The organism is Henriciella mobilis (genome assembly GCF_003576315.1).
Classification (GTDB): Bacteria; Pseudomonadota; Alphaproteobacteria; order Caulobacterales; family Hyphomonadaceae; genus Henriciella; species Henriciella mobilis.
On the sequence record NZ_QWFZ01000009.1, the window covers coordinates 1 to 56,644 of the forward strand.

Sequence of the window (56,644 nt, forward strand, 5' to 3'; positions counted from 1 at the left end):
ATGTCGGGTAACAGGTCGGCGTTGCCGCCGACCCGTCCCCTCAGAACCGTGCTTGCAAGTTTCCCCGCACACGGCTCAAGCAAGTCCCTGTTGTGCCGCGCGGCGGCAGTCGGCGTGGACAAGTCGCAGGTTCCGGTAGGAACCGTTCGCCCTGTCCCCATCCACATGAGACATGCGGATGGTTTCGCCATTGTAGAGGCTCTCGCGGCAGGTCGGGCACTTGTGCCGTTGCCGCTGCGCAACCTTCTGCCAACTGCGCGTGAGGTCAGTCCCTCCCATCCGGCGGGCCCGGTTTCGCCAGTAATCGGCGAGAGACGGATCGTCGGGAGAGTTGCGGTGTTTCACCATCGTCCAGCGCACGATTTTGATCGCGGCTGGATGGATCATGAACGCACCAGACTGCTTGTCCATAAAGGTGTAGCTGAAGTTCGGGCAGTTATAGTGCCGCCCGAAGTATTTCCGCATCCACCAGTGTTTCAGCTTCCTCGCATGGGCACGATGGCACCAGCGACGTTGCCGGACATGGACATAGTGTTCGATCCCTGAGAAGATTTTCCCGGCGACACTGTAACGGTAGTAGTTGCACCATCCACGTATTACCGGATTGGCAGCTGCAAGCAGTTGCCCCTGATCCGAGCCGACATGGGCGCGGAACAGGTCCCTGAGCTTCTTCCTAAACGCTTTAACGGCGTCCTTGGAAGGTTTGATCAGGGTCTTCGTGCCAGCGGCGCGGTCTGCCACCTTATAGGAACGGACATTGAAGCCAAGGAAGTCGAAGCCTTCCCGTATGTGCCGGATACTGGTCTTCTCCTCGGAGAGGTTAAGGCCGCGCCCGGCGAGGAATGCAGCAACGCGCTCCCTGGCCTCAAGCGCTTGCGTCTCAGTGTGGCAGATGACGACGAAGTCGTCAGCATACCGCACGAAGACAGGGCAGTGAGGTTTCACGTATGAGGCGCTTGTGCCTCCACGATACTCAATGCCCAGCGCTTCTTCCATTCCATGCAGGGCGATGTTGGCAAGGAGAGGACTAATGACCCCGCCTTGCGGTGTACCCTGCTCGGTGGCGTGGAACACGCCATCTTCCACATAGCCTGCCTTCAGCCAACGGCGGATCATTCCCCTTGCGGGGAAGTTGCCGATAGCCTCCATCAGGGCGTCATGGTCGATATTGTCGAAGCAGCCTTTGATATCGGCATCAAGAACCCAGACCCGTTTGGACCCGGACTTGGTTGCCAGATATATCCGCTCTATGGCGTCATGGACGCCACGACCGGGCCGGAACCCGTAGCTTGTCCCCTCGAACTGCGCTTCCCAACAGGGCTCAAGTGCATTGAGCACAATGGCCTGCTGGCACCGGTCGATGAGGGACGGGATTCCGAGCGGCCGCTTCTTGCCGCTCGCTTTAGGGATATACACCCTCCGGGCTGGAAGCGGTTCCCATGCCTTGAGGTTCACCAACTGGTTCGCAAGGCCGGCCCGCTCGGTCGGCGTCAGTGCGGTTCGCGCATCGACACCGGGAGAGGCTTTCCCACGATTGATCTGGCTGACCCTTCGGATGGAAACGAGCAGGTTCGCCCGGCTGTGCAGCATCAGCTTTTGCAACGAGCGGACCGTTTTCCAGTCCCGCATTTCAGTCGCCCGATAGATTCTCCGGCGCAGCGTCCTGACGGTTCGATAGGCGGCAGGCCAGTCAATGGTCTGCCAGTGAACAGTTCCGTCGCTTACGATCAGGCCTTGCGGCCCGTCCATCTTTTCACGAACGGTTCGGTTGCTGTTCCACGAGATTACGGGGGACTCACCAGTCATCTGTCAGCACCCTTTCAGGTTGGGCATGGCCCTATCCACCGGGTTATGTATTCCCCGTGCCTTTCGGCTGGCGGCATTCGCTTCTGATAACTTCCTACACCCGCTGAGGAGTTGGGCGGCTCTTGCGAGCCGCTTACCGGGCGCTGTTACCAGCGACCGGACCTCATCGGGGTTACTCAGTTCCGCATCTGTGAGATGCGACCGGGTTAGGTGCCTGCTATACGCCGGGGAATATCGACCTTCCGACTGAGGGATCCACGTGCCCCCAGCCCATTCCCTTGCTCCCCGTAAAAGCCACTTCCGGGGGACTGATGGGTAACGACGCATCAACACAGATTCACTTTCGTTCACCATACCGGTCTTCTCCTTGGGCGGTTCACCGGCGTGTGGCTGCCAGCTCCCCGCTCGTTTCCGGAGGCTTCGCACCAGCCAGTTACCCAGCTCGCACGCTCCGGCTAGAAATGGTCGAGAAGGCTCGACCAGAGGCATCCCTGCCTCACTCAACAGATGCGACTTTCTGGTCGCACCGAGGACAGCCTCTTCTTCGGCGACCGCCAGTATCCATTACAGTTCCACAAGCAGAAGCTCTGGCTGCACCGGGCCTCCATGGCGCGCTACATGAAGCGGCTGGACGCGCTCAAACCGCCAGCCGAGCTCGTCGGCTACAAGGCTGGCGAGTCTGTCCTCAAGCTCACCATTAAACGGCTGGCCAAAGAGGGCGTCACGGAGATTATCGCCTGCGACCCGACGGATTTCATTCTCGAAAAGCGCCTCAAATCCTATTGCGAGGCCGAAAACATCGACCTCACCCTGCTCAATACCCCGCTATTCCTCAACACGCCGGGCGAGAACCGGGCCTGGCGGGAGGATCACAAATCCTGGTTCCAGGCCGAGTTCTACAAGGCCCAGCGGCGCAAGCTCGGCGTGCTGATGGACGGGGACAAACCGGCCGGCGGGCAATGGAGCTTTGACGAGGACAACCGCAGGAAAGTCCCGAAATCATTACAGGGCGAGGTGCCGCGCCTGCGCCGGCTCACCCCCGACGAGATCGAGGAAGAGGCCCGCCGCTCTGTGCTGGAGGACTTCCCCGACAATCCCGGATCGCTGGACCAGCTCTACTGGCCCACCTCCCATGAAGCGGCCGAAAGCTGGCTCGGCGCCTTCCTCAGTGAGCGGTTCGAGCGGTTCGGCCCCTATGAGGATGCGATTCTCGAAGGCGAGAGCCTGCTCTGGCATTCGGCCATCACGCCGATGCTGAATATCGGGCTGCTGACCCCGAAACTCGTCCTCGATGCGGCAATTTCCTTCATTGAGAACAAGGACATCCCGATGAACTCCGCCGAGGGCTTCATTCGCCAGGTGATTGGCTGGCGGGAGTTCATGCGCGCCACCTATGAAGACCTCGGTGTTCCCATGCGCACCACCAATCACTGGGGCCATACCCGCGCCCTGCCCGCCTCATTCTGGACCGGCGAGACGGGCATCCCGCCCATCGACGACACGATCAAAAGGGTCCTGAAAACAGGGTACTGCCACCATATCGAGCGGCTGATGGTGCTCGGCGGCTTCATGTTCATCTGCGAGACCGACCCGGACGACATCTATCGCTGGTTCATGGAGATGTTCGCCGACTCCTATGACTGGGTGATGGTGCCGAATGCCTATGCGATGAGCCAGAATGCCGATGGCGGACGGATCACGACAAAGCCTTATTTTTCAGGGTCTTCCTATGTCCGGAAGATGAGCAATTGGGGCACGGGCGACTGGTGCGATGTCTGGGACGGGCTCTACTGGCGCTGGATCTGGAAGAACCGCGAACCGCTCGCCGGCAATCCGCGCTGGGCGATGATGGTCTCCATGGCCGAGAAGATGGACGCAGCGAAACGCGACAAACACCTTGAAAACGCAGCGAATTTCCTGCGGGGGTTTCATTAGCCCCACCCCGACCCTCCCCGCATGCGGGGAGGGGGCGGATACGGCGTGGCTCAGTGTGCTGCTTCAAGGCCGGGCCGGCCCTGATCCCCTCCCCTCAGGGGAGGGTCAGGGTGGGGCCAGCACCAGCGCCCGCAGCGTCCGTTGGGACGTGCGGCTTGCTGGTTTTCGATCCCCGCTTCGCGATGGATCGGGCTCAGGGCTGTTTGAAACATCAGTCCGCATGGTGAGCGAAGTCGAACCACGCGGACGGAAGGTCAGCTCGAATCCAGAAAGGCCGGTCCAGCGGCGGTACAATTCGCGTCCGATTCCGGTACGAGAACAGTCCAATTCCGGTATGATTCCAGTCTGGCGCCCAAAGCCGCCAGAAACCCGCCCGGTTCGAGCCGCAGCCACGGCGCACGCGGTGCGAAATTCGTCCAGTCGTCCGGGTCCGGCCGGTCACCAGACAGCTGAAGCGTGACCACCAGCCGCCCGTTTGGCAGCACGGCAACACCCAGCATGCCGACCGGGTTCGCCGCCCGGTAGGCGCGATAGTACCGCTCGAACCGCCAGACTTCGAGGAAGAAGACCGGCCAGTGATAGAGCGGCAGCAAGGCCAGCGTTTCAAGAATCCAGGCGCGGGTCAGCATGCCTGAGATTGGAGCACGGGTTTCAGAGGGGTGGGAAAAATTGGTCTCTCTCCCTTCTCCCATGGAAGAAGGGCCGGGGATGAGGGCTGCAATTTTTCAACCTGCGCGAAGGCGGGTTCACGTCCCAACCATCGTAGCCTTCAACTGCTGACCCCGCTTCCGCGAACTGGGATAGAGGGACGCCAGGCAACTATCGCCAAAAAATCAACAGTCTGATTCTTTTTGAGAAACTTCGATCAACCATCGGAGATAAGACACTGATTGACTGAGAAATAGGACAGCGAAATCCAGAGGAGGCGGCGTCGGCTCTTTTTGATTGTCGGCGTGCCTAAATCCGTGGGCGGCATTAACAAATTCCGCGAACCCTTTGAGCATTCGTTTCGCGGAATCCAATGACCTACCTTCATAGGCGCTCTCGACTCTGGGAGTAAGCTTCCGAATCACATCATTGCTCGCGAGACCTGACACCCCATAGAAATGCTTGAACACGTTTTCAATTGCGTCGAAAGCTTTCCGAACGGCGTCAAGACTTCCTTCGCCGGTCACCTTGATGCTGTTGAATGCCTCTTGGATTGACTGTTTAGCGGCCGAAAACTCAGCGGCTTCAAGAACGGCAATTATGGCCGTTCTCTCACGATCAAACGCCTGATCTATCCGAGGGTGAACAATTCCTTGCTCGTCGATTCGATAGTGAAGATTCTCTTCCTCAAATACCCGCTCAACGAACTTGATCCACAAGTGAGGCTCTTTGGTATAGGGCTTTTTTTGAGCAATCAAAACGGTCGCGATTGTGATGCAATCTAGAATTACCGAGATTTCAGCATCTCTAAACAAATACTCCGTCCCGCCCGGCGGAGAAAGTACGCCGAGCTCTCGCTCGACAAGCATTCTAAAAGAATAGTCGTGATCGCTGAGTTGGTTCCAGTACTGGCGATAAAGACGGCGTCGTGCCTTTTTGGAGTCGCCCGAAGGTGATGGCGGTTCGAGATATATGCGACTGTACAAAGGGGCCTCAATAACACGTCCATCAAATATTAAATGATTCGATTTCGCGCGTGGATAGAATTCACGCTACGTACTATTAGGCTTTGCCAGCAAAGACCATAATTCTTTTGAAAGCGGAGACTGGACAGTGACCCGAAGCGAAACTCGTTAGGGCTGCTTCGTTCCCGACCTGACCCGGTTGGCGAGGGCCTCGTCCACCGCCAGCCTCCTGACCCCCATATCGCGTCTTGAAAGCGGGGTGACAAGGGGCGGAATGCTGATAGGTGAAGGGGCATGCCTAGTCAGACGAACAATTCCGATCTCATCCCGCTCGGCTCGCGCCCCATCGACCGGGCCGGCCATCACCGCTCCGATCCGGCCTGGCTGGCCGAAGCCTTCGCGCGCGACGACGCGCTGGTGCTGATCCTGCAGGGCGGCCTGCCGCTCACCTCCGGCGATGGCGGGCTGGTCTGGCTGGGGCCGGAAGCGGCAAAACTCGCGCCCAAGGCCGAGCCGCTCTTCCTCGGCCTCGACAAGGCCGGCGCGCCGGTCTTCGCGCTGGAAATGCCGGGCGATTTCGATGTGAACACCTCGCTCATCGCCGGCACGGGCGAGTTTGGCGACCTGCGCATGAGCCTGCAGCGCATGCCGGAAATGGACGCCAACCTCGCCTCGACGGCGCGCAGCCTCTTCGAGTGGCACCGCTCGCACCGCTTCTGCGCCAAATGCGGGGCCGAGAGTGAGCGCGCCGAGGCCGGCTGGAAGCGGGTCTGCCCGGACTGCAAGGCCGAGCATTTCCCGCGCACCGACCCGGTGGCGATCATGCTGGCGACCTATGGCGACAAATGCCTGCTGGGCCGCCAGTCCATGTGGCCCAAGGGCATGTGGAGCTGCCTTGCCGGCTTCATCGAGCCGGGCGAGACGCTGGAACAGGGCGCCGCGCGCGAGCTGCATGAGGAAGCGGGCATCCGCTGCGATCCGGGCAAGGCGGAGTATCTCTTCTGCCAGCCCTGGCCCTTCCCCTCCTCGCTGATGATCGGCCTCATCCTGCCGGCCGAGAATGACGACATCACGGTGGACAAGAGCGAGCTGGAATCGGCGCGCTGGATCACGCGGGCCGAAGCGCGCGAGGTGATCGCCGGGACGCATCCGGAGATCAGCGCACCGATGCGCTTTGCTGTCGCCCACCACATCATGAAGGAATGGGCCGAGCGGCCAGACGGCTCCAGCTGAGGCCGGCCTCCCGCCAAAAGAAAAGGCCCGGACGGCGTTTCTGCCGACCGGGCCCCAGTTCCTCTCGCAAGAGAGGACAGGCTCTGTTCTAGAACCGGAAGACGGCCGCCACGGTGAAGGCGTCTGCTTCGGTGTCGTCGATGTCGTAGCGGGTATAGTCGCCGCGGATGCCGAGCGCCGGGGTCAGCATGAACTCGCCGCCAGCGCCGTAGCCGACGCCGCTTTCGGTTGCGCTGTCGGAGCCGCTGAAGCCGCCGCCGGAGACTTCTGCCTCGATCTCGGCCTGGACGAGGCCTGCGCGGGCGTAGAGATTGACGCGCTCACCGAGCGGGACCTGGCCCTTGGCATAGGCGCCGACGAGGTAGTTCAGGCCGACCGAGGCGTTGATGCCGCCGAAGGACGCATCCTCGTCCTGCACGCCGATCAGGGCTTCGCCTTCAAGGGCGAACCACTCGGAGAAGTTGTAGCCGACATGGCCGGCCAGCGCGCCGAGGTCGACGTCGCCGGACACGCCCGGCTCATCCACGTCGATATTGATGAAAGTGTAGCCGGCATCGGCATAGAGCCCCTGGGCAAAGGCCGGGGCGGAGATCGTCGCAAGGGCTGCGAGGGCGATCAGGGATCTGGACATGTAATCCTCCTGTACAAACGCACCTGTCCGGGGTGCGCGGCAGGAGAAGAGCGCTCCGATTGGGGCCGAAAGTGGGCAGCATTTCAGCCAATTGATGAAGAGACAGGCGCGCGGCTTTCGTGCCACAGGGCCGCGCGATCTAACGCAAACGTTAAAGGCCCTGCACGGAGGGGACGTGCAGGGCCTTAGAAGCCGTCAGAGGCGGGGCTGGGTGAGGGGAGGAGGGAGATCGCCCCGCTATTTGAGCACTGCCGGCCAGTTCGTTTCAGCTTGTTCAATGAACGCCGCCTCATTTTGTTCCCAGCGTTCCTGAATTTTTTTATTATAGTTTAGGTAGAGCTTCCCGTCGACGATTTTCCAATAGTCCGGATCGCCCTTGGCCGTGTCGCCCTGGGCGACGGCCCAGGCGCAGTAACCGCCGAATTGCGGCGCGTATTTTTCAGGGTCAGCCTCGAACAGAGCGAGGTTCTCGGCGCTGGCAAAACGGAACTCGGCGCCCTGGTATTCGGTGGAGAATTCCTTCTTGCCTTCAACCGGCTTGCCCTCGGTGAAATAGGCGACCGGGTCATGGCCGCCAACCGCGGTGTTGGAGAAGATGCCGGTATAGACCGGCTTCTTGTCGGCATGGGCCGGGGCGGCGAGGCCAAGCGACAGGACACTCAGGGCGAGTGTTGCGAGCAGTATACGGAACATGGGGGAGTCTTCTTTCTTGTCAGGGTTGGACTGTGTCAGTTGGAATTGGCAGGGACAGCGCCAGGCGATGCGCTCGCGCCGGCATCCGCGCCGCGGCCAGGCAGGAAGGTCGCAGCCAGCCCCTGCCCGATCGCGGCGAGTTCCCTGCGGCGGATCACGATGAGAACGATCGACGTCACCCAGACAGTGCAGGCCATGAAGAACAACCCGCCGCCATCATTGTTCGGATCGATACCGAGCGGCGTCCACAGGTGGAAGTTCACCGCCCCGCTCATCACCGCGAAGGCGACCAGCGCACCCACCGCCTGGAAGCGCCGCAGGGCCGGATGGATGCCGACCAGCAGCAGCGCCGAGGCGACGAGTTCGGCGGAGCCGATCACATACTGGCTGAACAGCCCTGTCGGCGCGAAAAGCCCCGGCGCGCCGAGGCTCGAGGCCCAGGCGTTGAGCTTGCCGAAGATCACCTGCGTCTCCACCGCATTGGTGAACTTGAAGCGAAGGCTGTCGAGAAAGACGAGCGATGCGACAAGCGCGATCGCGTGCGGTAAATAGGTCCGGATCCGGTTCATGGGTGCATCCCCTCTCATCTGATGGCGTGGAGATAGACCCTGTTGCCGTCACGTGCGACGCACGCCTGCGTGAGCGTGCTCACAATCAGGTGATTGACGTTGCGCCGCACGCACCCTCGCGCCCGGGCGTTTCGATCCCTATATTGCGCGGGACGAAATGAGCGGGAGATGGGCATGGACCGGCTGGACGCGATGCGGCTCTTCATACGGGTCGCCGATACGGGAAGTTTTTCCAAGGCAGCCGCCGACCTCGATGTCGGCCAGCCGACGGTGTCGCGGCGCATCCAGGACCTGGAAGCGCAGCTCGGCGCCGACCTCTTCCTGCGCACCACGCGCGCCCTCAGCCTGACCCAGGCCGGCGAGAAGTTCTACACCCGCGCCCGCGCCATCCTGGAAGACTTCGAACAGGCCGAAGCCGAGGTGCGCGGCCTCGACAATGAGCCTTACGGCCAGCTGCGCATCACGGTGCCGCACTCGCTGGCGCGGGTGGTGATCGCCCCGGCGCTGGCCAGCTTCCTGCGGCGCTATCCAGAGCTCTCCATCGATGTGATCTCCGACGACACCTATACTGACATCGTCCAGGAGGGCATCGATCTCGCCTTCCGGCTGGGCGAACTGGCCGATTCTAGCCTGATGGCCAAGCGCATCGCCCTCAGCCCGCGCAAGCTGTGGGCCTCAGCGATCTATGCCGCGCAGATGTCGGCGCTGGAGAGCCCCGCCGACCTGCCATCCGAGGACGCGCTGCATCTTCGCCACCGCTCCAGCAGCGCCCAGCACTGGGTGATGACGCATACCGAAAAGGGTAACCGGATCGACCTGCGCGTCGATGGCCGCTTCCGCGCCTCGTCCGGCGACATGCTGATCCAGGCCGCACAGGACGGGCTCGGCTACATCCTCGCGCCGGACTGGCTGGTCTGCGAGAAAGTCCGCGCGGGCAATCTCGTCCGCCTTCTGCCGGACTGGGAATCCGATGCCCTGCCGCTGCACGTCGTCTGGTCCGGCGGCAAGCTGAAAGGCAAGGCCCGCCTCCTGGCCGACCACATCGCCGAAGCGATGAAGGCGCAGGAGCTGCAAGAGGAAAAGGCGGCCTGAGCGCAGCGCTCAAGGCACCGCCCGCGGCCGTCCGTTGGCTTCCCTGAGGAGTTCGCAGGCCAGCTTGAAGCTGACCGGCTTTCCAAGCAGGAAGCCCTGACCGTACTCCACGCCGAGCGCCTTGAGCGCCGTGAACTCTTCAGGGGTCTCGATGCCTTCGGCAAGAATGGCGCAATTGGTTTCCCGGCCGAACTGGCTGAGCGCCGCAATCATCGCGCGTGAGGCCGGCGAGGCCTCCAGCCCTGAAACCAGCGAGCGATCCAGCTTGATGAGGTCGGCCCTCATCCCGATGATATGCTGCAGGCTGGCCCAGCCCGACCCGGCATCGTCGACCGCGATGCGCACGCCCATCGGGCCGAGCGGTGCAAGCGCATCGCGCACAGCCTGGTAGTCCGTCACCCGGACACGCTCTGTGAGCTCGATCACCAGCCGGCTGATATCGTAGTCGATCAGCGTATCCAGAAAGCGCGGGTCGAGAATCGTCGTGGGCGAGACATTGATCGACAGGCGTATCTCAGGCGGGAAGGCATCGATGCCGGCCAGCGCGAACTGAATGAGGGCCAGTTCGAGGTCGGCAAGCATCCCGACCGAGCCGGCCTCCTCGAACCAGCTCTTCGGGGCACGGGCCGGGTCTGCCGAAAAACGGGCCAGGCACTCGAAACCGAATATCTTTCCGGAGCCGATATTCCAGAGCGGCTGGTAGACCATGGAGAATTGCCGGCGCTCGATGACGCGGGCGACCTTCTTTTCGGTCAGGGCTGCCTGCCTCGCCAGCGCCCGCTTCTGCTCCAGCTGGGCCCCGGCAATATCGGCAAACATGCGGGCGGTGCCAAGGTCGCGGGCGGTCAGGGACGGGTTGGCGACGGGATCGAGACAGCACAGCAGGCCGATGACCTCCCCCTCCCGCGAGAGGATGGGAACGCTCAGGAACGCCCCGACCGGTATGGCATGGGTGATCTGCAGGTCGCGCGTCAGCGGATGGCACGCAGCATCCGGCAACAGGGCCGGGATGCGGCTTTCGAGGGCATACCGGCAGTAGACCTCATTGGCCGGGCGAACGTCGCCCGGCTTCAGCAGGGCCTCATAGCCCGGCGCATCGACATACAGGATATGGCTTTCGTCGCGCTCCAGCCTGGAGATGTAAGCCACGCTCATTCCCAGATGGCGGCGCGCGGCCTTCAGAGCCGACTGGATGATCGTATCGGCATCGGCACCTGGCGGCTGGGAGTCAGATGTTAAGGCCTGGCCAGAGCTTGCGAGGGGCATACCCGGCGCTCCACGAACAATTTCAGTCAATCCCACAGACAAGAGACTCAAACTCCACTTGATCAATACAATTTCTATTTTTCAAAGAATCGATGATATACTTGTATAATGAAGTATTCATTGATCTCTGGAAGGCCACCCTGTGCCAGGCGCCATTTAAGGATCGTTGATCCAAACGTTCAAATTTGCTTTAAATTTTTTATACTTACAAAATACAGGGCTTTGTATTCTTTGTATATTTTGTAACTTGACGCTGACCGGCATCGAAACCTTGAGGCAGTGTCTTGAATTTACTGAAAATTGAATCCGGCCCGGTCGAAGACGATGCGGAACCGGTCCATCCGGTCCCATTTCGTTCCAATGTCAGATGCAGATGACGAGGGCTGTGGAAAAATATGAAAATGGCCTCGCGCCGATTTCGCGAGGCCATTTCCGAAGGACACAGGTCTGTCTTTAGCGGCGCAGGCGCGGCCGGCTATTCTTCCGCTTTCACGTCCTCGATCCACTGGTCGACGCGGCGCTCGAGGATTTCCAGCGGCAGCGCGCCGCCGCCAAGGATGGTGTCGTGGAAGCCCTTGATGTCGAACTTGTCGCCAAGCGCTTCGCGGGCGTGCTCACGCAGCTCCAGGATCTTGATCATGCCGATCTTGTAGGCCGTCGCCTGGCCCGGCATCACGATATAGCGCTGGATTTCCGAGCGGGCCTGCTGGTCTGTGACAGCGGCATTCTCGGTGAAATATTCCCAGGCCTCTTCCTCGGTCCAGCCCTTGGAATGCAGGCCGGTATCGACGACAAGGCGGATGGCGCGCCAGATTTCAGAGCCGAGCCGGCCGAATTCCGACAGTGGGTCCTCGAAGGTGCCCGGCATTTCGCTGGCGAGCTTTTCCGAATAGAGGCCCCAGCCTTCCGAATAGGCGGTGAAACCGGCCTGGGTGCGGAATTGCGGGATGTCCTGAAGCTCCTGCGCGATGGAGATCTGCATGTGGTGGCCCGGAAGCCCTTCATGATAGGCGATCACTTCCAGCTCCCGCTTCGGCATGGAAGTCATGTCCGAGAGGTGGGCGTAATAGGTGCCCGGGCGCGAGCCGTCCGGCGTGCCGGGATAGTAGTGCTGGGCCGCGCCATCCTGCTCGCGGAAGGGCTCGACGCGCTTCACGACGAGGTCTGCCTTGGGCAGGATGCCGAAATAGTCCGGCAGCTGGCCCTCGATATTGTCGATGGCGGCCGTCGCGTCGGCGATATACTGCTCGGCGCCCGCATCGGTGTTCTCATAATAGAGGTCCCGATTGTCCTTGGTCTCGCGCAGGAAGACGAAGAATTCCTGCAGCGTGCCGTCGAAGCCGTATTCCTCTTTCACCGCTTCCATCTGCGCATGCAGGCGCTCGACTTCATCGAGGCCGATCTGGTGAATCTCCTCGGCGGTAAGGTCCGTCGTGGTCGACACCTTCAGGCGGTAGTCGTAATAGGCCGCACCATTGGGCTGGGTCGTGCCGACGCCGGTCGGATTGGCCGGGGCGTTGGGCAGTTCGCTTTCCGCCCAGTCGATGATCGCCTGGTAACCGGGCTGGAAGACGTCGACGAGCGCTGCACGGGCATCGGTGCGTAGCGTCTCGGCCTGCGCCTCGTCGATCTCGCCGGCTTCGAGGAGGTTGGAGATCTCCATCTCGATATCGGCCCAGATGTCGGAGGGCTCGCCATCGGTGAACGGCGCGCCGGTGATGATCTTCCGCGACTGGTCGATCACCCCTTCCAGCGCAAAGTCCGGCGTGGCGACGCCGCGGCTGGCCGCTTCCTTGGCAATAGTGAGAAGCTGCTCGCCGGCCCGGCCACTCTCGCGGATCCGGGAAATATAGGCTTCCATGTCGTCGAGATTGTCGACGCGGTGGAACTGGATCAGGAAGGTCGCAAGGAAGGATTGCGGGCCATTCATCTGGTCGAAGGTGTAGCCGTTATAGAAGTATTGCAGGCCTTCCTCGGCCAGCTCGGCCTGGTATTTCCAGATGTCCCAGGAATTCTTCGCTTCCGGCGTCAGCTTGTCATAGTCGAAGGTCGATTCCATCTCGGCGACGCTTGCCAGTTGCCAGTCGACCTGTTCCTTCTGGGCCTCGTAGGACATGTCGTCGATCTCGCCGTACCGGTCCTTGCGACCAAGGAAGGTGAGCTGGATCGGGCTCATCATCACCTGTTCTTCGTACTTCTCGTCAAACCAGGCGTTCAGCTTCTGCGTCTCGGTCTGTTCGGCCGTTTCGCTTTCGCCGGCCGGGGCGGACGCTTCGGGTGTTCCGCCGGGCGGGTTCGCCGCCGGGTCGGGCTCGCCGCAACCGGCAAGTAGCAAGGCAAGAGCGAGGGCAGACAGGCTGACGCGCATGGGAATCTCCAAGAAGCTTATCGAATATCGCTAAAAAGCAGGAAATTCGCCATCACGCAAGGCGCGTGAAACATTTTGCCCGTAATCGGTCAGGCGTCAGGCATAACGTGTCCGAAGCATGGTCCAGACGGCCCGCAGGCCGCAGGCGGCCGCGCCTTCGGGGCGTCCATACTTCGACTGGCGCCAGCCCCAGACATCGAGATGGACCCAGCGCTCGGCCTCGACGAACTGCTTCAGGAACACCGCGGCCGTGATCGAGCCGGCAAACGCGCCGCCGGCATTCTGGATATCGGCAATGTCGGATTTCAGCATCGACTTGTAGGGCATCCAGATCGGCATGCGCCACACCGGGTCACCGGAAACGGCCGACGCAGCGTTGATCGCATCGGCCACGTCGCCATCATCGGTATAGAAGGGCGCAAGGTCCGGCCCGACAGCCACGCGCGCGGCCCCGGTCAGCGTGGCGAAATCGATCAGCAGGTCCGGTGAGCCTTCGCAGGCGCGCGCCAGGGCATCGCCGAGGATGAGCCGGCCTTCGGCATCGGTGTTGTCGATCTCGACCGTGATACCCTTGCGCGTGGAAAGCACGTCGCCAGGGCGGAAGGCCGTGCCCGAAATGGAATTCTCGACCGTCGGCACATAGAGCTTCAGGCGCACCGGCAGCTTCGAATCCATGACCAGCTTGGCCAGCGCGATGACATGCGCCGAGCCGCCCATATCCTTCTTCATCAGGCGCATATAGTTGCCGGTCTTGAGGTTGAGCCCGCCCGTGTCGAAGGCAACGCCCTTGCCGACAAGCGCGAGCTCGGGATGGTCCGGATTGCCCCAGGAAAGCTCGATGAAACGCGGGGCTTCCGGACCGGCGCGGCCCACCGCATGGACCATGGGATAGTTCGCGGCCAGCAGGTCCTCGCCCACGGTCACTTCGATATCGGCCTGGTATTGCTCGGCCATCTGGCGGACGATCTCTTCAATCGAGGCCGGGCCCATATGCTGGGCCGGGGTGTTGATCATGTCCCGCAGGAGCGCGATTGCGTCAGCCTCGCGGGCGAGCGCGCCTGCATCCTCGTCGTCGCCGATGACAAGACGGGGCGGCGCCGACTTGTCTTTCAGGTAGCGGTCGAACCGGTAGGCGCCATCGGCCCAGCCCGCTGCGATATGCGCGAGCGGCAGGCCAGCGTCGCGGGCAATCTTGTAGTCGCCCTCCGGCAGCTTTGCCGCCAGCGGCGCGACACCCAGCGCGTCATTCGCCTCGCCGAGGCCGAACAGGACATGCGAGAGCTTGCCCGCCTCATCGGCCATGAACACCGTCTCGCCGGCCTTGGCCTTGAACCCGGTCGCACGCGCCAGGGCTTTCAGGCCCGGCGGGATCTCATGCTCGGCCTCATCCCAGTTCAGCGGGCGGACAAGATGGACGGCAGCGGCATCGCTGGCGGCGGCGGTGAAAGCTTTGTGCATGGGTTGGAAAGTATCCCTTGGCTGTAAACAGTTAAGCGAATGCGTTGTTTTGTTAACTGATCCTTGACCCTGACGGGCGCAAGGTCGCGGCTGGTGAAACTCACGCCGGAGCCGACCGAATGTCCAGAGCAAAAGCTATCGCCTTCGCCCTGCCGCTGCTTTCAGCCTCGCTGGTCGCAGCCTGCGCGAGCGCGGGTGGTGCGGACAAGGCTGAGACCGAACAGGCCATCGAAGCGGCCATGGCCGAGGAACTCGCCCCGGCAACTCCTGAGGAAATCGAGGCCGCCCGGCGCGCTGATCCCCTGACCAAAGCGAATTTCTGGGGCAAGGAGTTCCGCAAGGATCCGACAAAACTCGATGTGACCGTGGAGTTCATGCAGGCGCTGCGCGAGATCGGCAGCCATGAACGCGCCATCGAGATCGGCTCCAAGACCCTGCCGATCCATCCCGAATCCGCCGAGCTGCACATCGTGATGGCCCGCGCCCTGATGAGCGAGAACCGCCCGGCCGAAGCGGCCGACTTCTACTACCGCGCCGCCGCCATCGCGCCGGATAATGCCGATGCCTATGGCGGGCTCGGCCTCGCGCTTGACCAGATGGAGCGCCATGAAGACGCCCAGGCCTCCTATGAGCAGGCGCTCAGGATCCAGCCGGGCCGCGTGTCGACGCTGGCCAATTACGGCCTGTCGCTCGCGCTCACCGGCAATCTCAACGGCGCCGAGGCGAAGCTGCGCGCCGCGGCCTCCTCACCGGACGCGACCGCGCGCGTGCGCCAGAACCTCGCCCTCGTGCTTGGCCTGCAGGGCAAGTTCGACGAGGCAAGGCAGGTCGATCCGGCCGCGCCGGATGCCACCGTCGAGCAGAACATGCAGACGTTGAAATCCATGCTCTCGCCGCTACGCGACTATGGCGCGCTGCGCGAAGAAGATGGTGGCGGCGCGGCCTGGCCTGAGGAAGTCGATGCGCCGGCCCAGGAAGAAGCGGCCAGCCCGCCCAAGCTGCGCGGCTCGCTCGGCGGGGACTGAGCGCAGCAACAGGCTTTGCGGCCTGCGGCCTGCGGCGCTGACGCACCGATCAGCTGCCCGGCTGGTTCATTTCCGTATATTTGATGTAGGCCGGGCCGAGGACGACCAGGAACAGGACCGGCAGGAAGAACAGGATCATCGGCACGGTCAGCTTGGCTGGCAGCGCGGCGGCCTTCTTCTCGGCTTCGGACATGCGCATGTCGCGGTTTTCCTTGGCCATGACGCGCAGCGCATCGCCCAGCGGCGTGCCGTAGCGCTCGGCCTGCATGAGCGCCATACAGACCGATTTCACGCCCTCATGGCCCGTCCGCTTGGCGAGGTTCTCATAGGCCTGGCGCCGCTCCTGCAGGTAGGCGAGCTCCGCCGTGGTGAGCTGGAATTCCTCGGCCAGTTCCGGCGAGGCCGGGCCGATCTCGGCGCCCACCTTGGCGAAACCAAGCTCGATCGACATGCCCGACTCCACGCAGATGAGCAGCATGTCGAGCGCATCCGGGAAGGCGCGCATGATCGATTGCTGGCGCTTGGAGGCCATGTTGGAAATGTAGAGGTTCGGCGCATAGAAACCGGCAGCCGCGCCGAACACGACAGAGCCCATCTTCATCTGCGGCGACAGGCCGTGATCATTGATCAGGAAGATGTAGGTGAACACGCCGAGCGCGCCGAAGAAGGGCAGCGCGAAGCGGCAGAAATAGAAGATCGACAGCGGGCGCGGCCCCCTCAGGCCAGCCTGCACCAGCTTGGCCTGGATGTTCGGGTCTTCCAGCATCTTCTGCAGGTTCAGCTTGCCCGTGATCTGGCTGATCGCGCCAGTGTCCTCGCGCTTCAGGCCTTTCTTTTCCAGGGCCTCGCGGCTGGCCCGGCGCAGTTTTTCGCGCTGCGTGGTGACCTGCTTCAGCCGGGTTTCGAGCTTGTCGCCCTTGAGCATCGGCATGGCGACAGAGACGATGGTCGCGAACATGGCAACCGCCGCCAGCATGGAGGCCAGCGTACCGGGGTTTCCGAGGGATTCTGCAAAGGCTTCCATGCGCTCCCCTCCCCCTAGATATCGAAGTTGATCATGCGGCGCATGACGGTCACGCCGGTGAACATGAGGCCCGCGCCCATGAACAGGATCATGTGGCCGGTCGGCTTGAGGAAGAGCTCCATGATGTAGCTCGGTGTCGTCAGGTAGACCATGAAGCCGACCGCGAAAGGCAGCGAGGCGATGATGCCGGCCGATGCCTTGGCTTCCGAGGACATCGCCTTGATCTTCTCGCGCATCATCTTGCGCTGGCGGATCACCGCCGAGAGGTTGCCGAGGGCTTCAGACAGGTTACCGCCGGACTTGGACTGGATCGTCAGCACAATGACGAAGAAGTTCACTTCCGGCAGCGGCACGCGCTTGTAGAATTGCTGCAGGGCACGATCCGTGGTCATGCCCATCTGGATATTGTCGGTCAGGTTCTTGAACTCGGTGCCGAGCGGGGCCGGGCTTTCGGCGGCGATGATGCGCAGACACTCCGTAAGCGGAAGACCTGATTTCACACCGCGAACAATGATGTCGATGGCGTCGGCAAACTGCGCGGTCATCTTCTTGTGGCGCATCTGGGTCATGAAGCCGAGCAGCCAGCGCGGGACACCGAGGAAGCCGGCAAAACCGGCCGCGATGACCATGGCCGGGCGCGACTTGATTTCGAAACCGGCAACCGGCGGCGGGCCTTCGGCCCCGGACAGGAAGGTCAGCGCGGCGAGCAACAGGCCCAGCACGGCGGAGAAGATCCAGAACATCTCCGGCTTCACGTCGAGGCCGGCCTGGACAAGCTTGGCGCGGATATCCTGCGGCATCAGCGATTTGCGGCGCGCCTCGTCCTGCTGGCGCAGCTTCTTGAGCATCTGCTGTGTCTGACGCCGGCGCTGGGAATTGACATCCTGTTCAGCGCCGCCGCCGCGCCCATTGCCCTTGCGGCCTTCCTTGATCTGCTTTGCGCGCTTCGAGGCCGCCCCGCCTTCATCGCCGGTCAGGGCCAGGCCGAGCCCGGCCAGGGCCAGGAAAGCCAGCCCGCCGACGACGTAGATCATGAGGTTCCCATCCATCGCGCCGCTCCTAGTCCAGCGAATCGATGGCTTTGGCGAGGTCCTTCTCGAGGCCGAAATAGGCTGCGCGCTCCCAGAAGCGCGGGCGGCCAATGCCGGTACCCCGGTGGCGGCCGAGCACCTTGCCGTTCTCGTCCTCGCCTTCCATTTCGTATTTCAGCACGTCCTGCAGGATGATCGTGTCACCTTCCAGGCCCATGACCTCGGTGATCTGCATGATCCGGCGCGAACCGTCACGAAGGCGCGAGGCCTGGACCACGACATCGATCGAGCCGACAATCATTTCACGGATGGTTTTCGCAGGCAGCGAGAAGCCGCCCATGGTGATCATGGATTCGACCCGGCTGAGCGCTTCGCGCGGCGTGTTGGCGTGCAGCGTGCCCATCGAGCCGTCGTGACCGGTGTTCATGGCCTGCAGGAGGTCGAACGCCTCCGGACCACGGACCTCGCCGACGATGATCCGTTCAGGACGCATCCGCAGGCAGTTCTTGACCAGGTCGCGCATGGAGATCTCGCCCGAGCCTTCAATGTTCGGCGGGCGCGTCTCAAGGCGCACCACGTGCGGCTGCTGCAGCTGGAGTTCGGCGGAGTCTTCGCAGGTGATGACGCGCTCTGTCGGATCGATGAAGCCGGTCAGGCAGTTGAGCAGCGTCGTCTTACCCGAGCCGGTACCGCCGGAAATCAGGACGTTGCAGCGCGAATGGCCGATGATACGCAGGATTTCTGCGCCAGGCTCGGAGATGGACCCGAAATTCACGAGGTCCTTGAGGCGCAGCTTGTCCTTCTTGAACTTACGAATGGTGAGCGTCGGCCCGTCAATCGCGAGCGGCGGGGCGATGACGTTCACACGCGAGCCGTCCAGCAGGCGCGCGTCACAGATGGGCGAGCTTTCATCGACGCGGCGGCCGACCTGCGAGACGATCCGCTGACAGATGTTCATCAGCTGCGCATTGTCGCGGAAGCGGATGTTCGTGCGCTCGATCTTGCCGTTGACTTCGATGTAGGTGGTGTCGGCACCATTGACCATGATATCGGCGATGTCGTCGCGGGCGAGCAGCGGCTCCAGCGGACCGTAGCCGAGCACGTCGTTACAGATATCGTCGAGCAGGTGTTCCTGCTCGGAAATCGACATCACGACATTCTTGATGCTGATGATCTCGACAACGATGTCGCGAATTTCCTCGCGCGCGCTCTCGGCGTCGAGCTGGGCCAGCTGGCCGAGGTCGATCGTGTCGATCAGGGCGTTGAAGATGGTCGTCTTTGTCGCGTAATACTCTTCCGAGCGCGTATCGACCTTGTGAACCTTCTCCGTCTTCATGTCCGGCGGCGGCTTCAGCGTAACAGGCTTGCTCCCGCCAGCCGGCTTCTGACCGCCCGGTTTCTGGCCACCCGGCAAGGGCGGCTTCTTGGCAGCGGCCGGCGCCGCTGGTGCGGGCTTGGCCGGCGCAGCAGGGCGGTTGGCAGCAGGTGCAGCCGGTCGCGCCGCCGGAGCGGGCTGGGTCACGGTTGCTGAACGTTTGCCAAAGGACATGTGGATTCCCTAACGGGCCTTACTTTCCGAGAAGTTTCTTCAGGAGGGATTTCTTGGGCTGCTGCGTCTCACGGCCGGACAGCAGCGAGGCGAGATGGTCGATGGCCTGCGAGGGCTTGGCCTGCGGATCGGTCTCCGAGATCATCTGGCCCTTGTTCGACGCGGTGCCAAACAGCTGCGGGTCGAAGGGCAGGATGATGTCCGGCTCGACCTCGATGGCGGCGGCAAAGTCCTTGACCGGAATTTCCGGACGCTTGGGCACGCCGGCCATGTTGAGGATCAGGCGCGGGGGATTGTCGTTCGGCCGCTGCGCCTTCAGCTGGTCGACCATGTTCTTGCCGTTGCGCAGGGAGGCGAGATCGGGCTGGCAGACAAGGATCACCTCGTCGGAGGTCACCAGCGTATTGTAGATCCACTCATTCCAGCCATGCGGCAGGTCCAGCACGACAAACGGCATCAGGCGGCGAACGCCCTCGATCACCATCGAATAGGAACTCGGATCGATGTCCATGAGCTGGTTCACGCTGGCCGGCGCGGTGAACAGGGACAGCCGGTCGGTCGCTTTGGCGAGCAGGCGCGAAATCACCGCATCATCGGTCCGGTCCGGCGAGAGCAGCGCGTCGGCGACGGTCTGCTGGGTCTCGTGATTGAAGTCGAGCGAGGTCGTACCGAAGGAGAGGTCGAGGTCGACCAGCGAGGTGTTCACCATCGCATTCTCAGCCAGCGCCCAGGCCAGATTGTGTGCAATCGTCGAGGCGCCGACGCCGCCCTTGGCGCCGATGACGGAGATCGACTTGCCGACAAACGGCGCATCCGGGTCGGAGAACAGGTTGGAAATCGACCGGACCAGCTGCACCGGCTCGATCGGCGGGACGAGATATTCGCTGACACCGCGCGCAACGAGCTGGCGGTAGAGGGCGATGTCATTGGTCGCACCGATGACCATGACCTGCACGCCTTCATCGCAATGGCCGGCAAGTTCGTCGATCTGCTGGATCATCTTCGCGGCATGCGCAGACGACTCGACGATCAGCAGGTTCGGCGTCGGATTTTGCGCGAGGTGCTCGATCGCGGCCGGAATCCCGCCGGGATAGGCGTCCAGCGTCGCATTGATCATGCGCCGGTCATTCGCCACCCGTTCAATCGTCTGGCGAGTCTCGTCGGTTTCGAAGAAGGCCAGGGCTGCAATCGCCGGAATCGCCCGGTCGCCGCCCTGATAGGCATCCATTGGCGGGACGACGACTTCGCCGGGCTCGACATCCTTGTACGGCGCATCGACCGGGCCGGTGAGCTGGTCGATCAGCCCCGGATCGGCGCTGTCTTCGCCGGTGTCGTCGAAGTCGAGGCCGAATTCCTCGTCGAAAAGTGCGTTTTCGTTGCTCATCGGCGTATCCCTAAAAACACTCCGTACTAGTTCACTGCCGTCGAGACGGCGCCGGATTCAGACTCGCCACGGGCGGCCGTGGTCGACTCACCGTTGCGGTAAAGCTCAAGCTGGGCCGTCCGGCGGGCAAGGTCGCTCTCGTCCAGCGGCCGCTGGCCAAGCAGGTCCACCGGATCAGCGATCATCGCGGCCATGTTGGCGCGCACCGAGCAGCCAAGCGTTGGCAGGTCGTTGTTCGACGTGGCGTCCGAAAAATCGATGGTCGAGCGCTGCGGGCAGTCCGGCGCAATTGCATCATAGGCCTTGAAGGCCAGGACAATCGGCGCGGTGTTGCTGCCGCCGGCATCGTAGGCGCTGCCGCGGATTTCCTCGTAGTCGACGCCGGCTGACCAGGCGATCTCGCGCGCCTCGGCAACCGCCTTCACGGCGAGTTCCTCATTGCCGTGGTTCTTTGGCAGCGACATGATCAGCGGGCCGTGGCCGCGGCTGATATAATCCCTGACAAAGGCCTGGATCTTGGCCTTTTCCTCAAGCCGCAAATGGCTGTCGAGCACGTTCAGTTTGACTTCGAGATAGGCGGTCCGTTCGGCCACCCGGATCTGGTGGCGGTCCAGCGTCGTGCCGGACAGGTATTCGACCGGGACCGGGCCATTCGGCTCGACCGAGCTGCAGCCCGCCAGGAGAATGGCGGATCCGAGCCCGCATGCCACAACAATCTTGTTCAGTGCACGCATGATAAACCCCTACTCCTCGATGAAGCCAACGGGCGCGTTGTAATTCTCGGCGGTCAGCCCCTTGCCGTCCTTGCCGTAGACCGCGTTGACCTTGCCGAAGAAGATCGTGCGCGGGTCGGAGGCATTGGCAAAACCGTCCGCAGGCGTACGGAGCCGCCCTTTCTGTGTCGGGTCGACCAGGTAAGGCGTAATCATCACGACCAGTTCGGTTTCCTCGTTCAGGAAGTCGCGCGACTGGAAGAGCGCACCGAGAACCGGCAGCTTCTTCAGGCCGGGCAGCTGGTCGAGAGACTGGCGCGAGCGGCTCTGGATGAGGCCGGCCAGCATCATCGACCCGCCGCTTGGCAGCTCGACCGTGCTCTCGGCGCGGCGCACCGTCAGGGCCGGGATGGTCAGCGTCTGCGCGGTAATGATGTTGCCCTGGTCGTTGACGCCGGCCACGGACTGGCCCTGGAAGGCGCCCTGATTAGTCAGCTCCGAAACCTCGGTCGAGACCTTGAGCGAAATGCGCCCTTCCGACAGCACGAGCGGCGTGAAGGCGAGGCCCACACCATAGGGTTTGAACTCAATCGCGATGCGGCCATTATTGTCCTGCCCGACCGGGACCGGGAACTCGCCGCCCGCCAGGAACTTCGCCGCCTCACCGGAAACAGCGGTGATATTGGGCTCTGCCAGCGTACGGACGATACCGATCCGCTCCAGCGCATCGATGGCCGCAGCCGCCGAGGACTGGATGTCGGTCCCGTTGTAATTGGTGTAACCAACCGTCGTCGACAGGCCGCCGAGCGAGCTGCCGGCGACATTGTAGCCATTGGCGCTGGAAACGCCAAAATTGTTCGTGAACGGAAGGCCGGGCGCAAGCGTGGTGTTGCCTGTATTGACGGGCGCGCTGATCCCGTCGCCGGCAACGTCTGCGAACAGCTGCTTTTCGACGAGGTTGGCGAAGTCGCCGAAATTCGTCACGCCCGACAGGTTGATGCCGAGCTGCTTGACGATATTGCGCTGCATTTCGACGATGCGGACTTCCAGCATGACCTGGTCCTTGGCCGCCACCGACAGCATGTTCACCGGCTCAAGATCGCCTGTGTCGCCGGCATAGGCCTTCACCAGGCGGATCACCTGGTCGGACTGCATGAGATTGTCGACTTCGCCGCTGACAACGATGTTGCCGCCAAGGCTCTCCACCTTCACGCGGGAGTCCGGCACATAGCGCGAGATCAGCTTCTCAAGCGAGGCTGTGTCGGCATCGACGATGATTTCGAGGTTGAGGAGCGGGTTGCCCTCACGGTCGAACAGGAAGGCATTGGTCTCGCCTACTTCGACACCGCGGAAGATCAGGCGGCGCGAGGTCTGCACGACGGCGTCGGCAATGGCGGGATTGGTGATCACGACATCGGCGACCGGCCGGTCGAGTTCGATAACGGTCGACTTGTTGAGGCCGAGCTTCATGGTCTGTGAGACATTCGTCTCACCCGGCTCCATCACGGACACGCCCATCAGGTTCTGGGCGGCTGCCGGTTGAATCGCAAGGAAGCAGGCCAAGCCTGCTCCAATCGAAGAGATTGCGTGGCGTACGCGACTCATCAGCTTCCCCCGCCCACACTGCCGTTCTTGAACACTTTCACGCGATTTCCGGCGCCAGAGTCGCCGGTCAGCAACCCGGTCGCCGCAATGGTTGCCCCGTCATTTTCATTGGCATCGGCGACGCTGCGCAGGGCCAGCGAGATCCGGCCGAGCCGGCCCGAATGGGCGAGCAGTTCAGCTTGCTGCGGCTCCAGCTCCAGAGTGGCCGTCGAGCCCGTGAGAACAGACGCGCCGTCCATCTCGCCAAAGATCTGGTCAATGGCGAGGACGCGCGCATTCTCGATCACGGTCTTCGTCAGCGTCGTGTCGGTGGGGCCGCGCTCTGTGAGCACTTCGATTTCATAGGTCAGGATCACATCGACGCGGTCATCGGGCAGGATAAAGCCCGCCGAGGCGGTCTCCGGCGAAATCTCGACAGAGATGGCGCGCATGCCGGGGCGCAGCAGCGCGGCCATGAAGCCGGTCTCGCCCTTCTTGACGATTTTCTGCTGGACAATCGGCTCGCCGGCGAGAAGGGCCGTCTTCACGACGCTGCCGGACAGCTGCTCAATGGCGCCCGGGTCGCTTTCCTGGGTGAAGTAGCCGCCATGTACGGCTTTTTCCGGCCAGTCGGACCACTGGAAATCTTCGGGCGTCAGCAGCGACCCGATGCGTTTGTCGCTTCGCGAAACGAGGACCTTGGTCGACGAAACCTCGACTTCGCGGACAATTTCGACCGGCTTGCCCGTGTTGGTCTGCGGCGAAGGCTGGCTGGACATGTCTCGCACCAGCAAGGCAGCGCCAACAGCAGCAGCAGCGGCCACCAGCAAGATGATCAGACGTATTGGAGACATGAATCCGGCCCTCTGATTCCATCCCGGCGCGTTGAGAAACCGGGAATTCCAGGGCGCAGATTTGCACTTACAGCCTAAGGCATAGTTAACTTCCGAGGGTGGAAATTTCGCTTATCGGCTGGAGTAATGGCGACAGGGGCGCGCAGAGCAGCGCACCGGCGGCAATCGCGACCCCATAAGGCACGCCATTGCCCGGCAGGAGTGTCTCGCGCGCAAAGCCTGGTGCTGCGGTGACCGGAACCAGCCGGCGGGCCAGCATCACGATTACGGCCAGCCCACCCCCCGTTACGGCCATGATGGTCACGAAGGGCATGGCCGCTTCCGGCCCGAGCCAAAGCATGACGCCGGGGATCATTTTCGCGTCTCCCCCGCCAAACGCGCCGACCATGAACAGGATCACCGATATCACGAAGGCGATGCCGCCAGCGGCCAGGTGACCGCCCGCCACGTCCCAACCCGGCGCAACGACGATCACGGCGGGAATGAAAAGAAAGGCGATCAGGGCGTTCAGCCCGTTCGTAATGGTCAGGGATTCAATGTCGCGCAGGGCGGCATAGACGCAAAGTGTCAGGAAAAGGAAACCGAACAGGACGGCGATCAACATGCGGGCACTCTACTCAACTATACTTGAAGGTGAGACTAGCAGCCAAATCTGAAGACTTGCTTGCACCCCCAAAACGACTGAAGCCGCCGGAAGGGTCCGGCGGCTTCGAATCATGTACCCGTGAGGGCATTAGGCTGAAGGTCAGCCTTTATTAGTTGCCGGCGATGGCGCCAGCAACGTCGTTGAAGGTCGTCGCGGTGTTCGTGCCGAGAGCGCCAACAGCGCCGATGATCGCAACAGCGATCAGGGCAGCGATCAGGCCATACTCGATAGCGGTCGCACCAGACTCATTCTTGAAAAGACGTGCAAACTTTTTCATTTGGAGACTCCATCATCATACAGTTTGTTACGTTCCGATTGATTTGGTTTCCCCGGAACAGGTGCGGTTGTATCCAATAGCGCTGAATATCAAGTAAACCTGCTAACAAAATTCATGAATAGTGCAGTGCATTCTGTTAACCAATCACCGGATTGACCCGGGATAGAGCGATTTTTACTTAACGCGGAAACATCTTATAAATATTTAAAGCAGGAAACGGCAGCTCAGGCGTTAGGGATCGCGAAACCTTCTGGCCGCTATCTTCACGCCACGTTTCTAAAGCCACAGGAGAGGCCAAAAATGTCGTTTGCCGCGAAAGCTTCCGGCGTGCTCGTCGCCGGCCTGTTGATGTCTGCTCCGGCGATTGCCCAGCAATACAGTGTCGAAAGCGGCACAACGAAGCCCGTTCGCCTGTCGCGCCCCGCTGCGAGCGTCGTGGTCGGCAACCAGAACATCGCAGATGTCGCAGTCGCCGATCCGCAACTGATCCTGCTCACCGGCAAATCGTTCGGGACCACCAATCTCCTCGTCTTCGATGCCGAGAACAATCTTCTGGTTTCCGCCGACGTCATGGTGACCGCCAATACGGCGAACCTTGTCACGGTAAACCGCGCCGGCGCGAAGTTTACCTATGACTGCGCTAGCGACTGCCGCGACGCACCGGTCATCGGCGACGATCAGGGCCATTTCGGCAAGGCGATCGGCCAGGCCGAGCAGGCCAAGGAGCTGACCGAGCGCCGCTAGGCGCCGCGCGTCCTCACAGACTTGAAAAGGCCGGCTTCATCGCGAAGCCGGCTTTTTTATTGTCCTTGGTCAAATGGATCAGCGCGCGGGGCGGGCGCTGGACGTGGCCGCCATGGCCGGGCTCTTGCGCTCGGCGGCCCGGTCTGCGGCTTCATCGATGCTGGCCGAATAGATCGGCTGGGCCTCTTCGGACAGGCGGCCGACCGCCTCATCCTCGACGCGCCATTCAAAGGCGCTGCCATCCTGGACGGTCACGGTCCAGCCAGCGCCGATGCGGGGGAAGTAGGCTTCACCCTTGGCCATCATGCGGCTGCGGAAGATGGTGCCGTCCGCGCCGCGTACTTCGATCCAGGCAGGCTTCATCGCGACGATCGACATTTCCAGCCCCTCGTCGGGACGCGCGGCCAGCGGCTTTTCGGCAAACAGGCTCTCTTTCGCCGTGTTCACGGCAACGACCCGTTCAGCGACTGACGGCGTCGTGCGGACATCCGCTATCTTGGCGGGCGAAAGCACCATGACGGAGAGGCCAACCGCGACAACAGCGCCGGAAATCGCGGCGACCGGAATGAGATACCGGCCACGCTTGCGCTCGCTGACCGTGACCGAAGACTTCGGAATGGCCGTTGCCAGCGCCTGCTGTTCTTCCATGGGGAAGTCGGCCAGCACCGGCTCGGCATCAATGCCGAGCGCCTTGGCATAGGTCTTCGCCAGCAGGCGCGTGCGCCGCATGTCATAGTCGGAGGGCTGGGTCGTCTGCTCGAGGCTTTCCAGGACACGCCGGTTGACCTTCAGCTCCTTGGCGAAGTCTTCGAGTGTCTTGTTTCGCGCCTCGCGCGCCGCCCGCAAGCGTCCGCCAGCGGTAAAGGAATCGATCAGGCCAAAATCGGACATGCCCTGCCCGTCTGCAGGCGCTGCTGCAGTTTCCGGATCATGGTTATGTTCTTCGTCGCCGCTCATCTTGGGCGTCCAATGGCCTTGGGTTTGTTGTCAGCTGAAATGTTGCAGGGATCATACCACAGTCTGGCAGAGTCCAAACGACAGAATTCAGCTGTCGGATACTGCTATTTCCTGTAACGCTGTCAAAGCTAACACTTCGTTACGGAACGTCCCGTTCGAGGCGTGAAGCGCTTCGCGGAAACGCGGCTCGAAGGCGCTGAGATCGACAGACCGCAGCATGCGTTTCACCGGCCCTATACCAGCCGCCGGCATCGACAGCTTGCGATAGCCAAGCCCGATCAGGCAGAGCGCCTCGACCGGCCGCGAGGCCACTTCCCCGCAGACCGAGACCGGGATGTCCAGACGCTCGCATTCATTCCTGATGAATTCCAGGAACCGCATGACCGGCCGGCTGACGACGTCGTAGCGTTCGGCCACGCTCGGCACCATGCGGTCGGCCGCGTTGAAGAATTGCAGAAGGTCATTGGTGCCGACCGAGATGAAATCCACCTCCCCGGCGACATCGTCCAGCCCGTAGGCAAAGGCAGGCGCCTCCAGCATTGCGCCGACGCGCAGCTCGCTCGGCTCCGGATGGCCACGCGCCCGGCTCCATTCGATCTCGTCCATCAGCAGCGCCTTAGCCTCGAAGAACTCCTCGGCAATGGTCACCATCGGGAACATGACCGAGAGCGGCCCGCCATCGGCGGCGCGCACGAGCGCCCGCAGCTGGCGGCGGAACAGGCCCGGCCGATCCAGCGCAAAGCGGATCGAGCGCCAGCCGAGCGCCGGGTTCTCTTCCAGGTCCGCAGACGCATTCGGCAGGAGCTTGTCGCCGCCAAGGTCGAGCGTGCGGAAATGGACCGGCTTCGAGCCGGCAAAGTCGAGCACGCTGCGATAGAGCGCGATCTGGGCGTCGATCCTGGGCAGCGTATCGGAAACCAGGAACTGGAACTCGGTCCGGAACAGGCCGATCCCGTCAGCGCCGGTCTTGGCCATGGAATCGAGGTCGATGGCGAGACCCGCATTCAGCATCAGCGAAATATCGGTGCCGTCACGTGTGCGCGAGGGCTGCTCACGCAGCGCCTGGAAGGCCGCCTGACGCTCTGTGCGCAACAGGCGCCGCGACTCATAGGCGGCCAGCAAATCCTCATCCGGGCGGATATGCAGCGTGCCCTGTTCGGCATCGACAATGACCGGGTCACCGGGCGCGATGATGGCGCCGAGCGCGCCAACGCCGCCGATGGTCGGAATGCCGAGCGCGCGCGCAACGATTGCCGTATGGCTCGTCGGGGCGACTTCCTCGAGCACGATCGCCGCGAGGCCGGAGTCGCGGTATTCGAGCAGTTCGGCCGGGCCGAGACGCCGGGCAATCAGGACATCGCTCTGGGCCTCGGCCTCCTCGCCATTGCCGCCATTGGCGGCCCCATCATGCCCCGCAAGGATACGCAGGAGACGATTGTCGAGGTCTTCAAGGTCGTGCAGGCGCTCGCGCAGATACGGATCATGCGCGTTTTCGAGCTTGACCTTGTGCTCGCGCCGCGAGCGGTCGACCGCCGCCTCGGCCGACAGGCCCGACTTCACGGTCTCTTCCAGGCGCATCGCCCAGACCGGATCGCTGGCGAGCATCTTGAAGGCCTCGAGCACTTCACGCGGCTCGCCGAAGATCGCGCTGACATCGCTGGCCAGCATCTTGTCGAGCGATTCCTTGAGCGTTGTCAGGGCCCGGCGCAGGCGGCTGACTTCGGCTTCGGGGTCCTCTGTGAAATAGCGGGCCGGCGAGACGACCGGGTCATGCAGCTTGGCCATGCCCATGCCGAGACCGTCGCAAAGGATCCGGCCCTTGAGATTGACCGCCCGCGATTCGCGCTGGACAGCACCCGGCCCGCTGGTCGGCGCTTCAGCAGCGACCACTTCCGCCAGCACCATGGCGATGGTCTGCAGGCTGTCGATCTCGTCTTCCTCATAGATCCGCTCGGTCCGGTTCTGCACGGTGAGGACGCCGATTACGCGGCCGCCGCGCAGGATCGGCACACCGAGAAAGGCGTGATACGGGTCCTCGCCCGTCTCCGGACGGTAGGAGAAGGCCGGATGACGCGGCGCATCCTGGATCGAGAGCGGTTCGCCCGACAGCGCAATCTGGCCGACAAGGCCCTCGTCGAGCGCGAGGCGCGTCTGGTGGACGGCGCTGACACTCAGGCCTTCGGTGGCCACGAGCTCCAGCTCGTCGCTTTCGGTGCGCTTGTAGATCGAGCACACGTCCGCAACCATCGTGCCCGCAATAAGGGTCACGACCTTCTGCAGGCGCGTATCGGCTTCCATGTCGCCCGCCATCACTTCGCGGAGACGGTTGATCAGGAGCCTGGGGACGGAAAAGGACTGGGGCATGGCTCGATGCCCGCAATTGGCCGGTCAGCCTATACGGCGTCAAGCCCGAATGCGGTGTGAAGGGCGCGAACGGCCAGTTCCGTATAGGCCGCATCGATCAGGACCGAAATCTTGATTTCAGAGGTCGAGATCACGTCGATATTGATGCCCTTCTTGTAGAGCGCATCGAACATCGTGCCGGCAACGCCGGTATGGCTCTTCATGCCGACACCGATCACCGAAACCTTGGCCACATCGCGCGAGACGGTGAGGCTCTCGAAACCGATATCCGCCTTGTGAGCGAGCAGGAGCTGCTCGGCTTTTGCGCTGTCACCGCTGGTGCAGGTGAACACCATGTTGGCGCGCTCCGGCCCGCGGGCATTGGCCTGGACGATCATGTCAACGTTGACGCCCGCCTCGGCCAGCATCGAGAAGATGCGCGCCGAAACGCCGGGCTTGTCTTCGACCCCGTACAGCGTCACCTTCGCCTCGTCGCGTGAATAGGTCACCCCGTTGACGACTTGCTTTTCCACGATCTCATCCTCACTGCAGACATAGGTGCCCTGATTGGTCTCGCCGGGCGCGGCGAAGCTTGAGAGCACACGAACCCTGACCTGATGGTTCATGGCCATTTCGACAGACCGCGTCTGGAGGACCTTTGCCCCCAGCGAAGCCATTTCGAGCATTTCTTCATAAGAGACTTTTTCCAGCCGGCGCGCCTGCGGCACGATCCGCGGATCGGTCGTGTAGACGCCGTCGACGTCGGTGTAGATATCGCAGCTGTCGGCGCCCAGCGCCGCGGCCACGGCCACCGCGCTCGTATCCGAACCGCCCCGGCCGAGCGTTGAGACGCGGCCTTCGTCCGTCACGCCCTGGAAACCGGCGATCACGGCGATCTCGCCGCTGTCGACAGCATCCTGCAGGCCGGAATTCTCGAACCCCATGATGCGGGCACTGCCATGCGCGGCGCTGGTTTTCATCGCCAGCTGCCAGCCGAGCCAGCTGCGCGCCTTCAGGCCGCGCTTGCGCAGCGCCAGGGCGAGAAGGCCGCTGGTGACCTGTTCACCGGAGGAGACGACGACGTCATATTCATCGTCGAAATCGGGGCCAGTCACCGTCTCGCCGGCGGCCCCGCGGGCAAAGCCAACAAGCTTGTTGGTCTCGCCCGCCATGGCCGAAACGATCACGGCGAGATGCTCGCCCCGCTCCGCGCGCCAGGCGACAATGTCAGCCACGTGCGCGATGCGGTCGAGGTCTGCGACCGATGTTCCACCGAATTTTAGGACCGTGCGCTGCATTGCCTCGCTGCCAAGCCTTCCCATTTAAAGCATCAGAGAATTCGCGCGCCTCTTTAAGCGGGTCGCGGCGTTTGCGCAAACAGGTTTGCTAAAGATATGGAAAAAATAGCAGAGAACCGGCAAAATATGCCCCAAACCCCCAGCATTGATCCGGAGGAAGTGGCGAAATTTTCCGCCATGGCCGCCGAATGGTGGGACCCGAAGGGCAAATTCGCGCCGCTGCACAAGTTCAACCCGGTCCGGCTCGGCTTCATCCGCGACACGGCCTGCCTGCATTTCGGCCTCGATGAGCGCGCTCGCAAACCCCTCAAAGGGATCCGCATCCTCGACATTGGCTGCGGCGGCGGCCTTGTCAGCGAGCCGATGGCCCGCCTCGGCGCCGATGTCACGGGTGTCGATGCCAGCGAGCAGAACATCAAGACCGCGATGACCCATGCCGAGGAGGCCGGGGTCAGCGTCGATTACCGTGTCGGTACGGCTGAGGCCCTGCTCGAAGATGGCACCGCGCCCTTCAACATCGTCCTGAACCTCGAAGTCGTCGAGCATGTCGCCGACCCGGCGGGCTTCCTGCGCGACACGGCCGCGCTGGTCCGGCCCGGCGGCCTGATGATCGCCTCAACGCTGAACCGGACACCGAAGGCGTTCGCCCTCGCCATTGTCGGCGCGGAATATGTCCTGCGCTGGCTGCCGCCCGGCACGCACGACTTCTCGAAATTCCTGACGCCGAAGGAAGTCGCCGGGCCACTGGAAGAGGCCGGTCTTTTGCCGGAACCTCCACAGGGCATCAGTTACAATCCTGTCACCGGCCAATGGCGCCTGTCCTCAGATGACAAGGTCAACTATATGCTGGTTGCCAAGAGACCCGCAGAAGTAGAATAGTCCCGCCATGACCGTGACTCCCGAAACCGTTCTCGACTTCTGGCTCGGCGACCATCCCAGCCAGCCGGCCGTGCTTGAGACCAAGCAGAAATTGTGGTTCCAGAAGAGCTTCGAGACCGACCGGACCATCGCCGACACCTTCGTCACGACGCTGGCCGACCTCGCCGCAGGCGAGGCCAAGACCTGGGCGAAGAAAGGGGCGCGCAGCCGGCTCGCCGCGATCATCGTGCTGGACCAGTTCAGCCGGAACATCTTTCGCGGCCATCGTTTTTCCTTCACCCACGATCCGATGGCGAAAAACCTCACCCTGACCGGCCTTGCCTTCAATGAAGACCGGGAGCTGAGCGAGGTCGAGCGGGTCTTCTTCTATCTGCCGCTCGAACACTCCGAATCGCTGGACGACCAGAAAATGTCGGTGAAACTGTTCGAGGAACTCGCCCGCGAGGCCCGGCCGGCCTTCAAGGATTTCTGCGAAACAACGCTCGACTATGCCCGCAAGCACCTTGAGGTGATCGAACGGTTCGGGCGTTTCCCGCACCGCAACGCCGTTCTGCGCCGCCCCTCCACGCGCGAGGAACAGGCCTATCTAAGCGAGCCCGGCGCCGGTTTTTGATTTCGCCGACGCCAATGGTTCGGAGTCGCGCCAGATCTTCTCCATCTCGGAAATTACATTCGGCCAGTGGCTGTAGAGCAGGTACTGGCCGGCATCGGGGATCTCGATCAGCTCCACATTGGGCACCGTATCGGCAAACAGCCTGAACATCTCCGGCGTGAAGACATTGTCCTTCAGCCCATGAATGATCCGGAACGGGCAGCGCACGCGCCGGGCAATGTCGCGGCGGTCGGTCAGCGCCAGGCGGATCTCGGCGATCAGGCCGTGCGCCCCCTGCTGGACAGTATGGCGTAACCCATCGAAGAGGACGTCCCGGACTTCCGGACGGCGCGCAATACGCTGTTCGAGCGGGGAATCCCGGTGCAGCGTCTTCAGCACGAACTCCTCCCGGCCGGTATCGATAAAGGCGACGGTGGCGCGCGCAATGAAACCGATGGCCGATGGCGCACGCAGCAGCGTCGTGACCATGATCCTGTGGTGCCAGGGCATTCCGCTTTCCATGCCCTCTTCCCAGCTTGTCTCGCCGCCAATCGACAGCAAGGCCCGGGTGCGCTCCGGCCGGCGGGCGGCAAAGTCCTGCGCGTGGATCATGCCATTGGCATGTGCTGCGACGAGGACGGTCGGGATTTCCAGCCGGTTCAGCAGCTGCTCGCAGGAATCGGCCGTCGCTTCGATACGCTGTTCCGGCGTTGCAGCGGCCACGCGCTCCGACAGGCCGAAGCCCGGCCGCGATGGCGCGATGACCCGCCAGCCCTGCCGGGCCAGCGCCTCGATGGCCTGCTCGGTCCAGCGCGGCGCAAAATAGATATTGTGAAAGAACAGGACCGGGCGGCCAGCCGGGTCACCCATTTCCAGCCAGGCGAAGCGCCGCCCGTCCGACAGCGTCATCGTGTGCTGCGACAGCCAGCGGTCGATGTCGCGGCGCGCCGGCGACTGGCGGGCAATGGCGCTGACCGCATTCATCGTCGCGCCGAACCCGGTCAGGATGCGCACCGCATCGGTGGTCGTCGCCACGTCCAGCTTGGCCAGCACCGCGCGGATCTGGCTGCGGACTGTCGCCATGCTCGCCTTTCGCGCCCTTGCAATCGTTTCAGGCGTCTCGCCACGCCCGAGGCGGAAGGCGACGTCGAGTTCGGCCGATGACAGGCCGTATGTTTCGGCCAGCTTGTCAGCAACGCCAGCGTGCAGGTGGACCTCGACCGCGGCAAGCAGCACAGCATCCTCGCTCGAGGTGCCGGGCCCCGCACTGAGGCTGATCCGCGTCGCGAGCAATCGCGTATTGACCGCCTCGCCGCCCACGACGGCAGGCAGCAGCAGGAAGGGCCCGCGTTCGGACGGACCGGTGTTCGGGGTCATCCAGCTGCGCAGCCTGGCCACAGCGGCGGCATCCAGCGACAGGTCGTCCAGCGTCTCCGGCGTCCGCCCGCCGAGCAGGTCGATGCAGGCTTCATTGCAGTTCAGAACGTCGCCATCGGGCTTCAGGATGACGGCCGGGCCCGGCATCTGGCTGGCGATCATGCGGGCCGATTCATCGCGCGCCTCGACGCGGCCCATCCGGTCGAGGATGGCGAGCGCGCGCTGGAAGTGGGCATTCACCTGATCGGCCCGGAAAGCATCGTCACTCTCGGTTTCGGGCAGATTGTCGATGTAATCGGACCAGGCTGCCAGAAGCGCTTCGTAGCGCTCCGGATTCAGTGTCGTCGCATAGGTTTCGTCGACTACGCGATCTGTTTCAGGAATCTTTGTACCGTGCACAGAGTTGTTCTCCGGACTCACCCGTTTTCTGGAATGGATCAGCGTTGCCACGCAAAAACGTGACAAACCCTGCCCCCTTTCATCAAATTTGATGATGCGGGCTTCGGCAACTAAAGGCAATAACAGTGTCGATAACTGATTGCTGTGTGAGGGGTCGTGCGCGGAAAACGGGCGGAGCTGGATTTTATTCAGCTTCGCCCGTTGCCGTTTCTGCCCCATGGCCCCAGATACGCGCTCGTCTGAAATCCAGTTACCGGGGGGCGATCATGCTGAAAACGCAAGACTTGCCCCGCCGGGGAGCCGTCGCCCGGCCCGTGCTGCCGCTACCGCTCTGGGAATTTGTCGGCATGATCGCCGCCATGATGGCACTGAACGCGCTGGCGATCGACACGATGCTGCCGGCGCTTCACAACATTGCGACGACCTACTCCCTCCAGCACGAGAATGACCAGCAGCTCGTCATTTTCGCCTATGTCCTCGGCTTCGGTGCGCCGCAGCTCGTCTTCGGCCCGATCTCGGACCGGTTCGGGCGCAAGGGAGTGGCGCTGTTCTGCATCGCGGCCTACTCGATCGCGGGCTTCGCCTGCATGCTGTCCTGGACGTTCGACCTGCTCCTGTTCACGCGGTTCCTGCAGGGCATCGCCGCTTCGGGCATCCGCGTGGTGGCGGTGTCGATCGTGCGCGATCTCATGGAAGGCCGCGCGATGGCGCGCATCATGTCGCTGGTCATGACGGTCTTCATGATCGTGCCGATCCTCGCCCCCGCCGTCGGACAGGGCGTGATGCTGCTTGCGCCCTGGCAATGGACATTCGGCATACTGAGCCTGGCCGGCATCGGCTGCGGCACCTGGATCGCGCTGCGCCTGCCGGAAACGCTGAAGCCGGAAGACCGCCAGCCCCTGAACGTCGCGCAGACCTTCCGGGGCTACAAGCGGGTCGTGACCACACCCGTCACGATTGGATACATGGGCGCCAGCGGCGTCATCTTCGGCGCGCTGTTTTCCTATGTGGCCTCCTCCGAGCAGGTGTTCCGCGAAGTGTTCAACAAGACCGACACCTTCGTGCTGTGGTTTGCCGGGATCGCCGGCGCGCTGTCGGTCTCGAACTTCATGAACTCGCGCATCGTCGAACGTTTCGGCATGCGCCGCGTCAGCCATACGGTGCTGATCGGCTTCATCCTGCTGTCCATCCTCAATGCGGTCCTGATGGCAACGATGGGCGAGCGGCTGGAGATTTTCTATCCGCTCTTCGCCCTGACCTTTGCCTGCTTCGGGATGATGGGCGCGAACTTCTCCGCCTTGGGCATGGAGCCGCTCGGCCGGATCGCGGGAACAGCCAGCGCCGCCTACGGCTTCATGACGACGACGGTGGCGAGTTTCTTCGGCTGGATGGTGGCGAGCCGCTTTGATGGGTCCGTCGTGCCGATCCTGGAAGGCTATGTCGGGCTCGGGATCGCGTCGCTGGTGATCGTCCTGATCACAGAGCGCGGCAAGCTGTTCGGCACGCGTGAAGACGAAGCCTAGGCGCCGCGCCTAGCGTTTGCGCCCGAGGGTGCGGGTGCGCTGTTCGATCAAGCGGATGACCTTTCCGGCGACATCGGTTTCGGTCGCCGCCTCGATCCCCTCGAGGCCGGGGGAGGAATTCACTTCGAGCACGACCGGGCCCTTGTTCGACTGCAGGATATCGACACCGGCAATGTTGAGGCCGAGCCGTTTGGCAGCGGCAACGGCTGTCCGCTTCTCGGCCGGCGACAGGGTGATCGCCGTGGCCTTGCCGCCGCGATGGAGGTTGGAGCGAAACTCGCCATCCTGGGCCTGGCGCTTCATCGCCGCCACGACCCTCCCGCCGATGACGAGGCAGCGCACGTCGGCGCCGGCGGCTTCCTTGACGAATTCCTGCACCAGGAAGTTCGCATCGAGGCCGCGGAACGCGTCGACCAGGCTCTCGGCGGCCTTCTTCGTCTCGGCGAGGACGACGCCGCGCCCCTGCGTCGATTCCAGCAGCTTCAGGACCACGGGGCCGGAGCCGGCCAGGCCGACCAGGTCCTTGGTATCCTTCGGCGAATGGGCGAAGGCCGTCACCGGCATGGCGATCCCGGCCTGAGACAGCAACTGGTGGGCCAGCAGCTTGTCGCGCGAGGCGCCGATGGCTTCCGGCGGGTTCAGGCACCAGGCGCCCGTGCCCTGGAACTGGCGCAGCACGGCCATGCCATAGCTTGTCATCGAGGCGCCGATACGCGGAATGACAGCATCGTAGAAGGGCAGCGTCTTGCCGTCATAATGGACTTCCGGCGCCCGTGCCTCGATCTTCATGTAGCAGCGCGACGTGTTGATCGCATCGATGACATGCCCGCGCGCGCGGGCCGCTTCCAGCAGGCGCTTCGATGAATAATTGTCCGGCTCGCGCGTCAGCAGCGCGATACGCAGCGGCCGCGTCGACGGCTTCGGCGGCTTGATTTCCTTGTAGAGGTCATAGCTGAGCTTTGGCTGCAGGAAGGACCGGTCCGGGCTGACCACCGTATTCTCGCCAAAGGCCGATCGCCCGAGCAGCATGCGGTAGGACATGGTCTCGCGATTGGTCAGCGTGATCTCGATCGTGCGGCGCACGCCCCCGATCTGCATTTCCGTCGCGATGACATAGCGAAGCTCGGTCTGCCCGTTCGAACTGGTAATGTCGCGCCGGTCGACGACCGGGGCCGTGCAGATGACTTCCAGTTTCGGGCGGTCCGGATCCGGCTGGATCAGGAAGCGGACCTTGGGACTGTCCGGGGTGCCGAATGTCTCGATGACTTCGGCATGCAGGGCCGAGGTGCGCGCACCCGTATCCACCTTTGCCTTGATCGCGGGAAGCCCCAGCGCCGGCAGCGCGAGCCACTCTTCCCAACCGAGTTCAAGCACGTCAGACATCGCCCATTCCCCTGACTGTCACAGGCGCTGTCTTCGGGGAGTGCGATGCAGCATGCAAGGGGTTTCAGCCGCACTTCCGCCGTCTTTCTGAACGTTTCTGTTAATTGAACATTTGCGAATACGACCCATTGTTAACGTATGGCTAAGACTTTCAGGACCGGACTCGCAGCCGGTGCGCTTGTCCTCGCATATCTAGGGCTGGCCCAGTGCCGCTCGCCGCAGGACGCTGCGATAGTTACAGGATCCACGACAGTGGAAAGCGTCCGCGAGGGCGGCCGGCTGGTTGTGCTCACGCTGAAGGGGCCGACCACTTTCCGCGACATCGGCGATGGCGGATTCGGCTATGAAGTCGACATGGTGGAGGCCTTTGCCGAGCAATTGGGCGTCACCCCGCGCTATGTCGTGATGAAGGATATCGACGCCCTGCTCACCGCCATCGAGAAGGGTCAGGGCCACATTGGCGCCGCTGGCCTGACCATCACCGATGCGCGCGGCGAGCGGGTGCAGTTCGGCCCTGCCTACAGGAATGTCAGCGAAAGCGTGGTCTGCCATCAGGGCGGACCAGCGCCGACAACGCTGGACGCGCTGTCGGAGGTGAACCTGACCGTGCTGGCCGGATCGTCCTATGTCGAAACGCTGACGCGGCTCAAGAAAGACCACCCGCAGCTCAAATGGACCGAGCGCAAGGCAGGGTCCGCCATGCCGATGCTGATTGACGTGGCCGAGAGCAAACTCGACTGCACCATCGCCGACAGCCATGTCGCCGAATATGCACGCCGCCTTCATCCCGGCCTTGTCATGCCGATGTCGCTCAGCCAGGACCAGCCGCTCGGCTGGATCTACAACAGCAAGCTGGGCGGCATGGATGAGACGCTGTCGACCTGGTTCAGCGCGGCCCACGCCAGCGGCTTCCTGGAAACGCTGGACGAGCGCTGGTTCGGCCATCTCGATGATTTCGACTATGTCGAGGTTCTGCGCTTCGTCGAGCGCGTCGAGGACCGCCTGCCCGAATACCGCACCTATTTCGAAACCGCCGCGCAGGAAACCGCCTTCGACTGGCACCTGCTCGCCGCCCAGGCCTATCAGGAATCGCATTGGGACCCGGACGCCGTCAGCCCGACGGGCGTACGCGGCATCATGATGCTGACCCTGCCGACGGCGAAGGAACTGGGCGTGAAGGACCGCACCGATCCGGCCCAGAGCGTGGAGGGCGGCGCGCGCTACCTGCAGCGCCTGTATGACCGCCTGCCCGATGGCATCGAGGGCGAGGACCGGACCTGGTTTGCGCTGGCCGCCTACAATATCGGCATGGGCCATATCTACGACGCCCGGCGTCTGGCCGAGCGGCGCGGCCTCGACAAGAATAGCTGGGACGATCTGGAAAAGGTCCTGCCGCTGCTCTCGAAGAAGCAGTTCTATTCAACCCTCCGGCACGGCTATGCCCGCGGTTACGAGCCGGTGCGCTATGTCCGCAAGGTTCGCGACTATTACAACATGCTGCGGGCGAACGTGCCGGTTTAGTCAGAGGCGCTGGCCCCACCCCGACCCTCCCCAGAGGAGTCGGGGTTGTGTCGCATTCAGGTGAAACATCGCGTAGCCCGCATGGGGAGCGCCGTCGAACCACGGGCTGGCTTAGGAACGGTGATGTGAGCCCCCCCTCAGGGGAGTCGGGGTGGGGCCCTAAGCCCTCACACCTTCTCCAGCCACGCTGCTTCGACGACATCGACAACATCGCCCATGATGTCGGTGATCATGAAGTCCTTCGGCGTGTAGACGCGGCGCACACCCATCTGTTTCAGCGCGCGCTCATCCTCCGGCGGGATGATGCCGCCGACGACCAGCGGCACGTTGTCCAGCCCCGCCTTGCGCATTTCGGCGATGGTGTCGCGGACAAGATCGAGATGGCTGCCCGACAGGATGGAGAGGCCGACGACATGCGCGTCTGCCTCTTTTGCCTGGGCCACGATCTCCGCCGGGGTGAAGCGGATGCCTTCATAGACCACGCTCATGCCGCAGGCGCGCGCCCGGCTGGCGATCTGCTCGGCGCCATTGGAGTGGCCATCGAGGCCCGGCTTGCCGAGGACATAGGTGAGCTGGCGGCCAAGGGCTTCCGAGACGGCCTCGACACGCTTTTTCGTCGCTTCGATATCCTCATCGCCCTGGGAATCGACGGTGAGCGCCACGCCGGTCGGGCCGCGATACTCGCCGAACACCTCGCGCAGGGCCGCGCCCCATTCACCGGTCGTGACGCCGGCTTTCGCCGCAGCGATCGATGGCTCCATGATGTTCTCGCCTGACTCGGCAGCCCGTTTCAGGGCGGCGAGGGCCGCCTCGGCGGCAGCGTTGTCGCGGGACGAACGCCAGTCGCGCAGCGCGCGGACCTGCTCGGCCTCGACCAGCGGATCGACGGTTTCGATGGTCTTCTCCCCGGCACTGAGCGGGCTGTCGGCGGATTCGAGGTAGCGGTTCACGCCGACCACGGTCTGCGTGCCATTCTCGATGCCCCGGATGCGCTCGACATGGGCGCCGACCAGGCTTTCCTTCATGTATTCGACCGATGCGACCGCGCCGCCCTTGCCGTCGATCATCGACAGCTCCGCGCGCGCGCCCGCCTTCAGCTCCTCGGTCTTGGCGTCGACGACATGGCTGCCATCGAACAGGTCTTCATATTCAAGAAGATCGGTCTCGTAGGCGAGGATCTGCTGCAGGCGCAGCGACCATTGCTGGTCCCAGGGGCGCGGCAGGCCCATCGCCTCGTTCCAGGCCGGCAGCTGAAGCGCGCGGCAGCGCGCCCGCTTCGACAGGGTGACGGCGAGCGCCTCGAGCAGGATGCGGTAGACATTGTTCTCCGGCTGCTGCTCGGTCAGCCCCAGTGAGTTGACCTGCACGCCATAGCGGAAACGCAGCGCCTTGTCGTCGGTGACGCCATAGCGCTCCCGGCCGATCTCTTCCCAGAGGTCGACAAAGGCGCGCATCTTGCAAAGTTCCGTTACGAAACGCACGCCCGCATTCACGAAGAAGGAAATCCGGCCGAAGACGGTTGGAAAGTCTTCTTCTGGAACCTGCTTGCCCTCCTTGACCGCATCCAGAACCGCACAGGCCGTCGCCAGCGCATAGGCCAGCTCCTGCTGCGGCGTCGCGCCGGCTTCCTGCAGGTGATAGGAGCAGACATTCAACGGGTTCCATTTCGGCACTTCTGTATAGCACCAGCTCACCATGTCCGCGATAAGCCGCATGCTCGGCGCCGGCGGGAAGACATAGGTGCCGCGCGAGAGGTATTCCTTGATGATGTCGTTCTGCGTCGTGCCGCGCAGCTTCTTGCGGTCGTCGCCGCGCTCATCGGCCAGCGCGACATAGAGCGCCAGCAGCCAGGCCGCCGGGGCGTTGATCGTCATGGAGGTGTTCATCTCCTCCAGCGGCAGGCCGTCGAACAGGGTCCGCATGTCACCGAGATGGCTGACCGGCACGCCGACCTTGCCAACCTCGCCCTTGGCGAGGACGTGGTCACTGTCAAAGGCCGTCTGGGTCGGCAGGTCGAAAGCGATCGAGAGGCCCGTCTGCCCGCGCGCGAGGTTGCTGCGATACAGCGCATTCGACTTCTCGGCGGTCGAATGGCCGGCATAGGTCCTGAATATCCAGGGCCTGTCGGGATCGTGTTGATAGGTCCTCTCGGTCATGCCTCGTCCTCCGTTTCTTTTATTGCGGCGCAACATGACCTGAACATTGCCCAAGGGCAAGTTGCCCCGAACGTCACCCCGGTTTCATCGCTGCTATGCAATCTTCACGTGATGTCTCCCGTGACGCAGGCGCCGGATTCAGGTAGAAGACAAGGCTCTCTCACTGGCTTTATCGAGACCTCCGAACATGGCTGACACGATCGGCTCCATTGCCGCCATCCTGACGACGCTGTCCTTCCTACCGCAGGCCATCATGGTCCTGCGCACACGCAATACCGACAGCCTGTCGCTGACCATGTATGCCATGTTCACGGCCGGCGTGACCTGCTGGCTGGTCTACGGGCTGATGATCCAGAGCATGCCGGTGATCGTCGCCAACCTGGTCACGGTCTGCCTGGCGGCCCTGATCCTCTCCATGAAGATCGCAAATACGGTTGCGCTTAGCCGTGCGGCCCGGCTGAGGCTTCGGTAACCCAGGGCGCGTGCATGCCGAGATTGGCGCCGATAGCCCTGTAATAGAGCGCCTGCACACGCCGCGTAATGGGGCCGGGCTGGCCGGTTCCCACCGGTGCCCCATCAAGCGAGACCACCGGCAGGACCATTGATGTCGCCGCTGTCGTGAAGATTTCCCGCGCATTGCGGATCTCATCCAGCGAGACGGCGCGCTCCTCGACAGCCAAACCGCTTTCGGCGAGCCGCGCGAGCACAGACTGCCGGGTGATGCCGGGCAGGATCTGGTAGCCGAGATTGCGCGTGACCAGCGTGCCCTCGGCGGTGACGACCCACAGATTGGCGGAGGCCGCCTCTGTGACATAACCGTCCTCGAACAGGATGGCAGAGGTCGCGCCGGCGCGGGCGGCATCGCGATAGGCCAGCGCCTGGGAGACAAGCTGCGTGGTCTTGAAGTCGCGCCGCTTCCAGCGCTGATCCTCGACAAGAATGGCCGCAACGCCGTCGCGCGCCTTTTCACCGATGAGCTGGCGCGCCTCGCAGAACATGAAAACCGTCGGCACGAGCGTCTCCGGCCCGGCAAAGTCACGCGCGCCATAGGCGCCGCCCGAAACCTGGAAGTAGACAAAGCCTTCCGTCAGCCGATTGCGCCGGATGAGCTCCTTGTGAATGTATTCGAGCTGCTCGTCGGACCAGTCTGTGATGATGTCGATCCCGGTCAGGGTGCGTTGCAGACGGGCAACATGTCCTTCGAAATCGATCAGCTTGCCATCGAACACGGCGGTGACTTCATATGCTGCATGCGCGAAGAGAAACCCCCTGTCGAAAGGCGATATCACGGCCTCTTCCGCGCGACAGATCCGCCCGTTCAGGTATATCCATTCACTTGGCCCCATACCCATATCCCCCTACACGCCATGTTGCGCCGCAACAAATAAGTCTTGCCTTGTTGCAATGATTTAGTCAGTGTTTCGCCAAATTGGAGGCATGTGAAGCAGGAGGAACAATCTTGCGCACATGAATTGAAATCGGAGGCCCGAGAGAATGAATACCGCGACAATCGCTCGTGAGAAGAAAGATATTTACGAACTGGGCGAGATTCCGCCCGAGTTCCATGTTCCAAAACTGATGCATGCCTGGGCGATCCGGCGCGAGCGCCATGGCCGTCCGTCGACCGCCATGCAGATCGAGCAGGTGCCGGTCCCGGAGATCGATTCCGACGAAGTGCTGGTCCTCGTCATGGCCGCCGGCGTCAATTACAACGGCATCTGGGCTGGCCTCGGCGAGCCGATTTCGCCCTTTGACGTCCACAAGGCCGAGTATCACATCGCCGGGTCCGACGCGTCTGGCATCGTCTGGGCCGTGGGCCGCAAGGTCACCCGCGTGAAGCCGGGCGACGAGGTCGTCATCCACTGTAACCAGGACGATGGCGACGATGAGGAGTGCAATGGCGGCGACCCGATGTTCTCCCCGTCGCAGCGCATCTGGGGCTATGAGACACCGGATGGCAGCTTCGCGCAGTTCTGCCGCGTGCAGGCGCGCCAGTGCATGCCGCGTCCGAAACACCTCACCTGGGAAGAGAGCGCCTGCTACACGCTGACGCTCGCCACCGCCTACCGCATGCTGTTCGGCCACCGCCCGCACATTGTGAAGCCGGGCAACAACGTGCTTGTCTGGGGCGCGTCCGGCGGTCTCGGCAGCTTCGGCGTGCAGCTCTGCGCGGTCACCGGCGCCCACGCCATCGGCGTCGTTTCGGACAATGACAAGTTCGATTTCGTCTACTCGATGGGCGCCAAGGGCGTGATCAACCGCAAGGACTTTAATTGCTGGGGCCAGCTGCCCAAGGTCAACGGCCCGGAATTCGGCGAATACATGCGCGAATCCCGCAAGTTCGGCAAAGCCATCTGGGACATCACCGGCAAGAAAGACGTCGATATCGTCTTCGAGCACCCCGGCGAGAGCACCTTCCCGGTCTCCGTCTTCGTGGTGAAGCGCGGCGGCATGGTCGTCATCTGCGCGGGCACGACAGGCTTCAACCTGACCATGGATGCCCGCTTCCTCTGGATGCGCCAGAAACGCGTGCAGGGCTCGCACTTTGCCAACCTCATGCAGGCCTCGGCGGCGAACCAGCTGGTCATCGACCGGCGGATCGACCCGTGCATGTCGGAAGTCTTCCCCTGGGCGGACATCCCGGCGGCGCACGAGAAGATGCTCGACAACAAGCACCTGCCCGGCAACATGGCCGTGCTCGTCACGTCGCCGAAGCCGGGCCTTCGCACGGTCGAGGATGTCCTCGCCGTCTCCGGTCAGGCCTAGTTGCTGGGCCGGTCACGTTCCGGTCACGAATCTGGTACACTCTCTTCCTGCCGGCGCTGGGCCGGCGGGGAGACGTGCTCATGAAACACCTGACTCTGGCCCTCGCTGCCACGTGCGTGGCCGGCCTGCCTGCCACCGCGCAATCGCAGGGGACACTGTCCTATACCTGCAATCTCGACGGCGTCGCCGGGCAGCTGGTCGCGCAGTATGAAGTGGTCGGCGGGAGCGGCATCACGCAGGGCCCGACCGGCGATATCACGGGCGTCATCGGCACCGGCGACTCCACCATCTATTATCAGGGCCAGCTGACGTCCCCCATGGCGAGCTATACCTTCACCGGGGAAAACCAGTTTGCCGATTTCACGGACATGGCGAGCTATGCCCAGTTCCGCGTCCAGATGATCGCTGAGGGCAACCAGCTGACGCTGATTGCCAACCCCTTCGGCCCCGGCCCGACACAGTATCTCTGCCAGGCCAACTGAGCCGTCAAAGCTGACGCTTGCGTCACCCTCTTGCCCTTAGCGTTCTGCCGCCGCAAAGTGCGCGCAAATGAGAGCCGCATGAGGGAGGGCCGGTTTGAAACAGATCCTGCTGGGAATTGGGGGCCTGCTGGCCATATTGCTGGTCATCCTGCTGAGCCGAACGTTCATGTATGGCGGCCAGCCGGACTCGATCCAGCAGATTGAGCTGCCAGATCCGCCCGCCGTGTCTGCCGAGACCGCCGCCCAGCACCTGTCCGAAGCCATCCAGATGCGCACCATCACGGTCGCGCCCGGCGATCCGCGCCCCGGCCAGGAAGGTCCGTGGCTGGAGCTGCATGACTGGCTGGAGACGACCTATCCGGCCTTCCATGCGGCTGCCGGCAAGGAAATCGTTCCCGGCGGACTGACCCTGCTCTACACTTGGGAAGGCTCTGACCCTTCCCTGAAGCCGATCCTGCTGATGGCGCACCAGGACGTCGTGCCGGTGAATATCGGCACCGAAGGCGACTGGGATGCCCCGCCCTTCTCCGGCGCGATCCAGGACGGCTACGTCTATGGCCGCGGCGCGATTGACGACAAGGGCTCGCTGGTCGGCATCATGGAGGCGCTCGACGCGCTGGCGCGCGATGGCTTCCAGCCAAAGCGGACCATTCTCGTCCAGCTCGGCCATGATGAGGAAGTGTCCGGCTCCGGCGCCGAAGCGGGGATCGCCCTGCTCAAATCGCGCGGTGTCGAGCCTGTCATGGCGCTCGACGAGGGCTTCATGGTGCTTGAGGACAATCCGCTGACGGGCGGCACGCTCGGCTTTATCGGCATCGCCGAGAAGGGCTATCTCACCCTGCGGGTGACCGCGAAAGGCGAAGGCGGGCACTCCTCCATGCCACCGCGGGACAGCGCCACCGTGCGCCTGTCACGGGCCCTGATCGCGCTCGACGAACACCAGATGGAGGCCAATCTCAGCACGCCGCCCATCTCCGACATGATGCAGATCGTGTCGCTGGAAATGGGCTTTACCGCGCGCCTCGCCATGGCCAATCAGTGGCTGCTGGGCGGGGTGCTGGAAAGCCAGTTCGCGGCCACTCCGGCGGGCAATGCCATGATCCGCACGACGACCGCGCCAACCATGCTGGCCGGCTCGGCAAAGGAGAATGTCCTTGCCCAGCGCGCCACGGCGATCGTCAATTTCCGCATCCATCCGAACAATACGCCCGAGGACGTGATCCAGCATGTGCGGGACGTGACCAGCGATATCGAAGGCATCGAGGTCGGCTTGCTGGAAGACGGGATCGGCAGCGAAGCCTCACCGGTCAGCGCCATCGACAATCGCGCCTATGGCGTGCTGAACGCCGTGGCCAAGGACGTGTCCGGCGGCGCGGCCGTGACCCCTGCCCTCGTGCTCGGCGCGACCGATGCGCGCTATGCCTCGGCCATTACCCAGGACGTTTATCGCTTCATGCCCTCGATCATGAGCCTTGAGGATTCGCGCGGCTTCCACGGCACGAATGAACGGCTCAGCGTCGAGAATATGGGCCGGCTGGCGCGCGGCTATGGCCAGATCGTGCTGGCCATGGATGAGGGCGACTAGACGCTCGCCCCACCCCGACCCTCCCCAGCGGGGAGGGGGTTGTGTCGCATTTTGGTGAAACATCGGGTAGCCCGCATGGTGAGCGCCCCCTCCCCGCTGGGAAGGGTCGGGGTGGGGCTTCAGGCGTCGCCCTTGGGCGCGACGTCGCCCGTCTCGATCTCTTCCTCCAGCGCTTCATTGCGCGCTTTCAGCTTGGCATTCTCGCGCTCGCGCAATTCGTCTGAAAACGCACTGGCGAAGACGCCGGCCGGCAGCGCCACCATGCCGATACCGGCAATCGCGATCACCGATGCGAAGAACCGCCCGAGCGGCGTCACGGGATACACATCGCCATAGCCGACCGTGGTCAGCGTCGCGATGGCCCACCAGATGGCGCGCGGGATGGAGGCGAAGCTCTCCTGCTGGAGGCCGCCGACACCCTCGACGAAATACAGGATCACCGCCGAGACGTAGACCAGCGCCATGGCCATGGCCAGCGTGGTGAAGAGCTGCTGGCCGGCCCGGTTCAGCGTCGCGCCGAGCACGTCGAACGCCGGAATGAAGCGCGAGATTTTCGCAAGACGCGCCAGCCGCAGGACCCGCAACACCATCACGACCTGCTGGCTGGAATCCTCCGGCGCAAACAGGATCCACAACAGTTCCGGCAGGAAAGCCACGAGGTCGGCCATGGCATAGCCGCTGAAGATGTATCGCAGCCGGCCCTTGAGGCCGCGATAGCGGGGATCCTCGCCGGCGACCCAGAGGCGCAGCAGGTATTCCACGGCGAAGATCGCGATAATGGCAATGTTGAACCACTGGATGGCCAGCATCCAGTCGTCGCTCATCGTCGGCTCGGTCTCCAGCGCCAGCGCCAGGAAGCTCAGCAGGACAAGGATGACGATGAACAGATTGAACGGCGACAGGCCGGTCTTGTCGCGCGCATGCGGCTCCATCTGGCGATAGAGCCGGTGGCGCAATCCCATCTGCGTCATCACGTGCTGAATGGACATGGAGCGTCTCCCCGAGAACCCGTCTCAAGGCTTATCCGCTGATCGTCAGCCCCGCAACACGCCGCCCGTGCCCTTGGCAACGGACTCGACAATCTTCTCGGCGATGGCCTCGATATCCTTGTCCTTGAGCGTCTCGCCCTCGGGCTGGATGGTGACCTCGATCGCAACCGACTTCTTGCCCGGCTCGATGCCCGTGCCCTGGTAGACGTCGAAGACGAGGACATTGCTGATCAGCTTCTTGTCGGCAGATGTTGCATGACGCACGATGTCGGCAGCCGGCACGCCCTCATCGACGACGAAGGCGAAGTCGCGCCGGATCGGCGTGAGGTCCGAGCGCTGCAGCACGGGCCTGGTCTTGGTCGCCCGTGCCTTCATCATCGGCAGGGCGTTGAGGTTCAGCTCGAAACCGTAGACCGGGCCATCGACATCCAGCGCCTTCAGGACACGCGGATGCAGCGCGCCGAAATGAGCGACCGTGACTTTCGGGCCGAGTTTCAGGCAGGCCGCCTGTCCCGGGTGCCAGTGCGGCTGGCGCGGGGCTTCGACCTGGAACCGCTCCGGCGGCTGATCCAGCTCCTGCAGCAGGGCGAAGAGGTCCGCCTTGGCGGCGATCGCATCATAGGCCGGCACAGGCCCGCTCCAGTGACGCTCGGCGACCGGGCGCACGAGGGCGGCAACGACGTTGCGCTGGTCCTTGGGGCCGTCGCCGATATAGACCGGCCCGGCCTCGAAGAGGCGCATCTCGCGCTCGCCGCGGTCGAAGCCTTTCTGCGCGGCGACAGCGAGGTTCGGCAGCACGCTCGGGCGCATCTGGTTGAGCTCGCTGGCAACCGGGTTGGAAATTGTCAGAGCATCGCTGCCCCCGCCGAACAGCTCGGCATGGGCTTTCGGCATGAAGGACCAGGTCACCGCCTCGAGGAAGCCGCGCGAGGCCATCACACGACGCGCGGTCCGCAGGCGCGCCTGCGCCGGGGTCACGACAACCTTGCGCCCTTCCGGCGGCAGCGGCAGCGACGTCGTCGGCAGCCTGTCATAGCCGACAAGGCGGGCAACCTCTTCGACGATGTCGGCCGACTGCTCGATATCGAACCGCCAGCTCGGCACGCTCAGATACCAGGCCTCGCCGGCATCCTCGATACCGAAGCCGAGATCCTTGAGCATCTTCTTGAGGTCGGCCGGTTTCACCTCGAGGCCGGTCAGGCGGCCAATGTCCCTGCGGTCGAAGGAAACCTTCACATCCCGCTCGGGCGGCGTGCCGGCAACCTTGGCCAGCGACACGTCCCCGCCGCCATATTCGCGGATGATGGCGAGCGCGAAGTTCAGCCCTTCCAGGCAGCTTGCCGGGTCGACACCCCGCTCGAAGCGGTAGCGCGCATCGGAGATGATACCGGTCGCGCGGCCTGTGCGGGCGGTGCGCAGCGGCTCAAACCAGGCGCTCTCGATGAAGACATCCGTCGTCTCTTCGGAGACCGCCGTCGCCTGGCCGCCCATGACGCCGCCAAGACCGATCACGCCGCTATCGTCGGCGATGACGCACATGTCCTCGCTGATGTCATAGGTCTTGCCGTCGAGCGCCTCGAGCGTCTCGCCCTTGCGGCCAAGCCGGGCGACAACCGCGCCTTTCAGCTTGGCGGCATCATAGGCGTGCAGCGGCCGCGCACGGTCGTGCGAGATATAGTTGGTGAGATCCACCAGCAAATTCTTCGGCGTGATGCCGATGGCCTTCAGGCGCAGCTGCAGCCATTCCGGAGACGGACCGTTCTTGACCCCGCGCACCAGCGCGCCAGCAAAGACCGGGCAGGCCTCAGGGGCTTCGAGGCGGATATCGATCGGGCATGGCGCCGAGCCTTCAGCCTTGCGGATCGGGGTTTCCAGGAAACGCCCGGCCCCGGCAGCGGCGAGGTCGCGCGCAATGCCGTAGACGCCGAGCCAGTCCGGCCGGTTGGGGGTGACTTCGAAGTCGATGACGGGATCGGTCAGGCCCAGCGCTTCGGCCGCCGGCGTGCCAACCGCCCAGTCGCCTTCCAGATCGGCAATACCGTCATGATCCTCGCCCGCCTCGATCTCCTTGGTCGAGCAGAGCATGCCATGGCTCTCGATCCCGCGGATCTTGCGCGGCTTCTTGTCGAGCGCGAAGTCGAGGCCGGGAATCCAGGTCCCGAGCGGGGCATAGATCGCCGTCATGCCCGCACGCGCATTCGGGGCGCCGCAGACGATCTGCTTCTCGCCATCCTTGGTATCGACCGTACAGATGCGCAGCCGGTCGGCATCGGGATGCGGCTCGGCGGACTTCACCTTGGCGACGGTGAATTCGGCAAGCTTCGCGCCCGGATCCTCGACCTCTTCAACCTCGAGGCCGGCCTTGACCATCGTCGCCAGAATGTCGTCCAGCGACGCCTTGGTCGCGAGGTAATCCTGCAGCCAGGAGAGCGTGAACTTCATCGTCTATTCCACTTCCGATTCTGTCGCCGGCGATGGTGTCGCCGGCCCCGGGACGGGAGCGAGATTCGCTACGTCCGCAAAAATATCGTTTTCGCTCGGGGTGCACCGCTCGACCCGGTCTGCGCGCGCCATGCCGATACTCGTGGAGATCCAGCAGCGCTTGAAGACCGAGCAGTAACAGACCTCGAGGTTCAGCTCCCCCCATTCGGTCGCGACGCGGGCAAGCTCCTCATTGGTGACGGCATCGCGGGGCCACTCGAACCGCAGCGGGATGACCTCCGCTCCTGGCGCAATGGCGCGGCCGGTCAGGCTGCTCCATGAACGTTGATAGCCGGCTGGCAGGCGGTCGAGATAGGGCGTCAGGCTGTCGAGCGGCTCGCCATCCTTCAGCATCCGGACGCTTTCGATGATGGCCGGACCGACGCCGCTATTCGACACGCGAAGGCCGGCCGATACCATCGCTTCGCCAGTCGAGACAAAACCGTCAGTCTGCAATACCGGATAGACCGCGCCATGCTGCTGGGCACGCATGACCCGGCCCTGGTCCCAGGCAATGAAAACCGCAACCGCGCTGGTAATCACCGCGCAGATCGCAAGCAGCATCTCGACCTTGTTGCCGTTTCCCATGACCGTGACGCGCCCCTTAGCTCAGGCCGCCAGCGACGCTGGGCGACAGCCAGGGCCGGAAACCGTAATGGCGCGTCCAGCCGGCATCGGCCTCGAAATATGGGCGCAGGTCCGGCATGCCGTATTTCAGCATGGCAAGCCGGTCGATGCCCATGCCGAAGGCGAAGCCCTGATACTCGTCCGGGTCGATCCCGCAATTGCTGAGCACGTTCGGATGCACCATGCCGGAGCCGAGGATTTCCATCCAGCTGTCGCCTTCGCCGATCTCGATCGACTCGCCGACCTTGCGGTACTTCACATCCATCTCGGCGCTTGGCTCGGTGAAGGGGAAGAAGTGTGGGCGGAAGCGCGCCTCGACATTGGCGACCTCGAAGAACTCCTTCACGAAGTCGATCAGGCAACCCTTGAGGTGACCCATATGGATCGCTTTGTCGATGACGAGGCCTTCGACCTGGTGGAACATCGGCGTGTGGGTCGCGTCCCAATCATTGCGGTAGACACGCCCCGGCACGAGGATGCGGATCGGCGGCTTCTGGGTTTCCATCACGCGCACCTGTACGGGGCTGGTATGCGTGCGCAGCACTTTCGGCGCCGCGCCCTGTTGCGGATGGAAGAAGAAGGTGTCGTGCGTCTCGCGCGCCGGATGGCCTTCGGGGAAGTTCAGCGCGGTGAAATTGTGCCAGTCATCCTCGATGTCGGGCCCTTCAGCGACGGTGAAGCCCATATCGCCAAAGATCGCGGCGACTTCCTCGAAGACCTGCATGACAGGATGCAGGCGGCCTTCGGGAATGGCGCGCGGCGGCAGCGTCATGTCGATGCGCTCGGTCTGCAGGCGCTTTTCCAGCTCGGCTTCTTCAAGCTCGGCCTTGCGCGCCTCGACAGCCTCCTGCACGCGGTTGCGCAGGCCATTGAGCGCCGGGCCCATGGTTTGGCGCTCCTCCGGGCTCATGGAGCCCAGCGTCTTCATCAGGCCGGAAATGCGGCCCTTCTTGCCGAGTTCGGCAACGCGCACGGCATCCAGCGCGGCGAGATCACTCGCGGCGGCGACAGCGCCAAGCGCCTCATTCTCGATGGTTTCGATCTCAGACATGTAAAAAGCCCCGTAAGGTCAGGCCAAACGGGGCTCTTCCGCCCCGCCTTGGCGGTCGGAATAGCGGAGAAAGACGAAAAGCGAAACGCTTAAGCTGCGAGCGCGCCCTTGGCCTTCTCCACCAGGGCGCCAAAAGCTTCCGGCTCGCGCACGGCGAGGTCGGCCATCACCTTGCGGTCGACTTCGATGCCGGCCTTGTTGAGGCCGTCGATGAAGCGTGAATAGGTGAGCTGGTCATCGTGGACGCGGACAGCGGCATTGATGCGCTGGATCCAGAGCGAGCGGAAGGTCCGCTTCTTCTGCTTGCGGCCGATATAGGCGTTGGTGCCGGCCTTCCAGACTGCGGCGTTGGCCGTGCGGAAGGTATTCTTGCGGCGGCCATAATAGCCCTTCGCAGCCTTGATGATCTTCTTGTGGCGGGCGTGGGCCGGCACTTTGTTACGTGAACGGGGCATCTGGGCCTCCTGCTAAATCTGTTCGGTTCGAGTTCTGGTCTGGCCCGGCCCTAGAGGCCGTAGGGCAGGTACTTCTTGACGCGGGCTTCATCGGCCTTGGCCACCGGCTTGGTGCCGCGGTTCTGGCGGATGTACTTCGCATTGTGGCTGATCAGGCGGTGGCGCTTGCCGGCAACGCCGTGCTTGAGCTTGCCTGTAGCCGTGAACTTGAACCGCTTCGCAGCGGCCTTCTTGGTCTTCATCTTCGGCATTTCGATCTCCTGTCGGGGCCTCGGAGGACCCGCTGTCTAGTCGTTCATGAGCCTGCAGGCATGCCGTTTTCGGCCCGCAATGCTCGAAAGATCGCGCTTATGACGGAAAGGCGCAGTGGAATCAAGACCGGGAAGTGAGTCCGGACGCCCTGAATCTGCCCGGCGTTGCTGCCCCGCCGGATGCCTCTTCAACACGCCCGCGAATGCTGGTCTAATCCGCGTCGATATCCGGGAGGTCTCACCATGGCTGCTGATTGGCGCCTCATCCTGCTCGCCGGCCTAGCTGCAACCGCCTGCAGCAAGCCGCTGACAAAGACCGAACAGCTCGCCGAGGCCTGCTTCATGGACCAGATGGGCACGCGGGAAATGTGCAGCTGCATGGCCAGCGCCGCGAGCGAACGCCTCGACCCGGACGTGTTCGACATGTTTGTCACCATGGGCACCGCGGCGCCCGGCGACGACACCGAAGACACGCGCAGGGCCCGGGAAACGGCGGCCAGTATGACACCCGCCCAACAAGCGCAGATGCAGGCCTTCCTGACCGCCGCTGTGGAACTGTGCGGGCTGAGAATGTGAGCTTCGTCTGAGGTCCAGGCCGCAGGCAAGTCTCCATTCGCAATCGGGGCCGATTGCTCTGAACGTGCTCTAGCGCGGCGCCATCACCATCGTCATCTGCCGGCCTTCGAGTTTCGGTTCGAGCTCGACCTTGGCGACTTCGGCGAACTCTTCCTTGACCTTCTGGAGCAGCTCCATGCCGAGATGCTGGTGCGCCATCTCACGGCCACGGAAGCGCAGGGTGACCTTCACCTTGTCGCCTTCCTCGAAGAAGCGCGTCATCGACCGGGTCTTCACCTCATAGTCATGGGTGTCGATGTTCGGCCGCATCTTGATCTCTTTGAGCTCGGCCGATTTCTGCTTCTTCTTGGCAGCGGCCTTCTTCTTCTGCTCTTCGTAGCGGAGCTTGCCATAGTCGATGATCTTGCAGACCGGGACTTCCTGGTTTGGTGACACTTCGACCAGATCCAGTCCGGCCTCCGCGGCAGCATCAAGGGCCGCCATGAGAGGCATCACGCCCTGTTTTTCACCATGTTCGTCGATGAGCAGAACTTTCTCTGCCCGGATATCCCTGTTTGTGCGCGGTCCACTGTCGCGTTTGGACGGCGGGGCCGCATGAGGTCTACGTGCTATGGCTCTTCTCCTTTATAGCCAGTCAAAAACTGCTCGAATATGCCGATTTCCGGCGTAATTTTCAAGATTGGCCGCCGGCGGCAGCCTCCGGGATGACGCTGAGCATCAAAACCGCCTGCCAGACATCGCGGACACTGAGCTCATCCAGCGTATCGGCCTTGGCGACAATGATGTTCGAACCGCGCGGGCACGCCTTCTCCGGATCGCTTTCGCTTGTCGCAAACAAGGCAACGCCCGGACACCCGGAAAGTGCCGCCATATGCATGGGTCCGGTGTCGTTGCCAACAGCAAAGAGTGCTTTTTCTGCAAGCGCCACGATCTGGAAGAGGTCCGTGCGGGTCACGATGTTGCGCGCCCGCGGCTCGATCCGGTTGATTTCGACGGCGATCTCGGACTCTGCCTTGCCGCCGATAATGACCGGCGTGATGCCGGCATCGGCGACATGTTTGGCAAGCCCGCCGAACCGTTCCGCCGGCCAGCGTTTCGCGCTGCGATGGGCCGAAGCCCCCGGTATGAACAGCGCAAACGGCTCCTTCACCGAGAAAAAGGCCGGCGTCAGCGAGGGCTTGTCGCCCTGCGAGCGGCGCACGAAGGACATGTCAGGCATGGGCGGCCAGCCACCCTTCACCTTGTCGGGCCCGATCCCGGCGGTTTTCAGCTGGTCGGCCAGCCGGTCGATCGAATGCATGTTCCCGCGCTGCGGATTGTCGTGGAAGAAAGCCGAGCCTTCCGCATGGCCGGACCAGAGCGGCGGGGTGGAGAAAGGCAGGTTCAGCGCCTTGAAATAGTTCGCCGTGCGGCCCGAGGTCTGCAGGTCGTAGATGATGTCGTAGCGCGCCGCCTTCATGCGCTTCAGCAGCTCGCGCGTCGCCTTCACGCCCTTCGGGCGGCCATCGGTCTCGATGTGCTGGAAAAAGCCGGTTGCCTTGGCGAGGCCCTCATAGGGCGGCGTCGTCAGCAGCGTCATCACCGCCTTGGGGTGATTTTCGCGGATAGCGCGCATGGCCCCGAGCGCCAGGACGAAGTCGCCCAGCGCACTCAGTTTTATGACGAGGACGCGTTTCGCGCTCTCGCCGGGGTTCTTTGCAAGGCCCAAACCTTAAACTTCCTCGTGCGTCTCCAACAGGCGCTTATAGACCCCGAGTGTGGCGGCTTGAAGCCCCCGCTTCGAAAAGCGTTCCTCGACGTGCTGGCGACCTGCTTCCCCCATGCCTGCGCGGCCATCCGGACCGATCTGCATCAGCGCCCGGATCGAGGCGGCAAGATCTGCGGCATTACCGGGTTCGGCCCGTGAGCCGGTCGTCCCCTCGACGACGATCTCCTTCTGCCCGCCATGGTCGGCCACGATGACCGGCTTGCCCATCGCCGATGCCTCGGCCGCCACGCGCCCGAAGGCTTCCGGCCGCGTTGACGGGGCGAGCACGATATCGGCCGCGGCATAGGCGGCCGCCATGTCCTCGCAATGGCCGACAATGCGCACACTGCCGCCAAGCCCTGCCTCGACGATCCGGTCTTCCAGTTCGGCGACATAGGCGGCGCGGCCCTGCGCATCGCCTGCCAGGATGAGCAGCAGACGCGCGCGCTCGGCGCCCGAGAGGCCGGCCAGCGCATCGATCGCGACCTTCTGGCCCTTCCACTCGGTCAGCCGGCCCGGCAGCAGCAGCACCAGGCGCTTCTCGTCCGGCCCGATCTCCCAGGCGCGGCGGATGGCATCGACCCGCTCACGGCTGACAAGGTCCGGGTCGAAAACATCGAAGTCGACCCCGCGATGGATGGTCACCAGCCGGTCGCGCTGGATGCCGTGGACGCTGAGGACATGCGCGGCCGTCCACTCGGAATTGGCGATGACGAGATCGCCGCGCGCCATGATGGAATTGTATTTCCGCTTGAGGCCCGACATGCCGGAATAGGCGCCGTGATAGGTGGTCACGAAGGGGATGCCGGTGCGCTGGGCGGCCCAGTAGGCGCTCCAAGCAGGCGCGCGTGAGCGGGCATGGATCAGGTCGACGGATTTGGCCCTGATCAGGCGGGCGAGCTTGCCGGCATTGTTGCGCACCGTGATCGGGTTCTTCGCCCGCACCGGCAGCGAGACATGCAGCCCGCCAACGCGTTCCAGCTCCTTCACGAGCCGGCCGCCTTCGCTGACCACGATGGGCCAGCCGCCTGCCTCGACAACCGCCTCGGCGACTTCAATTGTCGTCCGCTCGGCACCGCCGGCAGACAGTTCCGGGATCACCTGAAGGATCGTCTTTCCTTGCAGCCGGGGTAGCTCGATCGCACTCATCCGCGCTTTCTCAAGATATTTCAACGCTACAGCCACTGGTCACTCCAGCTTGGACGGCCCCCGCCGCTGAACAGGCAGTACAGTTATCCGCGCCCCAAGCAAACCCGCTTGCTTGACTAAATCTGCAAGCCGTTGGAGGGCATGGTATCATGACAACACTTCACCTGAACTGCGAAAATGGCAGGCGGCTTGCCTATCGTAAGCGTGACGGGGCTTCTGGCCTGACCTTCGTATGGCTGTCCGGTTTCATGTCCGACATGTCCGGCACCAAGGTCACCGAGCTGGAAGGCTGGGCTGAGGCCGAAGACCATGGCTTCCTCGCCTTCGATTACTCCGGACATGGCGAATCGGATGGCGCGTTCGAGGACGGCACGATCAGCGCGTGGCTGGAGGACAGCCTGAACGTCATCCAGGGCTGCACGGACGGCCCGCTGGTGCTTGTCGGCTCCAGCATGGGCGGGTGGATGGCGCTGCTCGCCGCACTCGCCCTGAAGGACCGCGTGAAAGGCCTTGTCCTGATCGCCCCCGCGCCGGACTTTACCGAAAAGCTGATGTGGCCGGAATTCTCCGACGAAGCGCGCGCGGAGATCATGAACAATGGCGTCCATATGCGCCCGTCAGACTATGGCGATCCTTACCCCATCACGCGAAACCTGATCGAGGACGGCCAGCAATGGAGCATCCTCGACCGGACCATCCAGTTTCACGGACCGGTTCGCATCCTGCAGGGCCGCGAGGATCCGGATGTGCCCTGGTCGCACGCCTTCCGCCTGGTCGAAACCATGGCGAGCAAGGATCTCGTCTTCCAGCTTGTCAAGGATGGCGACCACCGCCTGTCGCGCCCGCAGGACATCGATCGGCTGAAGGCGACCTGCGCGGAGATCGCAACCGCCGTCTGACGCGCCAATTGCAATCACGCCTGCAGCATCGCATAGTCGGTGCATGCGGCATCGGCGTGCCTACTCCACCGACGCGACCAGCTTCCTGGAAAGCAATCGGCGGCGGATGCATGCCTTCTGGAAGGCGCCCGTCATTTTCACGCTGCTGATGACCATGGCGGCGTGGGTGTCATGGATTGTCGCCTCCGGCACGGTGAGCGCAGTCCGCTCCGGTGCGGTGCAGATTTACCTGCCGATCGGTCCCGAGCGCCCGCTCATCCTCGCAGATGTGTTGCATATGCCGGTCGGCTTCCTGCTGCATGCCCTGTTCATGGCGATGCCGGTCTTCATGGGCTGCCTGGTCTTCCTGTTTCCGATCAGGCTGGCGGACGGCAACAGCGTCATCTCGCGCCCGGTCTTCTGGCGGATCTATCTCAGCGTCCTCGGCGCGCTGGCGGGCCTGGGCGTGTTTGCGATCTATGCCGGCATGTCCGAGCCCGAGCGCCTGCTGCCGCTGGCCGGCAACCTCCCGCTCGCCATCGGCGTCGGCGGCGCGTTCGCCGGCATCCACCTGATCGCCGGGCATATCGGTGCGCGCTGGCTGATCTGGTCGTCCGGGCTGTTCGACGCCCGGCACGTCAAGGTTTTCTGAGGTTCAGTTCGGGCGCTGCTGGTCTTCGCCGGTCATGCCGTCCCAGAACTTCCTGACCCGGCCGAGGAAGCCCTCGCTTTCCGGGTTGCAGTCGGCGCCGGAGCATTCGCAGAATTCGCGCAGAAGCTCTTTCTGGCGCGAGGAAAGGTTGCGAGGCGTCTCGACGATCATCTCGACATAGAGATCCCCGGCATGTCCGGACCCGCGAAGGCTCGGCATGCCCTTGCCGCGCAGGCGCAGCTTGCGCCCGGTCTGGGCACCTTCAGGCACGGTGACGCGGGCGCGTCCGCCATCAATGGTCGGGATTTCGATCTCGCCGCCAAGGGCAGCGGTCACCATCGGGACCGGCGCCGGGCAGTAGAGGTTCGGCCCGTCACGCTCGAAAATGTCATGCTCGGCGACGTCGACGAAAATGTAGAGGTCGCCCTTCGGCCCGCCGCGCTGGCCCGGTTCGCCTTCGCCGGACAGGCGGATGCGCATGCCGCTTTCGACGCCAGCCGGAATCTTCACCTGCAGCGTGCGGTCCTCGCGCACCTGTCCTGCACCATGGCAGGTCTTGCACGGATTGGAGATGACCTTGCCCCGGCCAGAACAGCGCGCGCAGGTGCGCTCCATCGTGAAGAAGCCCTGTGTGGCCCTCACGCGGCCGGAGCCGGAACAGGTCGGGCAGGTTTCCGGGCTGGTGCCGGGTTCTGCGCCAGAGCCGTCGCAGGTGCCGCAATTTACCGCTGACGGCAGCGAAATTTCTGTATCCTTGCCGGTGAAGGCTTCTTCCAGGCTGATCTCGAGGTCATAGCGCAGATCGTTGCCGCGCGCCGGGCCGCCCCTGCGGCGTCCGCCGGCAAAACCGCCTGCACCGCCGAAGACCTGGCTGAAAATGTTCTCGAAAATATCGCCCGGATCCATGTTGCCGAACGGGTTGCCACCAGGACCGCCACCGCCATTCTCGAAAGCCGCATGGCCGAAACGGTCATAGGCTGCTTTCTTCTCAGGGTCGGACAGGATGGCGTAAGCCTCCCCGACCTCCTTGAA

51 protein-coding genes and 1 other RNA gene (1 of these 52 cut by a window edge) are annotated in these 56,644 nt (G+C 63.3%); 16 read left to right on the forward strand and 36 right to left on the reverse strand.

The window, feature by feature from the left end:
* Positions 1 to 75 precede the first annotated feature (75 nt).
* On the reverse strand, positions 76 to 1,806 hold the full coding sequence (ltrA, locus tag D1227_RS06835; protein ID WP_119404062.1) for a group II intron reverse transcriptase/maturase: 1,731 nt from the start codon (positions 1,804 to 1,806) through the stop codon (positions 76 to 78).
* Positions 1,807 to 2,313: 507 nt separating this feature from the next.
* Here ltrA and D1227_RS06840 point away from each other — a divergent pair.
* Positions 2,314 to 3,741, forward strand: a complete 1,428-nt coding sequence (locus tag D1227_RS06840) for a cryptochrome/photolyase family protein (RefSeq protein WP_119404328.1) — start codon at positions 2,314 to 2,316, stop codon at positions 3,739 to 3,741.
* A gap of 254 nt (positions 3,742 to 3,995) precedes the next feature.
* Here the strand turns inward: D1227_RS06840 and D1227_RS06845 are convergent, their stop codons facing one another.
* From D1227_RS06845 to ffs, 3 genes are all read right to left on the reverse strand, one after another.
* On the reverse strand, positions 3,996 to 4,433 hold the full coding sequence (locus tag D1227_RS06845; protein ID WP_147373277.1) for a hypothetical protein: 438 nt from the start codon (positions 4,431 to 4,433) through the stop codon (positions 3,996 to 3,998).
* 141 nt (positions 4,434 to 4,574) lie between these two features.
* On the reverse strand, positions 4,575 to 5,375 hold the full coding sequence (locus D1227_RS06850) for a hypothetical protein (RefSeq protein WP_158586591.1): 801 nt from the start codon (positions 5,373 to 5,375) through the stop codon (positions 4,575 to 4,577).
* Between the two features lie 112 nt (positions 5,376 to 5,487).
* Positions 5,488 to 5,584: signal recognition particle sRNA small type (gene ffs / locus D1227_RS06855), an RNA gene on the reverse strand.
* A gap of 64 nt (positions 5,585 to 5,648) precedes the next feature.
* Here ffs and nudC point away from each other — a divergent pair.
* Positions 5,649 to 6,587 (forward strand): NAD(+) diphosphatase, encoded by a 939-nt coding sequence (gene nudC / locus D1227_RS06860; protein WP_119404331.1) that lies wholly within the window; start codon positions 5,649 to 5,651, stop codon positions 6,585 to 6,587.
* Positions 6,588 to 6,675: 88 nt separating this feature from the next.
* Here nudC and D1227_RS06865 read toward each other — a convergent pair whose 3' ends face one another.
* The 3 genes from D1227_RS06865 to D1227_RS06875 all read right to left on the reverse strand — a co-directional run bounded on the left by D1227_RS06865 (position 6,676) and on the right by D1227_RS06875 (position 8,480).
* A complete protein-coding gene (locus tag D1227_RS06865; protein WP_119374487.1) occupies positions 6,676 to 7,218 on the reverse strand; it encodes a porin family protein in 543 nt (180 codons plus the stop codon).
* A 237-nt stretch (positions 7,219 to 7,455) separates the two neighbouring features.
* On the reverse strand, positions 7,456 to 7,911 hold the full coding sequence (locus D1227_RS06870) for a YHS domain-containing (seleno)protein (protein ID WP_119374486.1): 456 nt from the start codon (positions 7,909 to 7,911) through the stop codon (positions 7,456 to 7,458).
* A gap of 35 nt (positions 7,912 to 7,946) precedes the next feature.
* Positions 7,947 to 8,480, reverse strand: coding sequence for a hypothetical protein (locus D1227_RS06875; protein ID WP_233349640.1), 534 nt, complete (start codon positions 8,478 to 8,480; stop codon positions 7,947 to 7,949).
* Between the two features lie 174 nt (positions 8,481 to 8,654).
* Between D1227_RS06875 and D1227_RS06880 the strand changes: the two genes are divergently transcribed.
* Positions 8,655 to 9,572, forward strand: a complete 918-nt coding sequence (locus D1227_RS06880) for a LysR family transcriptional regulator (RefSeq protein WP_119375222.1) — start codon at positions 8,655 to 8,657, stop codon at positions 9,570 to 9,572.
* Between the two features lie 9 nt (positions 9,573 to 9,581).
* Here the strand turns inward: D1227_RS06880 and D1227_RS06885 are convergent, their stop codons facing one another.
* The 3 genes from D1227_RS06885 to D1227_RS06895 all read right to left on the reverse strand — a co-directional run bounded on the left by D1227_RS06885 (position 9,582) and on the right by D1227_RS06895 (position 14,664).
* Entirely contained in the window at positions 9,582 to 10,838 is a 1,257-nt protein-coding gene (locus D1227_RS06885; protein WP_119404332.1) for an EAL domain-containing protein, read from the reverse strand.
* Between the two features lie 475 nt (positions 10,839 to 11,313).
* Positions 11,314 to 13,206 (reverse strand): DUF885 domain-containing protein, encoded by a 1,893-nt coding sequence (locus D1227_RS06890; protein ID WP_119404333.1) that lies wholly within the window; start codon positions 13,204 to 13,206, stop codon positions 11,314 to 11,316.
* A gap of 96 nt (positions 13,207 to 13,302) precedes the next feature.
* A complete protein-coding gene (locus tag D1227_RS06895; RefSeq protein ID WP_119404334.1) occupies positions 13,303 to 14,664 on the reverse strand; it encodes a leucyl aminopeptidase family protein in 1,362 nt (453 codons plus the stop codon).
* A 119-nt stretch (positions 14,665 to 14,783) separates the two neighbouring features.
* On the opposite strand from D1227_RS06895, the gene D1227_RS06900 reads away from it, so the two are divergent.
* On the forward strand, positions 14,784 to 15,689 hold the full coding sequence (locus tag D1227_RS06900) for a tetratricopeptide repeat protein (protein WP_119404335.1): 906 nt from the start codon (positions 14,784 to 14,786) through the stop codon (positions 15,687 to 15,689).
* A 49-nt stretch (positions 15,690 to 15,738) separates the two neighbouring features.
* Here D1227_RS06900 and D1227_RS06905 read toward each other — a convergent pair whose 3' ends face one another.
* From D1227_RS06905 to D1227_RS06945, 9 genes are all read right to left on the reverse strand, one after another.
* Positions 15,739 to 16,713 (reverse strand): type II secretion system F family protein, encoded by a 975-nt coding sequence (locus D1227_RS06905; protein WP_119404336.1) that lies wholly within the window; start codon positions 16,711 to 16,713, stop codon positions 15,739 to 15,741.
* A 14-nt stretch (positions 16,714 to 16,727) separates the two neighbouring features.
* Complete coding sequence (locus D1227_RS06910) at positions 16,728 to 17,762, reverse strand: type II secretion system F family protein (RefSeq protein ID WP_119374480.1); 1,035 nt, start codon at positions 17,760 to 17,762, stop codon at positions 16,728 to 16,730.
* A gap of 10 nt (positions 17,763 to 17,772) precedes the next feature.
* The gene (locus D1227_RS06915; protein WP_119404337.1) at positions 17,773 to 19,293 is read right to left on the reverse strand and encodes a CpaF family protein; all 1,521 of its coding nucleotides are present in this window, start codon (positions 19,291 to 19,293) and stop codon (positions 17,773 to 17,775) included.
* A gap of 19 nt (positions 19,294 to 19,312) precedes the next feature.
* Positions 19,313 to 20,677: an AAA family ATPase gene (locus D1227_RS06920; protein ID WP_119374479.1), complete on the reverse strand. Its 1,365-nt coding sequence runs from the start codon at positions 20,675 to 20,677 to the stop codon at positions 19,313 to 19,315.
* 26 nt (positions 20,678 to 20,703) lie between these two features.
* The gene (locus D1227_RS06925) at positions 20,704 to 21,411 is read right to left on the reverse strand and encodes a CpaD family pilus assembly protein (protein ID WP_119404338.1); all 708 of its coding nucleotides are present in this window, start codon (positions 21,409 to 21,411) and stop codon (positions 20,704 to 20,706) included.
* Positions 21,412 to 21,420: 9 nt separating this feature from the next.
* On the reverse strand, positions 21,421 to 22,995 hold the full coding sequence (locus tag D1227_RS06930) for a type II and III secretion system protein family protein (protein WP_119374477.1): 1,575 nt from the start codon (positions 22,993 to 22,995) through the stop codon (positions 21,421 to 21,423).
* The gene (gene cpaB / locus D1227_RS06935) at positions 22,995 to 23,828 is read right to left on the reverse strand and encodes a Flp pilus assembly protein CpaB (RefSeq protein WP_119374476.1); all 834 of its coding nucleotides are present in this window, start codon (positions 23,826 to 23,828) and stop codon (positions 22,995 to 22,997) included. The genes D1227_RS06930 and cpaB overlap by 1 nt, the downstream gene beginning before the upstream one ends.
* 85 nt (positions 23,829 to 23,913) lie before the next feature.
* Positions 23,914 to 24,432, reverse strand: a complete 519-nt coding sequence (locus tag D1227_RS06940) for an A24 family peptidase (protein ID WP_119374475.1) — start codon at positions 24,430 to 24,432, stop codon at positions 23,914 to 23,916.
* 151 nt (positions 24,433 to 24,583) lie between these two features.
* Positions 24,584 to 24,751 carry a Flp family type IVb pilin gene (locus D1227_RS06945; RefSeq protein ID WP_119374474.1) on the reverse strand — a complete coding sequence of 56 codons (168 nt, stop codon included), beginning with the start codon at positions 24,749 to 24,751 and terminating at the stop codon, positions 24,584 to 24,586.
* A 300-nt stretch (positions 24,752 to 25,051) separates the two neighbouring features.
* Between D1227_RS06945 and D1227_RS06950 the strand changes: the two genes are divergently transcribed.
* Complete coding sequence (locus tag D1227_RS06950; RefSeq protein ID WP_119404339.1) at positions 25,052 to 25,495, forward strand: pilus assembly protein N-terminal domain-containing protein; 444 nt, start codon at positions 25,052 to 25,054, stop codon at positions 25,493 to 25,495.
* A 78-nt stretch (positions 25,496 to 25,573) separates the two neighbouring features.
* Here the strand turns inward: D1227_RS06950 and D1227_RS06955 are convergent, their stop codons facing one another.
* The 3 genes from D1227_RS06955 to D1227_RS06965 all read right to left on the reverse strand — a co-directional run bounded on the left by D1227_RS06955 (position 25,574) and on the right by D1227_RS06965 (position 30,093).
* On the reverse strand, positions 25,574 to 26,452 hold the full coding sequence (locus D1227_RS06955; protein WP_119404340.1) for a helix-turn-helix domain-containing protein: 879 nt from the start codon (positions 26,450 to 26,452) through the stop codon (positions 25,574 to 25,576).
* 87 nt (positions 26,453 to 26,539) lie between these two features.
* Positions 26,540 to 28,816, reverse strand: coding sequence for a phosphoenolpyruvate--protein phosphotransferase (ptsP, locus tag D1227_RS06960; protein WP_119404341.1), 2,277 nt, complete (start codon positions 28,814 to 28,816; stop codon positions 26,540 to 26,542).
* Between the two features lie 29 nt (positions 28,817 to 28,845).
* The gene (locus D1227_RS06965) at positions 28,846 to 30,093 is read right to left on the reverse strand and encodes an aspartate kinase (protein WP_119374470.1); all 1,248 of its coding nucleotides are present in this window, start codon (positions 30,091 to 30,093) and stop codon (positions 28,846 to 28,848) included.
* Positions 30,094 to 30,219: 126 nt separating this feature from the next.
* Between D1227_RS06965 and ubiG the strand changes: the two genes are divergently transcribed.
* Both ubiG and D1227_RS06975 read left to right on the forward strand, forming a co-directional pair.
* Complete coding sequence (gene ubiG / locus D1227_RS06970) at positions 30,220 to 30,972, forward strand: bifunctional 2-polyprenyl-6-hydroxyphenol methylase/3-demethylubiquinol 3-O-methyltransferase UbiG (RefSeq protein WP_233349642.1); 753 nt, start codon at positions 30,220 to 30,222, stop codon at positions 30,970 to 30,972.
* A gap of 7 nt (positions 30,973 to 30,979) precedes the next feature.
* A complete protein-coding gene (locus D1227_RS06975; protein ID WP_119404343.1) occupies positions 30,980 to 31,585 on the forward strand; it encodes a DUF924 family protein in 606 nt (201 codons plus the stop codon).
* Here the strand turns inward: D1227_RS06975 and D1227_RS06980 are convergent.
* Positions 31,559 to 33,340, reverse strand: a complete 1,782-nt coding sequence (locus tag D1227_RS06980) for a bifunctional helix-turn-helix transcriptional regulator/alpha/beta hydrolase (protein WP_158586592.1) — start codon at positions 33,338 to 33,340, stop codon at positions 31,559 to 31,561. The two genes, D1227_RS06975 and D1227_RS06980, sit on opposite strands and share 27 nt — an antisense overlap.
* Before the next feature lie 266 nt (positions 33,341 to 33,606).
* On the opposite strand from D1227_RS06980, the gene D1227_RS06985 reads away from it, so the two are divergent.
* Positions 33,607 to 34,863 carry a multidrug effflux MFS transporter gene (locus D1227_RS06985; protein WP_233349644.1) on the forward strand — a complete coding sequence of 419 codons (1,257 nt, stop codon included), beginning with the start codon at positions 33,607 to 33,609 and terminating at the stop codon, positions 34,861 to 34,863.
* Positions 34,864 to 34,872: 9 nt separating this feature from the next.
* On the opposite strand, the gene rimK is transcribed toward D1227_RS06985, so the two are convergent.
* Positions 34,873 to 36,246: a 30S ribosomal protein S6--L-glutamate ligase gene (rimK, locus tag D1227_RS06990; RefSeq protein WP_119404345.1), complete on the reverse strand. Its 1,374-nt coding sequence runs from the start codon at positions 36,244 to 36,246 to the stop codon at positions 34,873 to 34,875.
* 138 nt (positions 36,247 to 36,384) lie between these two features.
* Between rimK and mltF the strand changes: the two genes are divergently transcribed.
* Entirely contained in the window at positions 36,385 to 37,767 is a 1,383-nt protein-coding gene (mltF, locus tag D1227_RS06995; RefSeq protein ID WP_119404346.1) for a membrane-bound lytic murein transglycosylase MltF, read from the forward strand.
* 167 nt (positions 37,768 to 37,934) lie between these two features.
* Here the strand turns inward: mltF and D1227_RS07000 are convergent, their stop codons facing one another.
* Positions 37,935 to 39,923: a protein meaA gene (locus tag D1227_RS07000; protein WP_119404347.1), complete on the reverse strand. Its 1,989-nt coding sequence runs from the start codon at positions 39,921 to 39,923 to the stop codon at positions 37,935 to 37,937.
* A 187-nt stretch (positions 39,924 to 40,110) separates the two neighbouring features.
* Between D1227_RS07000 and D1227_RS07005 the strand changes: the two genes are divergently transcribed.
* Positions 40,111 to 40,395 carry a SemiSWEET transporter gene (locus D1227_RS07005; protein WP_119374462.1) on the forward strand — a complete coding sequence of 95 codons (285 nt, stop codon included), beginning with the start codon at positions 40,111 to 40,113 and terminating at the stop codon, positions 40,393 to 40,395.
* On the opposite strand, the gene D1227_RS07010 is transcribed toward D1227_RS07005, so the two are convergent.
* Positions 40,364 to 41,269 (reverse strand): aminotransferase class IV, encoded by a 906-nt coding sequence (locus D1227_RS07010; RefSeq protein WP_119404348.1) that lies wholly within the window; start codon positions 41,267 to 41,269, stop codon positions 40,364 to 40,366. The two genes, D1227_RS07005 and D1227_RS07010, sit on opposite strands and share 32 nt — an antisense overlap.
* 148 nt (positions 41,270 to 41,417) lie before the next feature.
* On the opposite strand from D1227_RS07010, the gene ccrA reads away from it, so the two are divergent.
* The 3 genes from ccrA to D1227_RS07025 all read left to right on the forward strand — a co-directional run bounded on the left by ccrA (position 41,418) and on the right by D1227_RS07025 (position 44,756).
* Positions 41,418 to 42,689 (forward strand): crotonyl-CoA carboxylase/reductase, encoded by a 1,272-nt coding sequence (gene ccrA, locus D1227_RS07015; RefSeq protein ID WP_119404349.1) that lies wholly within the window; start codon positions 41,418 to 41,420, stop codon positions 42,687 to 42,689.
* An 80-nt stretch (positions 42,690 to 42,769) separates the two neighbouring features.
* Positions 42,770 to 43,171, forward strand: a complete 402-nt coding sequence (locus tag D1227_RS07020) for a hypothetical protein (protein ID WP_119404350.1) — start codon at positions 42,770 to 42,772, stop codon at positions 43,169 to 43,171.
* Between the two features lie 94 nt (positions 43,172 to 43,265).
* The gene (locus tag D1227_RS07025) at positions 43,266 to 44,756 is read left to right on the forward strand and encodes a M20 family peptidase (RefSeq protein ID WP_233349648.1); all 1,491 of its coding nucleotides are present in this window, start codon (positions 43,266 to 43,268) and stop codon (positions 44,754 to 44,756) included.
* 119 nt (positions 44,757 to 44,875) lie between these two features.
* Here D1227_RS07025 and D1227_RS07030 read toward each other — a convergent pair whose 3' ends face one another.
* From D1227_RS07030 to rpmI, 6 genes are all read right to left on the reverse strand, one after another.
* On the reverse strand, positions 44,876 to 45,745 hold the full coding sequence (locus D1227_RS07030) for an ion transporter (RefSeq protein ID WP_325048718.1): 870 nt from the start codon (positions 45,743 to 45,745) through the stop codon (positions 44,876 to 44,878).
* Between the two features lie 45 nt (positions 45,746 to 45,790).
* Positions 45,791 to 48,187 (reverse strand): phenylalanine--tRNA ligase subunit beta, encoded by a 2,397-nt coding sequence (gene pheT / locus D1227_RS07035; protein WP_119404351.1) that lies wholly within the window; start codon positions 48,185 to 48,187, stop codon positions 45,791 to 45,793.
* Positions 48,188 to 48,190: 3 nt separating this feature from the next.
* A complete protein-coding gene (locus D1227_RS07040; protein WP_119404352.1) occupies positions 48,191 to 48,814 on the reverse strand; it encodes a hypothetical protein in 624 nt (207 codons plus the stop codon).
* 16 nt (positions 48,815 to 48,830) lie between these two features.
* On the reverse strand, positions 48,831 to 49,904 hold the full coding sequence (gene pheS, locus D1227_RS07045; protein ID WP_119404353.1) for a phenylalanine--tRNA ligase subunit alpha: 1,074 nt from the start codon (positions 49,902 to 49,904) through the stop codon (positions 48,831 to 48,833).
* A gap of 89 nt (positions 49,905 to 49,993) precedes the next feature.
* A complete protein-coding gene (gene rplT / locus D1227_RS07050) occupies positions 49,994 to 50,359 on the reverse strand; it encodes a 50S ribosomal protein L20 (protein WP_119374455.1) in 366 nt (121 codons plus the stop codon).
* Positions 50,360 to 50,409: 50 nt separating this feature from the next.
* Complete coding sequence (gene rpmI / locus D1227_RS07055) at positions 50,410 to 50,610, reverse strand: 50S ribosomal protein L35 (RefSeq protein WP_119374454.1); 201 nt, start codon at positions 50,608 to 50,610, stop codon at positions 50,410 to 50,412.
* 243 nt (positions 50,611 to 50,853) lie between these two features.
* On the opposite strand from rpmI, the gene D1227_RS07060 reads away from it, so the two are divergent.
* The gene (locus D1227_RS07060) at positions 50,854 to 51,186 is read left to right on the forward strand and encodes a hypothetical protein (protein ID WP_119404354.1); all 333 of its coding nucleotides are present in this window, start codon (positions 50,854 to 50,856) and stop codon (positions 51,184 to 51,186) included.
* A 69-nt stretch (positions 51,187 to 51,255) separates the two neighbouring features.
* Here the strand turns inward: D1227_RS07060 and infC are convergent, their stop codons facing one another.
* The 3 genes from infC to D1227_RS07075 form a co-directional block, all read right to left on the reverse strand.
* Positions 51,256 to 51,798, reverse strand: a complete 543-nt coding sequence (infC, locus tag D1227_RS07065) for a translation initiation factor IF-3 (RefSeq protein WP_119374452.1) — start codon at positions 51,796 to 51,798, stop codon at positions 51,256 to 51,258.
* Between the two features lie 61 nt (positions 51,799 to 51,859).
* The gene (locus D1227_RS07070) at positions 51,860 to 52,894 is read right to left on the reverse strand and encodes a glycosyltransferase family 9 protein (protein ID WP_119374451.1); all 1,035 of its coding nucleotides are present in this window, start codon (positions 52,892 to 52,894) and stop codon (positions 51,860 to 51,862) included.
* 3 nt (positions 52,895 to 52,897) lie between these two features.
* Positions 52,898 to 54,082, reverse strand: coding sequence for a glycosyltransferase family 4 protein (locus D1227_RS07075; protein ID WP_119404355.1), 1,185 nt, complete (start codon positions 54,080 to 54,082; stop codon positions 52,898 to 52,900).
* A 149-nt stretch (positions 54,083 to 54,231) separates the two neighbouring features.
* On the opposite strand from D1227_RS07075, the gene D1227_RS07080 reads away from it, so the two are divergent.
* Entirely contained in the window at positions 54,232 to 54,981 is a 750-nt protein-coding gene (locus tag D1227_RS07080) for an alpha/beta fold hydrolase (protein WP_119374449.1), read from the forward strand.
* Between the two features lie 43 nt (positions 54,982 to 55,024).
* Positions 55,025 to 55,612, forward strand: a complete 588-nt coding sequence (locus D1227_RS07085) for a hypothetical protein (RefSeq protein ID WP_119374448.1) — start codon at positions 55,025 to 55,027, stop codon at positions 55,610 to 55,612.
* A gap of 3 nt (positions 55,613 to 55,615) precedes the next feature.
* On the opposite strand, the gene dnaJ is transcribed toward D1227_RS07085, so the two are convergent.
* Positions 55,616 to 56,644, reverse strand: partial view of a molecular chaperone DnaJ gene (gene dnaJ, locus D1227_RS07090; RefSeq protein WP_119404356.1) — the 3' portion only. Its footprint extends 138 nt past the window's final position; only the last 1,029 of its 1,167 coding nucleotides appear in the window; its start codon lies beyond the right edge, outside the window — the gene reads right to left on this strand; the stop codon is at positions 55,616 to 55,618.

Coding starts and splice junctions, on each gene's coding strand:
- D1227_RS07005 (WP_119374462.1), top strand. CDS start 40,111: ATGGCTGACACGATCGGCTCCATTGCCGCCATCCTGACGACGCTGTCC.
- D1227_RS06940 (WP_119374475.1), bottom strand. CDS start 24,432: ATGTTGATCGCCGTCCTGTTCGGTTTCCTTTTCCTGACACTTTGCGTC.
- D1227_RS06945 (WP_119374474.1), bottom strand. CDS start 24,751: ATGAAAAAGTTTGCACGTCTTTTCAAGAATGAGTCTGGTGCGACCGCT.
- nudC (WP_119404331.1), top strand. CDS start 5,649: ATGCCTAGTCAGACGAACAATTCCGATCTCATCCCGCTCGGCTCGCGC.
- cpaB (WP_119374476.1), bottom strand. CDS start 23,828: ATGTCTCCAATACGTCTGATCATCTTGCTGGTGGCCGCTGCTGCTGCT.
- mltF (WP_119404346.1), top strand. CDS start 36,385: ATGGCTAAGACTTTCAGGACCGGACTCGCAGCCGGTGCGCTTGTCCTC.
- D1227_RS06905 (WP_119404336.1), bottom strand. CDS start 16,713: ATGGAAGCCTTTGCAGAATCCCTCGGAAACCCCGGTACGCTGGCCTCC.
- rimK (WP_119404345.1), bottom strand. CDS start 36,246: ATGTCTGACGTGCTTGAACTCGGTTGGGAAGAGTGGCTCGCGCTGCCG.
- rpmI (WP_119374454.1), bottom strand. CDS start 50,610: ATGCCGAAGATGAAGACCAAGAAGGCCGCTGCGAAGCGGTTCAAGTTC.
- ptsP (WP_119404341.1), bottom strand. CDS start 28,816: ATGCCCCAGTCCTTTTCCGTCCCCAGGCTCCTGATCAACCGTCTCCGC.
- D1227_RS06975 (WP_119404343.1), top strand. CDS start 30,980: ATGACCGTGACTCCCGAAACCGTTCTCGACTTCTGGCTCGGCGACCAT.
- D1227_RS07080 (WP_119374449.1), top strand. CDS start 54,232: ATGACAACACTTCACCTGAACTGCGAAAATGGCAGGCGGCTTGCCTAT.
- D1227_RS06925 (WP_119404338.1), bottom strand. CDS start 21,411: ATGCGTGCACTGAACAAGATTGTTGTGGCATGCGGGCTCGGATCCGCC.
- pheS (WP_119404353.1), bottom strand. CDS start 49,904: ATGTCTGAGATCGAAACCATCGAGAATGAGGCGCTTGGCGCTGTCGCC.
- D1227_RS07030 (WP_325048718.1), bottom strand. CDS start 45,745: ATGTCCATTCAGCACGTGATGACGCAGATGGGATTGCGCCACCGGCTC.
- D1227_RS06920 (WP_119374479.1), bottom strand. CDS start 20,677: ATGAGCAACGAAAACGCACTTTTCGACGAGGAATTCGGCCTCGACTTC.
- D1227_RS06840 (WP_119404328.1), top strand. CDS start 2,314: ATGCGACTTTCTGGTCGCACCGAGGACAGCCTCTTCTTCGGCGACCGC.
- D1227_RS06985 (WP_233349644.1), top strand. CDS start 33,607: ATGCTGAAAACGCAAGACTTGCCCCGCCGGGGAGCCGTCGCCCGGCCC.
- ccrA (WP_119404349.1), top strand. CDS start 41,418: ATGAATACCGCGACAATCGCTCGTGAGAAGAAAGATATTTACGAACTG.
- ltrA (WP_119404062.1), bottom strand. CDS start 1,806: ATGACTGGTGAGTCCCCCGTAATCTCGTGGAACAGCAACCGAACCGTT.
- D1227_RS06910 (WP_119374480.1), bottom strand. CDS start 17,762: ATGGATGGGAACCTCATGATCTACGTCGTCGGCGGGCTGGCTTTCCTG.
- D1227_RS06930 (WP_119374477.1), bottom strand. CDS start 22,995: ATGAGTCGCGTACGCCACGCAATCTCTTCGATTGGAGCAGGCTTGGCC.
- D1227_RS07075 (WP_119404355.1), bottom strand. CDS start 54,082: ATGAGTGCGATCGAGCTACCCCGGCTGCAAGGAAAGACGATCCTTCAG.
- D1227_RS06885 (WP_119404332.1), bottom strand. CDS start 10,838: ATGCCCCTCGCAAGCTCTGGCCAGGCCTTAACATCTGACTCCCAGCCG.
- D1227_RS07085 (WP_119374448.1), top strand. CDS start 55,025: ATGCGGCATCGGCGTGCCTACTCCACCGACGCGACCAGCTTCCTGGAA.
- D1227_RS07010 (WP_119404348.1), bottom strand. CDS start 41,269: ATGGGGCCAAGTGAATGGATATACCTGAACGGGCGGATCTGTCGCGCG.
- D1227_RS07040 (WP_119404352.1), bottom strand. CDS start 48,814: ATGGGAAACGGCAACAAGGTCGAGATGCTGCTTGCGATCTGCGCGGTG.
- D1227_RS06915 (WP_119404337.1), bottom strand. CDS start 19,293: ATGTCCTTTGGCAAACGTTCAGCAACCGTGACCCAGCCCGCTCCGGCG.
- D1227_RS06845 (WP_147373277.1), bottom strand. CDS start 4,433: ATGGGAGAAGGGAGAGAGACCAATTTTTCCCACCCCTCTGAAACCCGT.
- D1227_RS07020 (WP_119404350.1), top strand. CDS start 42,770: ATGAAACACCTGACTCTGGCCCTCGCTGCCACGTGCGTGGCCGGCCTG.
- D1227_RS06880 (WP_119375222.1), top strand. CDS start 8,655: ATGGACCGGCTGGACGCGATGCGGCTCTTCATACGGGTCGCCGATACG.
- D1227_RS07000 (WP_119404347.1), bottom strand. CDS start 39,923: ATGACCGAGAGGACCTATCAACACGATCCCGACAGGCCCTGGATATTC.
- ubiG (WP_233349642.1), top strand. CDS start 30,220: ATGCCCCAAACCCCCAGCATTGATCCGGAGGAAGTGGCGAAATTTTCC.
- D1227_RS06870 (WP_119374486.1), bottom strand. CDS start 7,911: ATGTTCCGTATACTGCTCGCAACACTCGCCCTGAGTGTCCTGTCGCTT.
- D1227_RS06895 (WP_119404334.1), bottom strand. CDS start 14,664: ATGCACAAAGCTTTCACCGCCGCCGCCAGCGATGCCGCTGCCGTCCAT.
- D1227_RS06955 (WP_119404340.1), bottom strand. CDS start 26,452: ATGAGCGGCGACGAAGAACATAACCATGATCCGGAAACTGCAGCAGCG.
- D1227_RS06950 (WP_119404339.1), top strand. CDS start 25,052: ATGTCGTTTGCCGCGAAAGCTTCCGGCGTGCTCGTCGCCGGCCTGTTG.
- pheT (WP_119404351.1), bottom strand. CDS start 48,187: ATGAAGTTCACGCTCTCCTGGCTGCAGGATTACCTCGCGACCAAGGCG.
- D1227_RS06890 (WP_119404333.1), bottom strand. CDS start 13,206: ATGCGCGTCAGCCTGTCTGCCCTCGCTCTTGCCTTGCTACTTGCCGGT.
- D1227_RS07060 (WP_119404354.1), top strand. CDS start 50,854: ATGGCTGCTGATTGGCGCCTCATCCTGCTCGCCGGCCTAGCTGCAACC.
- D1227_RS06965 (WP_119374470.1), bottom strand. CDS start 30,093: ATGCAGCGCACGGTCCTAAAATTCGGTGGAACATCGGTCGCAGACCTC.
- D1227_RS06875 (WP_233349640.1), bottom strand. CDS start 8,480: ATGAACCGGATCCGGACCTATTTACCGCACGCGATCGCGCTTGTCGCA.
- rplT (WP_119374455.1), bottom strand. CDS start 50,359: ATGCCCCGTTCACGTAACAAAGTGCCGGCCCACGCCCGCCACAAGAAG.
- D1227_RS06865 (WP_119374487.1), bottom strand. CDS start 7,218: ATGTCCAGATCCCTGATCGCCCTCGCAGCCCTTGCGACGATCTCCGCC.
- D1227_RS06900 (WP_119404335.1), top strand. CDS start 14,784: ATGTCCAGAGCAAAAGCTATCGCCTTCGCCCTGCCGCTGCTTTCAGCC.